Annotated in this window: 41 protein-coding genes and 1 pseudogene (2 of these 42 only partly in view); 25 read left to right on the top strand and 17 right to left on the bottom strand. The window is 60.1% G+C overall.

Annotated elements, in window-relative coordinates; genetic code table 11:
- Nucleotides 1–546: the 3' portion of a 2-keto-4-pentenoate hydratase gene (locus tag RQX22_RS16400; protein ID WP_315727806.1), read on the top strand. The gene continues 252 nt to the left of window position 1, outside the view; the window shows 546 of its 798 coding nt (coding positions 253–798); the start codon falls outside the window, past its left edge; its stop codon occupies nucleotides 544–546.
- Here the strand turns inward: RQX22_RS16400 and RQX22_RS16395 are convergent, their stop codons facing one another.
- From RQX22_RS16395 to RQX22_RS16370, 6 genes are all read right to left on the bottom strand, one after another.
- A complete protein-coding gene (locus RQX22_RS16395; protein WP_315727804.1) occupies nucleotides 547–1,221 on the bottom strand; it encodes a cysteine hydrolase family protein in 675 nt (224 codons plus the stop codon).
- 111 nt (nucleotides 1,222–1,332) lie between these two features.
- Nucleotides 1,333–2,559: an amidohydrolase family protein gene (locus RQX22_RS16390; RefSeq protein ID WP_315727802.1), complete on the bottom strand. Its 1,227-nt coding sequence runs from the start codon at nucleotides 2,557–2,559 to the stop codon at nucleotides 1,333–1,335.
- A 218-nt stretch (nucleotides 2,560–2,777) separates the two neighbouring features.
- Nucleotides 2,778–3,530, bottom strand: coding sequence for an SDR family NAD(P)-dependent oxidoreductase (locus tag RQX22_RS16385; protein WP_315727857.1), 753 nt, complete (start codon nucleotides 3,528–3,530; stop codon nucleotides 2,778–2,780).
- 147 nt (nucleotides 3,531–3,677) lie between these two features.
- Nucleotides 3,678–4,103, bottom strand: a complete 426-nt coding sequence (locus tag RQX22_RS16380; RefSeq protein ID WP_315727800.1) for a nuclear transport factor 2 family protein — start codon at nucleotides 4,101–4,103, stop codon at nucleotides 3,678–3,680.
- Nucleotides 4,104–4,163: 60 nt separating this feature from the next.
- Nucleotides 4,164–6,521, bottom strand: a complete 2,358-nt coding sequence (locus RQX22_RS16375; protein ID WP_315727798.1) for a TonB-dependent receptor — start codon at nucleotides 6,519–6,521, stop codon at nucleotides 4,164–4,166.
- Between the two features lie 103 nt (nucleotides 6,522–6,624).
- Nucleotides 6,625–7,710, bottom strand: a complete 1,086-nt coding sequence (locus RQX22_RS16370; protein ID WP_315727796.1) for an SDR family oxidoreductase — start codon at nucleotides 7,708–7,710, stop codon at nucleotides 6,625–6,627.
- Nucleotides 7,711–7,754: 44 nt separating this feature from the next.
- On the opposite strand from RQX22_RS16370, the gene RQX22_RS16365 reads away from it, so the two are divergent.
- Together RQX22_RS16365 and RQX22_RS16360 are read left to right on the top strand one after the other, a co-directional pair.
- On the top strand, nucleotides 7,755–8,450 hold the full coding sequence (locus tag RQX22_RS16365; RefSeq protein WP_315727794.1) for a nuclear transport factor 2 family protein: 696 nt from the start codon (nucleotides 7,755–7,757) through the stop codon (nucleotides 8,448–8,450).
- 116 nt (nucleotides 8,451–8,566) lie between these two features.
- Nucleotides 8,567–9,763 carry a cytochrome P450 gene (locus tag RQX22_RS16360; protein ID WP_315727792.1) on the top strand — a complete coding sequence of 399 codons (1,197 nt, stop codon included), beginning with the start codon at nucleotides 8,567–8,569 and terminating at the stop codon, nucleotides 9,761–9,763.
- A gap of 141 nt (nucleotides 9,764–9,904) precedes the next feature.
- On the opposite strand, the gene RQX22_RS16355 is transcribed toward RQX22_RS16360, so the two are convergent.
- The 3 genes from RQX22_RS16355 to RQX22_RS16345 all read right to left on the bottom strand — a co-directional run bounded on the left by RQX22_RS16355 (nucleotide 9,905) and on the right by RQX22_RS16345 (nucleotide 13,221).
- Nucleotides 9,905–10,639 (bottom strand): SDR family NAD(P)-dependent oxidoreductase, encoded by a 735-nt coding sequence (locus tag RQX22_RS16355; protein ID WP_315727790.1) that lies wholly within the window; start codon nucleotides 10,637–10,639, stop codon nucleotides 9,905–9,907.
- Nucleotides 10,640–10,786: 147 nt separating this feature from the next.
- Nucleotides 10,787–12,022 carry an alpha/beta hydrolase gene (locus RQX22_RS16350; protein WP_315727788.1) on the bottom strand — a complete coding sequence of 412 codons (1,236 nt, stop codon included), beginning with the start codon at nucleotides 12,020–12,022 and terminating at the stop codon, nucleotides 10,787–10,789.
- Entirely contained in the window at nucleotides 12,019–13,221 is a 1,203-nt protein-coding gene (locus tag RQX22_RS16345) for a cytochrome P450 (RefSeq protein WP_315727786.1), read from the bottom strand. Before RQX22_RS16345 ends, RQX22_RS16350 begins: the two co-directional genes overlap by 4 nt.
- Before the next feature lie 262 nt (nucleotides 13,222–13,483).
- Here RQX22_RS16345 and RQX22_RS16340 point away from each other — a divergent pair, with 262 nt between their 5' ends.
- Both RQX22_RS16340 and RQX22_RS16335 read left to right on the top strand, forming a co-directional pair.
- Nucleotides 13,484–14,239, top strand: a complete 756-nt coding sequence (locus RQX22_RS16340; RefSeq protein WP_315727783.1) for an SDR family NAD(P)-dependent oxidoreductase — start codon at nucleotides 13,484–13,486, stop codon at nucleotides 14,237–14,239.
- A gap of 138 nt (nucleotides 14,240–14,377) precedes the next feature.
- Nucleotides 14,378–14,695, top strand: coding sequence for a 2Fe-2S iron-sulfur cluster-binding protein (locus RQX22_RS16335; RefSeq protein ID WP_315727781.1), 318 nt, complete (start codon nucleotides 14,378–14,380; stop codon nucleotides 14,693–14,695).
- Between the two features lie 134 nt (nucleotides 14,696–14,829).
- Here the strand turns inward: RQX22_RS16335 and RQX22_RS16330 are convergent, their stop codons facing one another.
- Nucleotides 14,830–16,032 (bottom strand): cytochrome P450, encoded by a 1,203-nt coding sequence (locus tag RQX22_RS16330; protein WP_315727779.1) that lies wholly within the window; start codon nucleotides 16,030–16,032, stop codon nucleotides 14,830–14,832.
- 320 nt (nucleotides 16,033–16,352) lie between these two features.
- Here RQX22_RS16330 and RQX22_RS16325 point away from each other — a divergent pair, with 320 nt between their 5' ends.
- From RQX22_RS16325 to RQX22_RS16290, 8 genes and pseudogenes are all read left to right on the top strand, one after another.
- Nucleotides 16,353–17,048, top strand: a complete 696-nt coding sequence (locus RQX22_RS16325) for a GntR family transcriptional regulator (RefSeq protein WP_315727777.1) — start codon at nucleotides 16,353–16,355, stop codon at nucleotides 17,046–17,048.
- A gap of 183 nt (nucleotides 17,049–17,231) precedes the next feature.
- Entirely contained in the window at nucleotides 17,232–18,752 is a 1,521-nt protein-coding gene (leuC, locus tag RQX22_RS16320; RefSeq protein ID WP_315727775.1) for a 3-isopropylmalate dehydratase large subunit, read from the top strand.
- Nucleotides 18,753–18,757: 5 nt separating this feature from the next.
- Nucleotides 18,758–19,363, top strand: a complete 606-nt coding sequence (gene leuD / locus RQX22_RS16315) for a 3-isopropylmalate dehydratase small subunit (RefSeq protein WP_315727773.1) — start codon at nucleotides 18,758–18,760, stop codon at nucleotides 19,361–19,363.
- 214 nt (nucleotides 19,364–19,577) lie between these two features.
- Nucleotides 19,578–20,321, top strand: a pseudogene (locus RQX22_RS16310) (IS5 family transposase).
- 441 nt (nucleotides 20,322–20,762) lie between these two features.
- Entirely contained in the window at nucleotides 20,763–21,797 is a 1,035-nt protein-coding gene (locus tag RQX22_RS16305; RefSeq protein WP_315727771.1) for a S66 peptidase family protein, read from the top strand.
- Nucleotides 21,798–21,917: 120 nt separating this feature from the next.
- A complete protein-coding gene (locus RQX22_RS16300) occupies nucleotides 21,918–23,039 on the top strand; it encodes an NAD-dependent epimerase/dehydratase family protein (RefSeq protein ID WP_315727769.1) in 1,122 nt (373 codons plus the stop codon).
- A 208-nt stretch (nucleotides 23,040–23,247) separates the two neighbouring features.
- Nucleotides 23,248–25,119 carry a cation:proton antiporter gene (locus tag RQX22_RS16295; RefSeq protein WP_315727767.1) on the top strand — a complete coding sequence of 624 codons (1,872 nt, stop codon included), beginning with the start codon at nucleotides 23,248–23,250 and terminating at the stop codon, nucleotides 25,117–25,119.
- Nucleotides 25,116–25,802: an OmpA family protein gene (locus RQX22_RS16290; protein WP_315727765.1), complete on the top strand. Its 687-nt coding sequence runs from the start codon at nucleotides 25,116–25,118 to the stop codon at nucleotides 25,800–25,802. The genes RQX22_RS16295 and RQX22_RS16290 overlap by 4 nt, the downstream gene beginning before the upstream one ends.
- Here the strand turns inward: RQX22_RS16290 and RQX22_RS16285 are convergent.
- From RQX22_RS16285 to RQX22_RS16260, 6 genes are all read right to left on the bottom strand, one after another.
- Nucleotides 25,730–26,926: a serine hydrolase domain-containing protein gene (locus RQX22_RS16285; RefSeq protein WP_315727763.1), complete on the bottom strand. Its 1,197-nt coding sequence runs from the start codon at nucleotides 26,924–26,926 to the stop codon at nucleotides 25,730–25,732. The genes RQX22_RS16290 and RQX22_RS16285 overlap by 73 nt on opposite strands.
- Nucleotides 26,927–27,080: 154 nt before the next feature.
- Nucleotides 27,081–28,874 carry a serine hydrolase domain-containing protein gene (locus tag RQX22_RS16280; protein ID WP_315727761.1) on the bottom strand — a complete coding sequence of 598 codons (1,794 nt, stop codon included), beginning with the start codon at nucleotides 28,872–28,874 and terminating at the stop codon, nucleotides 27,081–27,083.
- A 42-nt stretch (nucleotides 28,875–28,916) separates the two neighbouring features.
- The gene (locus tag RQX22_RS16275; protein WP_315727759.1) at nucleotides 28,917–31,238 is read right to left on the bottom strand and encodes a S9 family peptidase; all 2,322 of its coding nucleotides are present in this window, start codon (nucleotides 31,236–31,238) and stop codon (nucleotides 28,917–28,919) included.
- A 24-nt stretch (nucleotides 31,239–31,262) separates the two neighbouring features.
- Nucleotides 31,263–32,411, bottom strand: coding sequence for an alpha/beta hydrolase (locus RQX22_RS16270; protein WP_315727757.1), 1,149 nt, complete (start codon nucleotides 32,409–32,411; stop codon nucleotides 31,263–31,265).
- 157 nt (nucleotides 32,412–32,568) lie between these two features.
- The gene (locus tag RQX22_RS16265; protein WP_315727754.1) at nucleotides 32,569–33,585 is read right to left on the bottom strand and encodes a dipeptidase; all 1,017 of its coding nucleotides are present in this window, start codon (nucleotides 33,583–33,585) and stop codon (nucleotides 32,569–32,571) included.
- 176 nt (nucleotides 33,586–33,761) lie between these two features.
- Entirely contained in the window at nucleotides 33,762–35,915 is a 2,154-nt protein-coding gene (locus RQX22_RS16260) for a TonB-dependent receptor (protein ID WP_315727752.1), read from the bottom strand.
- 816 nt (nucleotides 35,916–36,731) lie between these two features.
- Between RQX22_RS16260 and RQX22_RS16255 the strand changes: the two genes are divergently transcribed.
- The 5 genes from RQX22_RS16255 to RQX22_RS16235 all read left to right on the top strand — a co-directional run bounded on the left by RQX22_RS16255 (nucleotide 36,732) and on the right by RQX22_RS16235 (nucleotide 46,688).
- Complete coding sequence (locus tag RQX22_RS16255) at nucleotides 36,732–39,512, top strand: TonB-dependent receptor plug domain-containing protein (RefSeq protein ID WP_315727751.1); 2,781 nt, start codon at nucleotides 36,732–36,734, stop codon at nucleotides 39,510–39,512.
- A 107-nt stretch (nucleotides 39,513–39,619) separates the two neighbouring features.
- Complete coding sequence (locus RQX22_RS16250) at nucleotides 39,620–41,647, top strand: serine hydrolase domain-containing protein (RefSeq protein ID WP_315727749.1); 2,028 nt, start codon at nucleotides 39,620–39,622, stop codon at nucleotides 41,645–41,647.
- 31 nt (nucleotides 41,648–41,678) lie between these two features.
- Nucleotides 41,679–42,995 carry a hypothetical protein gene (locus tag RQX22_RS16245; RefSeq protein WP_315727747.1) on the top strand — a complete coding sequence of 439 codons (1,317 nt, stop codon included), beginning with the start codon at nucleotides 41,679–41,681 and terminating at the stop codon, nucleotides 42,993–42,995.
- A gap of 173 nt (nucleotides 42,996–43,168) precedes the next feature.
- Nucleotides 43,169–45,640, top strand: a complete 2,472-nt coding sequence (locus tag RQX22_RS16240; RefSeq protein WP_315727745.1) for a DUF305 domain-containing protein — start codon at nucleotides 43,169–43,171, stop codon at nucleotides 45,638–45,640.
- A 169-nt stretch (nucleotides 45,641–45,809) separates the two neighbouring features.
- On the top strand, nucleotides 45,810–46,688 hold the full coding sequence (locus RQX22_RS16235; protein ID WP_315727743.1) for a helix-turn-helix transcriptional regulator: 879 nt from the start codon (nucleotides 45,810–45,812) through the stop codon (nucleotides 46,686–46,688).
- Between the two features lie 9 nt (nucleotides 46,689–46,697).
- On the opposite strand, the gene RQX22_RS16230 is transcribed toward RQX22_RS16235, so the two are convergent.
- Nucleotides 46,698–47,318, bottom strand: coding sequence for a class I SAM-dependent methyltransferase (locus RQX22_RS16230; protein ID WP_315727741.1), 621 nt, complete (start codon nucleotides 47,316–47,318; stop codon nucleotides 46,698–46,700).
- A 185-nt stretch (nucleotides 47,319–47,503) separates the two neighbouring features.
- Between RQX22_RS16230 and RQX22_RS16225 the strand changes: the two genes are divergently transcribed.
- The 7 genes from RQX22_RS16225 to RQX22_RS16195 form a co-directional block, all read left to right on the top strand.
- A complete protein-coding gene (locus tag RQX22_RS16225; RefSeq protein ID WP_315727739.1) occupies nucleotides 47,504–48,181 on the top strand; it encodes a TonB-dependent receptor plug domain-containing protein in 678 nt (225 codons plus the stop codon).
- 217 nt (nucleotides 48,182–48,398) lie between these two features.
- A complete protein-coding gene (locus tag RQX22_RS16220) occupies nucleotides 48,399–50,213 on the top strand; it encodes a TonB-dependent receptor domain-containing protein (protein WP_315727855.1) in 1,815 nt (604 codons plus the stop codon).
- 75 nt (nucleotides 50,214–50,288) lie between these two features.
- Nucleotides 50,289–51,905: an N-acyl-D-amino-acid deacylase family protein gene (locus RQX22_RS16215; RefSeq protein WP_315727737.1), complete on the top strand. Its 1,617-nt coding sequence runs from the start codon at nucleotides 50,289–50,291 to the stop codon at nucleotides 51,903–51,905.
- Nucleotides 51,906–51,924: 19 nt separating this feature from the next.
- A complete protein-coding gene (locus RQX22_RS16210) occupies nucleotides 51,925–53,451 on the top strand; it encodes a serine hydrolase (RefSeq protein WP_315727735.1) in 1,527 nt (508 codons plus the stop codon).
- Nucleotides 53,452–53,591: 140 nt separating this feature from the next.
- Nucleotides 53,592–54,275, top strand: a complete 684-nt coding sequence (locus RQX22_RS16205; protein WP_315727733.1) for a Crp/Fnr family transcriptional regulator — start codon at nucleotides 53,592–53,594, stop codon at nucleotides 54,273–54,275.
- Nucleotides 54,276–54,645: 370 nt separating this feature from the next.
- On the top strand, nucleotides 54,646–56,058 hold the full coding sequence (locus RQX22_RS16200; protein ID WP_458309544.1) for an amidohydrolase family protein: 1,413 nt from the start codon (nucleotides 54,646–54,648) through the stop codon (nucleotides 56,056–56,058).
- Between the two features lie 316 nt (nucleotides 56,059–56,374).
- Nucleotides 56,375–57,671 carry the 5' portion of a serine hydrolase domain-containing protein gene (locus RQX22_RS16195; protein ID WP_315727730.1) on the top strand. 518 nt of this gene lie beyond the right edge of the window, so only the first 1,297 of its 1,815 coding nucleotides appear in the window; it begins with the start codon at nucleotides 56,375–56,377; its stop codon lies beyond the right edge, outside the window.

Here is a 57,671-nt window from a genome sequence, read left to right as displayed (position 1 = left end):
TCTCGAGTGCATTGTGGCCCTATCGAATTGCAGCTTGCGGATTTCGGTCGATTGGGATTGGAGGTAGAACTGGCTGTCCGCCTCGGGCGGCCCCTGCCATCGGATGCCGACCTGACGCGGCAAAGCGTCGAGGCCTCCCTGGACAGGATATGTGCCGCCTTTGAGATCGTCGATGACCGTGATGCCGACTATGCCACCCTCGATGCGTGTTCTATCATAGCGGATAATAGCTGGAACGCCGGCATTGTGCTTGGCGAGAGTCGACCGCTCGAGGGAATGCCCGATCTCCAGAATCTGGGCGCCAGCCTCAGCATGAACGGCGAAGCCGTCGGTCATGCGATAACCTCGGACGCGGGCGGGGATCCACTGGAAGTGGTTGTCTGGCTTGAAAGACTGTTGCGCAGTCGCGGGCGAAGATTGGAAGTCGGTGACTGGGTGATGACGGGCAGCATCATTGCCACGCAGTTCGCAAGGCGCGCGCAGGAATATTGTTTCACGATCGAAGAACTCGCACCTGTGGTCGTCAGGACCAGCGGGCAGAACTGATCATTTTTTTTGAGTTCGCAATTCTTCCAGCACGACTTCGGAGGTCGTGACGCGCGCATAATGGGGGAGCAAAGTCGTCAATGTCGCCTCGGTGTAGGTACCGAAGAGGCGGTCCGTGCAATCGGAGAGCACGCATGCACCATAGTCCTTCTCGCTGGCGGTGCGTGCTGTCATCTCGATCCCGAAATTGACGGCAAGCCCAACCAGGATGAGGATGTTACGGTCGAGATTGCGCAACAGTGGCTCGAATTCACTGCAGGTGAAAGGATCCACCTTGGCGTTCTCAATCGCGAATTCGTCGCGGTTCGGGTCGGGTTTCAGCCTATCGAGAACCTCGGCCCCCCACGTTCCTCGCACAGCAATATTGCCCTCGCGAGCGCCCAGGCTGCGTGCCGAACCCAGCGCATAACCGTTGCGGCGGATACGCACTTCGGGGTGGCCCGGGCGGAACGATTCATTGTGATAGATGATGGGAATGCCGCTTGCACGGCAGGTGTCGATAAGCGCCTCGATCCTGTCGATTACGTCCGGGGTCGGAAGCGTCTGCCGGGTAAGGTCATAATAAGCGCCGTCCGGATGCCAGAAATCATTTTGGAGATGGGTAAGCACCAGGACGCTGTCATCGATCGGAATTGGCGCGAACTTACTGTCTTTGGGATTGAATTCGTTTGTCACCTGCTGCTCCCTTGCGAAGATCCGTCTATGTCTGCGACCGAAAGGTGCGGACGGGCCACAATCACCGTCTCCATGCGAGACCATGAATGTTTCAGCCCCTATGATCTCGCCTTAGTGCGGCATGATCCATTCCGCATTGCCGACAAAATATTTGTACAGAGCCTCTTCGCCGAACTTTTCCAGCTTTGCACTCGTGACGTTGAATATGTCCTTACCACCTTCGATGTGCGGGTAGTCCGTGGCAAAGCACAATACATCGGCCAGATAGGGGTGACGCTCGAGATAAACGTCTATTTCTTCGAATGGGAAGCCCGAGATACGTACGTTGCTGCTAAGATAGGTCGAGGGTAGCTCCGGCAGCCTGTGAACATTCTTGTTAAACTGCCCCAGATTCTTGTGCCACAGGTCGAGCGTCTCAGCCATCGGTCCGACCCAATAGGCGCCGACCTCGATGACGCCGAAGCGCAGGCGGGGATGGCGGACAAACACGCCCCCGATAATCATCGTAGCGAGGAAGTTCTGGCAAGGCAGATGAACAGTGGAAAGCGACCAAGGATCGAATTTGAATTCCGACATGGCCAGATGGCCTTTGAACGGCGGCGCGTCTCCCCAAGCCGGGCTGGCGAACAAACGCTCTCCCTCGCTGCCGGCACTACCAAGATGCAGGGTGACGGTGCAGTCCGCTTCGGCCATCAATGCCCAGAAGGGATCGAGATCGGGGTGAGCGGGAGACTTGCCGCCAGGAGGGATGGGCGCCGCCAGCCAGATCGCTTTTATGCCTCTCTTGATTAAGGTCTGAGCGGCCGCGATCATCTCGTCGACGGTATCGCCGTATAAAGGCACCACCGGAAGCAGCCGATCGGTGGATCTACCGAGATCGATTGCCCAGTCATTATAAAGCTCGATGAACCTTTTTCCCACGGCAGCTCGGTCGCCAGTAATTGTCCGAAGGAAATCAACTTCGTCCTTGCTGACGATCAACTGCAAGCCATTCAATCCGGCATGGCCCGGAAACATGAGCTGCTTTGCTATGCCCATGCTGTCCATGACCTCGAGCCGGCGCGCCGAGTCGACCGCGCCGGGAGAGCGGCAACCCTTTACGTTGACGATGTTGGCGTCGATCGTCACCAGATCGCCCTCATAATCGGGAACATTGGGATGGTTGGCGTGGCTTTCTTCCCCCTCCCCTTTTCCCGTCCAAGCCTCTACCAAAGGCCGGATTTCCGGCCCGAACGCGTCGACCCAGCGTTGCGCCGGCATCATTTCATGGCTGTCAACATCAAGAATCCGGCCAGCATATTTTTGCAGATGTGGCGGCAAACCGAGAGCTGCGGTCATCACTATCTCCTATGTCTTGCAGCAGCTCTTCGTCTGCTTGAAATCTTGCATACAATGTATGCAGTGACGGAAGGAGTCAATCACGGAAGGTAGCCGAGCGGGGAATTAAAAGGCCTCACCTACTCCATATTATCGTTCGTATCGCCGCATGCGGAAACCAGCCGTCGCAACAACGGGCATTCGTTCCTTTTCCTACGACAAACAACTGAGACAGATGGCTATAAGGTTTGTCCGCCGTCTACGGGAATGACCGTCCCGGTGATGAACGAGGCTTGATCGCTCGCAAGAAACAGAACCGCATTGGCTATCTCCTGTGCGCTACCGAGCCGCTTGAGCGCCGTGCCGTCGATCATGAATTGACGATCGATTGCGCCTGTATCGAGATAGTGGAGAAGCTGCGGTGTTTCGATCGGGCCAGGGCAGATGGTGTTGATCCGGATATTGTGCGCACCGAGCTCTCTCGCGATCGTGGGAGTGAGCGCTGCCACGCCCCCTTTCGCCGCGCCATAAGCTGCCATGGTCGGCGCAGCGAACAGCGCTGCCGACGACGATGTGTTGATGATAGACCCGCCCTCTTTCAACATCAGAGGAACAGCGTATTTGATGCCGAACAGTACCGACTCGAGATTGATGGCAACCATGTCCCTGATATGTTCGTCGCTATTCTTGTGAAGGAAGAGCATGTCCTTGGAAGTGCCGCCATAGCCGGCATTATTGAATAGGATATCGAGCCGCCCGAAACGTTCATCCACGCGGGCGAAGATCTTCTGGATGCCTTCCAGAGAGGAAACGTCGGCATGGATCGCCTCAGCCTGGTCACCGTGACGCGCTGCCGCGGCTGCCTCCTTGCCGGAACGGTCAACTACGAAGACGAAAGCACCTTCAACAACGAACCGTTCCAACGTAGCCTCGCCCATTCCGGAAGCGCCGCCCGTAATGACGGCTATCTTTCCTTGAAGAGTTCCCGACATGTTTTCCTCCTTAGGTGTAGGATCGGCCAGACATCTCAATTGATTACATCAAGTGCGGCCGCCCAACTCTCCAACTCTTATTTTATGCGTGCAGAGGCGAACGCTCATGCAATCCACATTGAAACAGTGTGGACGGTTCGCTATCCGTCAGAAAGAGACCCTCATCCCGCGATAGGCGAACTTCCAACCGTCGCGCGTTCGGCGATACTCGTCCTCGAAATTGCCGATCAGGATGATCGACGCAGCTTCATTGCTCATCCCCAAAATAATTGCCGTCGAGACGCCCTCAGCACGATCACCTTCGCCAGTGACCACTGCGTTGGCCGCCACATATTGGTATCCGGTGGAGCCCTGCACCTCGAACATCTCAAGTGCAAAGGCGCGCCAGGCCTCCCTCCCTTCGATCTTGATGCGTTCAGTGTATTTCCCTTGCTGGGCGCCTTCCTTCCTCTCCCAAACGCCGTCCTCAGTAAACAAATTCGCTAGACCGTCTGCGTCTTGCCGGGACCCACACTGCGCATACATATTCAGCAGGCGGAGGATCGCCAGTTCGTCATCGCTTCCTAAAGGCACTCGAGTTTCCTCTCCACAAAGAACTGTCGACCATTGCTATTGTTGGCAGCAACAAACCGACTACCAATTGAAGCGAAAGTCTACTCCGAATTCGAGTGGCGGAGCGAAAGCAACCTGGGCATAAAGCCCCGGTTGGTCCTGAACAAAGGCCACATATCGCTTATCGAACAGATTATTCGCCCAAGCGCCGATCGACCAGCGAGCGCTCGCCGGAGTCCAATCGAGCCGGGCGTTTACCAAGTTCATCGGTTGGATCGATGAGCGAGGGCTATTAACCACGGAAAGCAAATATTTCTGTCCTACATAGTTATATTGTGCATGGGCAGACATAGTCCCGTTAGCCACAGCAAACTCGTAGGTTGCCCCGAGGGAAGCCGACCATTTCGGAGAATTCTGCAGCCGAAATCCAGATAAGTCCCGCTGGCCGAGAACGACATCTCCGAAAAGGAATTCATCATAGGTTGCATCTAAATAGGCAGCAGATCCGTTAATCGTCAGCCCTTCCACAGGAATGGCCACTACTTCCGCTTCAAATCCTTTAATAGTGGCGGAGGCCGCGTTCATGATCGTCGAACCCTGCACGATACCGTCCGGCGTCTGCAACAGATAGGGCTGAGCGACCTGCATATCCCTATACTTAGTATAAAAAGCAGAGAGATTCGTTCTTACGCGCCTGTTCAACCAATCGGCCTTGATACCTGCTTCGAACGTGTCGACAGTTTCGGGATCGTACGGACCGAGATCCTGAGGAATACCGATGCGGCCCATGAAACCGCCAGATTTAAAGCCGCGGGCATAATAACCGTAGAACAGAAGATCTCTATTGGCCTGATAGTCGATCCCAATTTTCCAGCCGAGATTATCCCAAGATTCCGAGCCATTGGCGCCGAAACCGCCAACGAAGATATCTCCGGCTGGACCGGGCCGATTAACCAGTAGAAATGCTGGTCCGGACGGGTTTAGGAAGTTGTCGACCTGAGCCACCATTTTGGTGCGCTCATGCGTATATCGTATGCCAGCTTGTAGCCGAAGACTATCGGTAATGTTCCAGTATCCTTGAGCGAAAGCTGAGATCGACCAGTTGTCCTGATCCTGGGTACCGAACTGTCGCAGGCCCGGTGCAGCGAAGTCTAGCGTAAGATTCATATAGTGGTCGTAGTGGGTCTTCATGTAAAACCCGCCTACTAGAAGGTTTAGCCGGTCACTTACACTAAAGGCAGTACGTAACTCCTGGCTAAGCTGCCAACCTTGCGTCTGGCGAAGCGTATTAATGAACGAGAGCGGAAGAGAGTCGTGGTCAGTATGCTCATATACTTTGAAGTCACGGTACCCGGTAACAGAGGCAATGTCGCCTACTGCCGTATTTCTGATATTCATTGTCAACGTAGCGCGGTAGTTATCCATATTACTCTTATCAGCAACGGTGCCTCCATAAAGATATTCTTCCGCTGCTTGGCAGCGTTCGTTGACCGAAGGGCACGCGCTGGGATACATAGGCAGAAGAACGCCTGGAAAGATGGTGCCCGTCGGCACGTAGCCAACTTCGCCCGGCACCGCGCCATTCACAACCACCGGAGTGCCGTTGCGCGAGCGAGCATATTCGCCGATCAACGTCGCATCGAAATCCGCTGAAGGCTCGAGTTTCAAATAGCCGCGGAGCGCAGTAACGTTTCTGCCTCCAACGCGCTCGCCATTTACGATACTCCGATAGAAGCCATCTCGACTTGTATGCAGTGCTGCCACCTTGCCGGCTAAAACATCGCTGACGGGGAAGTCAACTGCGGCCTTGAGGTCCAAACGGTTATAATTGCCATAAACAGCTTGGACCTTGCCGCCGAATTCTCCAGTGGGCTGCGCCGTTACGACGTTAATCACCCCACCGGTGCTATTAGCACCAAAAAGAGTGCCTTGCGGCCCACGCAAGACTTCGACACGATCTACGTCGAAAAGATCCAAAAGTGCACCATAGCTGAAATAACTGGGAACCCCGTCGACAACAACAGTGACGGTATTGCCGGCAAATGGATCCGCCTCAACGACACCGATACCTCGTATCGAGAAAACTGCGGTTTGTGAGGTGTTTGCATTACTATTTATTTGAGTGTTGGGAATACTTCCCTGTAGTGCCTGCAAGCTTGTTGCCTGGATATTTTCTAGGGATTCACCAGTTAAGGCGGTTATCGATATGGGAACGTTCTGCAGATTTTCCGAGCGCTTCTGCGCGGTGACGACGATTTCCTCCAGGCCGGTATCATCTGCTTGTGCAGTGCCGCTCACCTCTGAAGGAGCATCGGTCGTGGACGCCGTACCCCCTCTGGGCGCGCTCTGCGCCAGTGCCGGACTGCCAAAGCCTACAACTAAAATTGCCGAGATTCCACCCAGCAGATTACGCCTGAGCTGCGAGCGCGCGTTCACCATTCCCCATCTCCTATTGATTTTTTATTTGCGCCCAATGTGCATACAATCTAGTGGGTGTCAATAGACCGGGTCTGGATTGGGCATCCTCCCGCCATGTTCGAACTCAGGCCGGCAAATGCCGCAGGGCCTGCATTTCCTCGATATATTTAATAAACATATCTTCGCTGTCACGGCACTCGTGAAAGCCGGCCTGTCTGAGCTTGATCGTACTGACAATCGGCGGAGGTTCTTGATTTCCCATGCGAAACGCGAAGTCTATCGCCTGCCAGTTGCCCTTCACATCCTCGTAGCTGAGGGGTGCCAGATCATATTTTTTCACTATCTCATCCCAGACCGGGGCCTTGTCTTCCATCATGGCATGGAGGGATAATGATTGAGGTCGGTCCAACTTCATATTGAAGTGTTCAGCCAGTCTCTGGAAAAGATTGTTCCAGTCTACGACGTCTCCATTGGATACATTGAAGATTTCGTTTGCGGATTTACTTGGGTTGATCGCTCCCCATGCCATGGCTTGGGCAAGGAGACGCGCATCGACCAATTCTACAATCCCTGCATACAAATTTCCGGTGAAGCGCAGCGGCAAGCCGAGCTCCCTTGAAATCACGCAATAAACGCCGATCGAAGCGATCACGTTCATCGGCGCTCCGGGGCACAGGCCGCACACGATCTGAGGCCGGTATATGGTCCAGGACCAGGACCGGCCCTTCTGGCGCTCGAAGATGAAATCCTGTTGCGCATGATAGAAACTGGGCGGCAAGTGCATCGCATCCCGCTCGCGGGCGGGCACCTTGATCGGCCCCAAATGCACTCCATAGGCCTTGGTTCCTTGAAGAAAGGCGATATTCTGAAGGTCGGCGCCGGCAGCCTCGAGGGCGTCGATCGCGTTTGCCATCATGCTCAGATTGGTATCGACATGATCCTTCTCCACCCATGCCGCAGCCATGTCGGGCTTGTCGAGAAGGGCCGCATATATGACGTGCGTGACGTCCGCCAAAGGAGAATAAGCGGATTTCGTGGCTTCTGCATCCAGCAGGTCCACACAGATATAATCGGCCGTGGTGGCGGCAGTGGGCGCGCGCCTCGATGATCCGACCACATCCCAATCATCGAGAGCAGTGAAATGCTCCGTCAAGTTCCACCCGATCGCGCCCCGCGCGCCGACAATCAAAACCTTGTTACGTTTTGCCATTATCCGCTCCCTCTCCGGGGCGTCTTTTCCGCCTCCGGAGTATAATGCATACACGCTTACCGCTTGGGATCAAGCTGCGGTCTGAGAACGGAACGAGAATTGACACACTGGAAAGCGGCGGTGTATGCATTCGTGATAAGGGGCTTGAGGAGTGGATCGGAATGGCACATCCGCCAGAATTGCAGCATCTCATCGACTGGCATCAAATCTACGCAGTGCTTACAAAATATTCTCGGGGTCTTGACCGCCTTGACCTCGATTTGATGAAGGAAGTCTATTGGCCGGATGGCACAGACGACCACGGAGTGTTTAGGGGGAATGCACATGAATATTGCGCATTCATGATAGACTTCGCGCGTCAGAGTTGGGAAATTACCCAACATAACATAGGCAACGTATCCATAGATATTGATGACAATAATGCTTTCAGCGAATGTTATTTGACGGCTTACCACCGGATCACCGGAGATCCGGAAAAGATAAAGGACCTGTTTGGAAACGCACATTACGATCGATACAAGGATGCCGGCGCAGAGAAATTCGACTATATTCACGGCGGCCGTTACCTCGATACGCTCGAGAAACGGGATGGCGTGTGGCGAATCTTCAGCCGGGTTGTGACGATGGAATGGAATATCGTGCAGCCGACTTCCGATGTCTGGAAAGAGGGCGTCCTCTCCACGCTTGAAGCGATCGGCACGCGTGATCGCACCGACCTCGTGTACCGCAAGGGTCAATAGATCGGGAGGTCCGCGGTTATGGGGCCTGCATCGATGATGGGCAGGTCGGCTCGCTGGCTGACAGGAAGACGCCCCACTGGGGGATTCTAAACCACCAAACCGTCAGGAGACCCGCAATGCTGATTGACGTACTTGAGCTTCCCTATTTCGATCTTTCGGATCCGCAATTCTCGATGGATTCGGCCGAAGTGACGGCAGCGCGGGACAATGGCTGGTGCGCGCGGACGAACCTTGGCTTTGCCGTGCTGCGTTATGACGAAGTTAGAGCCCTCATTAAGGACCCTCGCCTTGAACAGGGCGGTGGCGCCTGGTTGCGCCAAAATGGGATTACGCAAGGACTGCTTGCCGACTGGTGGGCGGAAAATATGCTGTTTGTCGAAGGCGAGGACCATCGTCGCCTTCGCCGACTCGTCGGTCCGGCACTTTCGCCGCGTACGATCGAACCTCTCGCCCCTGGCTTCCGGGCGCTTGCCGAAGAACTCGTGGCATCGTTTGCCGGACAGGGTCAATGCGAATTTCTCACTGAATTCGCCGAACCCTTCTCGGCGCGCGCAATGACCCAGGTGCTGGGCATGCCTGACGGGAATTGGCACGATATCAGCCGATGGTCGACCGACCTGATGCTCGCCTTTGGCGTTACGGTCGCTCAAGACCTTGAGCGCATCGAGGCGGGACTTGCCGGGCTGTACACAGCCGTCAATGAACTGATCGAATCTCGCCGGCGGCAACCGGGCAAGGACGTGGTCTCCGAACTCTTAACGGCACATGAGGTGGACGAACGACTGAACGATGCCGAACTCAAGAACCTCGTTTCCAATTTGATCTTCGGTGGCACGGATACCACCAAGGACCAGCTCGGCCTGGCGATGCAATTGTTCGTCGAACATCCTGACCAATGGGCCCTGCTGGCTCAGCAGCCTGATCTGGCCGCCAATGCCGTCGAAGAGGTGCTACGCTTCAATCCCACCGTCACCTGGGTGCCCCGGGTGGTTGTGGAGGATTTCGAGTTCAAGGGCGTCCGCTTCACACCGGGGACGACCATTCACCTGCTCGATTATACCGCTAACACGGATCCGGAGGCATTTGAGGATGCCAAGTTCGACATCACGCGCAAGCGCCTGCCCCATTTCACCTTCGGCGGCGGCCCGCATCATTGCGTGGGACATTTCGTCGCACGGATCGAGTTGCGCGAGGCGCTTCCGGTCCTTGCCAGGCACATGCCGGATCTGCGCTTTGCGTCGGCCCCGCAGTTCCGCCCGAAAAGCGGGGTGACCGGCGCCGTGGACCTCTCGCTGTCCTTCAAGCCTGCCTGACTGGCGGCCCTTCGCTCCGCAGGCCGGCAAGGCAGCGAGCACGAAGCGTCCCATCCTGGAGCTCTCTCGAGGACCGGTCAATCCTTTCGACTTGGCAGACAGACATCCACGCAGACCCCCTTTGCCTGCGTGGTACGACCCTCATATCGCCGATAAACCGCCATCCACCGGCAGGAAAATACCCGTCACATAGCTTGCCTGGTCGCTTATCAGCCACGCCGCAGCATTGGCGATATCGGCAGGGAGACCATTTTTCCCCATCGGAATGCCGAACGGGTCGATCTCGTCGCCATAGTTTCGCTTCACCATCGGTGTGTCGATCAAGCCCGGGCAGATTGCGTTTACGCGGATACCTTCGGCGGCATTCTCGACTGCTGCTGTCTTCGTGAGCCCCAGCACCCCGAACTTTGAGGCCACATAAGGCGAAATCAAAGCCACCGCCTTAAGACCTGCCAATGAGCAGATATTGACGATGGCACCGGGCCGCTGTGCCTCTCTCATCGCCGCAATTGCCGCCCGCATCGCAAGAAAGGTTCCGCGAAGATTGACGCCAAGAACATCGTCATAATCTTTGGCCGGCGTTTCATCGAGACGGATATAGGGCCCGGAAATGCCTGCGCTGTTCACGAGGAAATCGATCTGGCCGAAATGAGAAACGCAGGTCTCCACCATCGTCGCCGCGCTGGCCTCCAGCGAGACATCCGCTTCGACCAGTGCCACGCGGTCGGTGCCATAGCGCTCACCCAGTCGGCGCAGCGCATCGCCATCGCGATCCACCGCGACGACATTGGCTCCGTCTGCAAGGAGGCGTTCCATGACACCCTCGCCAATGCCGCTCGCCGCTCCCGTGACAACTCCAGAACCTATGCCAGCCATTTTCCGTCTCCCTTTGGGTTGATCCAACATATTGCTCCTGCACGAGCGCCGCGCTTTGAGGCGCGCGGCACCTGTGCTCCACCCGATTCATCTGAAGGCATTGCGGGATCGGCATATCACCGCTCCGACACACGCGATCGCGATGCATTAGGCGGCAAGATCGTGCTCGTGAAGCCAGGCGATGATGATCCTCACTGCCTCGGCCAGCTCTCCGGGCTGCTTGTCATAATAATGGTTCGCGCCCTGGATCACTGCCAGGCTCTTGTTACGGCTCGCAACCGCGTCGTAGAACATCTTCGTATGGGGCTGCGGAACAGCGTCATCCGCGCTGTTCTCGATGGCCAGCATCGGAACACTGATCTGCTTCGCGTTGGTAAGCGCCTTCGCCTGGGTGTCGTCGATTGACCATTGCGAAAGCCACGACCGCAACGTTGAAAAACGGGCAATCCCTGCGGGACTACTGTTCGAAGCTTGTGGTTCGCCCAGAAAACACCATCCGATCTTGCGATCATTGGGATCAATGGCCGCATCGAGGAACCGTGGCTCGGCCAGGGTACGATGGGTGAGCAGCCCACGCTCCTTTTCGGACGTTCGGCCGGAGCGAAGCTCGTAAAGCATTTCCTTCACCAAGGCCGTTCGTCGGCGAATCCGCGCCAGCTGCATCGCGCGGAAATGGTCGAGATAGTCCTGTGAATAAGGTGGTTGGTTCGGATTTCGAGGATCGTAAAGATCAAGCTCAGGATCACGAAGAGCGGGATTGTTTTCGTCGAGGACCGACGGATCTATGAAATCGGCCAGAACCTCCGCGCGCGAGAGATGCCCGGCGTGGAAGATGAAACCGTCTCCAGGGATCAGGCCGGACAGATCGACCGAATCGCCAGCCGCAGTCTGGGTGACTGTCTGGCGTTCGGCCTGAGCCTGATAGAAAGCGGACAGCGACCCGCCGCCGGACCAGCCGGCGATGATGATTTTGCTGTAGCCCCAATGATCCTTCGCATGGCTGACATAGGCGCGATAGTCGCGCAGGACATTTTCAAGGATGAGAGGTGTATCGTTGCGGGCATAACGGCTGCTCGCGCACAGTACGTGCATGCCAGCGGCGGCCAAGGCGCGCGGAACAGGCAGAAGCTGAAGCGTCGAGGCGGGATGCATGTAGATGATCAGCGTATCGGATGGGCACTGTGCCGGGAGGAACCTTATTCCCTCCAAATTCACCCTGCCGTGCATGCCGGCAAAGCCATAAACGTCCCGCAATTCGGAGCGCTCACTATAGCTTATGTGAACCCACTCGGAGACGATGTCGAACAGCTCCCCGGCGCCGGAGCCGCGGTCATACAAATGCGATCCGGCTTGCCCCTCAGCATTGGATGAGGAAATCGTCATGCGGGCACGATAGCGAGCGGCAATGCTTCCAATGTCCGAAGCGTATTGAGCGGGCGGTGTGTGGGCTCGCCCGCCAGTTCGAGCCTCTCTACCTTGTCCAGCAAGGCGTTGAGCACGCTCTCCGCTTCCATGCGTGCGATCATCTGCCCGACACAAAGGTGGATGCCATGTCCAAAGGAAAGATGACCGGCCGGCGAGCGGCTGATGTCGAACTGGTCGGGGTTCGGCCATTTGCGCGGATCGCGGTTGGCAGCGCCTATGAACAATTGAAGTTTGGTGTCTGGCTCGAGCCGATGGCCGCCAAACTCCACCGGCTTCGTCGTGGTTCGAAAATAGGATTGGATGGGAGATTCCAGCCGGAGCGCCTCCTCGAAAACAAGTTTCAATCGGCCGCGATCGCTGCGCAGATGGGTCCACAAATCAGGATCTCGCGCAAGGAACATGAGCGAACTGCCAATACCGCTTATGGTGGTGTCCATGCCGCCGCGAAGGAACGTGCGAGCGAGGCCTCCGGCGACACCCGGTTTCAGCTCGCCGGCATCCTCGGCGTCAAACAACATCTCAGCAAAACTGCCTGGAATCACGCCTTCGCGTGTCTGCGATGCCGTGTACCAATCCGAAATCGCCTCGAGCTTCTCCTGGGATCGCAGGAACAGCTCGTTCTTGGGTCCGAGCGCGTTGAAATTATAATCGCCGATGGTGACCAGATTTTCGATATGAACATGAAGGCCGAGGGCCGGCGGAAAAACGTTCAACACAAAATGTTCCGCAATATCCTTGGCACCATCCACCGCGCGCGATTGGCATATGCGATCCACCAGTTGCGACGCAGCAGCCTCAAACGTGGACTTCCAGCCGCGGATGACGGCCGGTGAAATGATCTTGGTAACGACGCGCCGTACGTCTGTATGGTCCGGTGGATCCGCTTCGACGATGGGACCGGGCTCGCGCCAGGCGCCGGGCTTGCGGATGTTGCTTAATCCAGCGCCCGCAGCCGACGTAAAACTCTCCCAGTCGGTGAGCACCTTGCGGACGTCATCGTAGCGGCCGACCGCGTAGCTGCCATATTTCTCAACGAAGGAAATCGGCCCGATTTCCCGGACGGCCTCCTGGAATGCATAGGGCCGAAGGATCACATCGATCGCGAAAGGATCCTCATCGAGAACCGGCACGTCGCTTGCGATCACCGCAGCTTCCATCTTCAGACTCCTCATCGCGGCGCGTTGTCAATCAACAAAACGGACACATTGCGAGCGATGTCCTTGCCCTGTCCGTAACCGAAGGCCCTTGTGGACCTGTTATGCGCCGACCAGTGTTCGCTATCACACAGGCGCTCATGTGTGCAATCTAGTTATTTACGCCGATATGCCAATGGACAAAGTCCATCTTTCGGGCATAAACCGATTGGGATTTATGCTTGGCTGACGGCGATGCATACATTTGAGTGTGAGGAGTAAGCTAATGCAGCGAATAGCGCTGGTAATCGGGGGCGCCAGCGGAATCGGGGCGGCTTCAGCGATCGCACTGGCGCAGGTGGATATGTGCGTGGCTATCGCCGATATTGATTCCAGCGCAGCGGCAACAACCGTTGAGCGGATGCCGGGCGCTGGGCATCAGGCAATGTCCGTAGACGCATCGGATGAAACGCAGATGGTTTCGCTCTTCTCTCAGGTCGAAGCCGAGATGGGACAACCCTCGGTGCTCATATTCGCCGCGGGCACCGCCGGCTATGTGAACGGCATTCGCCCGAACCTTAGAACCACCTCTGTCAACAATTGGGATTCGGTTCTCGCGCTGAACCTTCGTGGTGCCTTCCTTGCTGTTCGTGAAATGCTTCGCCGGATCGCAGCTCGTCCCATCGAGCATGGCCGGATCGTGCTAATCGGCTCAATGGCGGCCCAGATGCTCGCCCGTAACAGTCCCCCGGCCTATATCGCTTCCAAGGGCGGCCTAATGGCGATGGCGAGAGTGGCTGCTAGCGAAGCGGCCGCATTGGGGGCGACGGTCAACCTCGTGTCGCCGGGCGCGATCGACACGCCCATGCTGCGTGCCGTAATGCAGAAGGAACAGGATGCGGATTATTTTGACGGCACGATCGCCGGCCGCGCTGGATCCCCTGATGAGGTCGCGGCCGCAATTGCGTTCCTCGCATCCATACCCGCTTCCTACATAAATGGCGCCTGTATCGATGTGAATGGCGGCATGCTGATGCGGTGATCCACCATGTACCGATACAGCCGATTCAAAATGCCCTTTCGTCTCCCAGCCACGGTGGGCTGTGGGCATTCTGTATCGTCAATAGAGCCCTAGGCCAAAGGAACACATGCTCATGTCTGAACAGAGGAACTCCAGGAGATGGTGAAGATTCATATCACGAGCCGAGATGGCACTGAGACGGAAGTCGAGGGGGTAGAAGGTCTCTCGCTGATGGAGGTGATCCGGGACAACGGATTGGAGGATCTCCTCGCGCTTTGCGGCGGCTGCTGCTCGTGCGCAACCTGTCACGTCTACATCACCGCGGGCACTGAGGACCTGCTTTCCCCGATGAGCGCCGAGGAAAATGATCTGCTGGACGGTTCAGACCACCGGCGCGCATATTCGCGCCTCTCGTGTCAGATACCAGTTTCAGATGATCTCGCCGGATTGCGTTTCCGAATTGCACCAGAGGATTAGGCTCGACCTGTTCGCCGAGCAGGTATGCCGAGATGGCTTTTACCCTCGACCAATTAATCTCATTCCAAAGCGGCACACGCTTGCCGTGCATCGCACCAGACGAGCAGCCAGCATCACCCCCCGTTCGGCAGTTATCAAGCAGGCGTGATGCGTAATGGCAAGGTCTCCAGCGTCCTCAGGCTATTGAGCAGCCTTTGCGTCGGGGTGCCCCGCTCCTCGAGGCATTCAACTCGATCCAGAAGCGCGTTTAGGATGCATTCTGCCTCCAGACGAGCGATCATTTGTCCGATGCAAACATGAATCCCCTGGCCAAAAGCCAGGTGACCGCCGGTCGCGCGATAGATGTCATAGCTATCGGGATCGGTCCACTTTCGAGGGTCGCGATTGGCAGCGCCAATGAACACGTGGATTTTCCGTCCGGCACGAAGCTGGAACCCACCCAGTTGGACGGGCTTCATGATCGTCCGATAGAATGATTGAGCTGGAGATTCTAGCCGGATGGCCTCTTCAAATGCCATTTTGAGCCGAGATCTGTCGGTGCGTAGCTGAAGCCATAATTGAGGATGCTGAGACAGGAACATCAACGTCGTGCCGATCCCGCTGATCGTCGTGTCCATTCCTCCGCGAAGAAAGGAGTGCACCAGCTTGGACGCAATTCCGCACTCCAGCTGACCCGCTTCCTCGGCAAGAAAGATCCTCTCGCCGAACCCGCCGGGGATCATGGCATCGCGCTGCTGGGCGGCCGTATACCAATCGGCAATCGCATCAATGGCGGCTTTGGACTTTTTGAACAGCTCGTTTTGCGGACCTATCGAGTTGAAATTGTGGTTGCCCACTGCAATGAGATTGTCTCGGTGGATCTCGATCCCCAGTGAATCCGGAAAAACTTTGAGAACATATGCCTCGGCGACATCCTTGGCGCCGTCAATGTCCCGCATGTCACAGAGCCGGTCGGCTAATGCCGCGGCTTCTGCTTCGAACATTTGCTTCCACCCCCGTATGACAGCAGGAGAGATGATCTTGTTTAAAACGGCACGAACTTGATCGTGGCTCGGCGGATCCGCCTCGACGATCGGACCAGCCTCACGCCAGGCGCCCGGTTCCCGGATATCCGCAAGTCCCACGCCGGCCCCGGAGCCGAACGACTGCCAATCCCTCAATACTGTTCTAACTTCCTCATAACGCCCCACCGCGTAGCAATTATATTTGCTGAGGAATGCAGCCGGTCCCGCATCGCGCAACATTTTCTGAAACTCGTGAGGGTCGCGCAGTACGTCGAGATCAAATGGGTCCAAATGCAATGACGGGACCTCGTCCGCGTGTTGATCAGGCATCATAGTCTCAATGCTCCTAGCTCTGGTGGCTCGCTCAAGGTCAGCGTGAAATTCTCCTCCGAGGCTTGGCCAGAAAGGTTGATGCTGTTATATCGATTGCAGTATGTATGCAATTAGCTACCACATGCTGCCGACAATAGTCAAAAGCAAGGGTGCACCGCTGAACCTCTGATGAGCATTGCCTCTACCCAGAGAAGAGATCGCGCAACCCGCCACCCCAGCGTCCGCCAGGGGCTGCTACATGAAAGTTGCTGAAGCGGAGATTATCAGCTTAGCATGGTGCCCGATCAGGGCCCCGACGCCAGAATGCGCAAAGGTGATGCATGTATACCCCCAGACAGCAGGCAGTTGTAGACAACCTGCGCCATATGATTCTCGGCGGCATTCTCTCCGGTGGCGAGCGATTACTGGAGATACCGTTGAGCGAAAGAATGGAGGTCTCGCGCACGCCCGTACGAGAGGCTTTGATTACGCTCGCTGAGGAAGGCCTGGTCGAATATCGGCCCAATCGCGGATATATAGTGCGCGCCTTCACCGGCAAGGAAATCGAGGACGCCTATACCGTGCGCGGTGCTCTCGAGAGCTTGGCATGCCGCCTGCTGGCCGAAAAAGGCATCGACGCCGAAACTCAAAAAGCCTTTGAAGCTTGCCTGGACGACGGTGACAGGTTGCTTTCAGTGGAGCGGTTGACGGAGTCAGCAAAGGAGCCCTGGCGGGAAATAAACGATAGGTTCCACAAACTGATTATAGGTAGCCTAGAAAATTCAGCGCTGAGCAGCGCGCTGGCAAGGGTAACCAACATTCCGTTCGCCTCCAGCCGCGTGGTTCATTGGTTTGACGAAGGGGATGTCCAAGGCCTCTTTCAACTGCGCCTGACACATTCTCAACACCACAGTGTATACGAAGCAATTAAGGCAGGTCAGGGCTATCGCGCAGAAGTCGCGATGGGCGGGCATATCGAATTCGCCGCGAGCCACATCAAATCGACCTATTTCGCAGCGGGCGAAGTCCCGGGATAAATCAAGGCACCGTTGGTGGGTTGCGATGACCTGCTGTCCAGTCCGATCACGAGAGCTGGAGTGATGCAGGGCGCTCGCCAGTTTAGGCGTGGGCGCCCCACAGCAATCGCAGCTTGCGGACGCAGGGCGATGTCTTATGTATGCATTCTTGGCAATTCCTACTGAATCGCCAGATGACGCAGAATGGGCCTTGTCAATGTCGTTGGAATCGCCTCGCAACACGATCCTCTCGAGACGCGGCTTGGTGACGCGATCCATTGGGATAGGTCCACACAGAGCGTGCGCGCGGTGAGAGGCAAAACCCTTTACGACAAAATTTGGGATGCGCATGTGGTTGCCAGCGAGGATGGTGGGCTATCGCTTCTCTATGTCGATTTCCACCTCATCCATGAAGTGACGACGCCCCAAGCCTTCGAAGGACTGCGCGTTTCCGGTCGTTCGGTGCGCAGACCCGATCGCACCTTGGCGGTCGCCGACCATAATGTCCCGACTATTGGTCAGACCAAGGGCGTCGAAGCCATCGCGAACCCCGAATCGCGCACGCAGCTGCAAACGCTGCAGTCCAATGTCGCGGCGGCCGGCATCGAATTTTTTGGCTTAAACGATCCTCGCAACGGCGTCGTCCACGTTGTCGGGCCAGAACAGGGCCGCACCCAACCGGCGATGGTGATCGTCTGCGGAGACAGCCACACCTCCACTCACGGCGCGTTCGGGGCGCTGGCATTTGGTGTCGGCACTTCCGAGGTAGAGCATGTGCTCGCAACCCAAACGACGTGGCAGGCAAAATCCCGCAATATGCGAATAGTGTTCGACGGGGCGCCTGGAGCATGGATCGAGGCCAAGGATCTAGCCCTAGCCATGATCGGACAGATCGGTACCGGCGGTGCAACCGGCTGCGTTATCGAATACGCCGGCTCAGCCATCCGTGCGCTGACGATGGAAGGCCGAATGACCTTATGCAATATGTCGATTGAGGCCGGCGCACGCGCCGGCATCGTCGCACCCGATGAAGTCACATTCTCCTACCTGCGCGGACGGCCGGGAGCGCCCGCTGATGCCTTGTGGGAGCAGGCAGAAGCGCATTGGCGACATTTTTTCACCGATGAAGACGCCATATTCGACGAGCAGATCATCGTCGATGTATCTGCCATCGCGCCGGTCGTCACTTGGGGAACCAGCCCGGAGGATGTCGCGCCTGTGGATGGAAATGTCCCCTTCCCCACCGAGTTTCTAGACCCGGTCAAAGCTGCTGCGGTACAGCGATCGCTGGACTATATGGGCCTCAAGCCCGGTATGCCGATGACCGACATCACAGTAGACCGCGTCTTCATTGGCTCGTGTACCAACGGCAGGATCGAGGATCTGCGCCAAGCCGCCGAGATAGCGCGAGGGCGGCGGGTCGCGCCTGGAGTACGGGCGATGGTGGTTCCCGGGTCGGGAGGTGTCAGATCCCAAGCGGAAGCCGAAGGACTGGACCGCATATTGATCGCTGCCGGCTTTGAATGGCGGGAGCCTGGCTGCTCGATGTGCCTGGCCATGAACGATGACCGGCTGGAGCCGTTAGAACGCTGTGCTTCGACTTCTAACCGCAATTTCGAGGGGCGACAGGGCCGGGATGGACGGACTCACCTCATGAATCCTGCCATGGCCGCCGCAGCCGCCGTTACTGGCCGCATTACCGATATTCGCGTGCTCGCTCGATGAGGCGTGTGGAAGTCATAACCGGCATTGCGGTTCCGCTTCTGCAGGCCAATGTGGATACCGACCAAATCCTTCCGAAGCAGTTTCTGCGCACGATTTCGCGCGAAGGATTGGGTGACGCCCTTTTCTTCGATTGGCGCTTCGACGAGGCCGGCGCGGAGTACCCCGATTTCATCCTGAACCAGTCTGCTTATCGTCGCTCATCCGTCCTCATCGCCGGTGAGAATTTCGCCTGCGGGTCGAGCCGCGAGCATGCGGTTTGGGCATTATTGGACTTTGGGTTTTCGTGTGTGATTGCGCCCTCCTTTGCAGAGATATTTGCCAGTAACGCGGTGAATAACGGCCTGCTTCTCATCACCCTCTCCCAAGCATCGGTCGAAGCCTTGGCGCAGGAGGCCATAGGAGAAGGCGCGAACTTTCGAATTGACCTGCCTCTGCAGAGGATAATCGCGCCGTCTGGTCGCGAGATCTTCTTCGATTTCGATCAAGGGGTGAAGCGCAAGCTGATCGCTGGTCTCGACGCGATTGGAGAAACGTTTCTCCATGAGCACGCGATAGCAGTCTTCGAAGCACGGCAAAGCAACGCGATGCCGTGGCTCTCGGGCCGCGCTTAACCAGCGATGCGTTGGAGCCTCCTGCCGTATCATGATCCCTGAAGAATCACTTTCCTTGGCCAGATCGGCCGCGCTTCCTGTTTAATGATGTGCTGCGTTGCGTTTCGGAATTGATGCCCGCTACCGGCGCTAACACTAGGCCGTATCGACATTCAGGATTCCCTTGGGAGCTGATGTCTGATTCATAGGTCTCCGTTTTTGGACGGAGGCAAGGATGGGGATCAAGCGTTACGAGGTGAGCCATGGGCAGTGGGAGCGGATCGCTCCGATGCTGCCTGGCAAGGCGACCGATCCTGGTCGGACGGCGGAGGACAACCGGCTCTTTGTCAACGCGGTGTTGTGGGTGCTGCGCTCCGGGGCTCGTTGGTCGGATCTTCCGGAGCGCTACGGCAAGTACAAGAGCATCCACAAGCGCTTCACCCGATGGGCGCGAGCCGGAGTGTGGGAGCGAGTGTTCGGTGCTCTGACCAAGGACCGTGACAACGAGTATCTGATGATCGACAGCGCCATCGTCCGCGCTCATGCCCAGGCCGCTACCGGCCAAAAAGGGGGGTCAAAGACCAGGCTTTGGGGCGTTCCCGAGGCAGACTGACCAGCAATCGACAGCTTCGGCCGACCCATTCGCTTCATCCTCACCGGCGGCCAAGCCAATGATTCCAATCATGCGCTGGCGTTGATCGCGGGTCTTACCGCTGCCCATGTCGTTGCCGACAAGGCTTATGACACCCATGCCATCCTCGACCATGTCGAGGCGATCGGCGCCTTACCAATCATCCCCAAGCGCGCCCGGATGAAACGGGTAAGAGCCTTCGATCCCGAAAAATACAAGCGGCGCAACTTGATCGAACGAAGCATCGGCAAGCTCAAGCAACTCCGGCGGATCGCTACCCGATACGATCGCCTACCACAAAACTACCTCGCCAGCCTGTATCTCGCATCAATCGCATTCTGGTGCTGAATGTCGATTCAGCCTAGCGCTGGCCCAGGCGTGCAATGGGCAGTGCTGCCAGGCGAGTGAAGACAATCATCTCCCTGGTGGCGAACTGCCTTCCCCTGTTCTTTGCTACAAAATTCCCTGTTTCATTGATAGGGAATTGAAACATCGTCCTGGCGGAAAACAGGGGATATGAAGCTAGGAACCGACTTCAAAAAGCGAAAAATTTAAAACATTCCCTGTAAATTTGGCATTATCAGGGATTTTCAGGAGAGACTCGTGATCTATCCACTGCCCCCACCTCCAGCCAGTTATCCTTCTATCTTAGATACTTGGATGGGTAAGGAATGGCGCAATTCGGCGCCATTTGCCATGACATAGCCAATCTCTCGCCAGCTGAGGCCGTTCCGCGATTTGAAAACCAAATCACTGGTCCCACGGCCCAAGGCTGCTAAGCGGTAGATTATGTTCAGCCGGCGTTCCGCTATCGCAGGCATCTGCACCCTCGCCGGCCTCGCCCTGCCCTCCGCCGTCGTGGCGAGGGCGGCACCCCCAAAGTCCTGGCGCCTTCGACCCGGCGATACCGTCGGATTGATCGCATCCGCCATGTTCAGTGACGATCTGTTCGAAGTGGAGCAGATAAAGAGCACCATTGCCGCCATGGGTCTCGTCCCGCGGGTCGGCCGCCATGTAACGGCACGCTACGGCTATCTCGCGGGCACCGATCGCCAGCGGGCGCAGGACGTAAACGACATGTATGCTGACAAGGATGTCCGTGCCGTCTTCGCCGTGCATGGTGGCTGGGGATCCGCCCGCCTTCTCCCGTTCCTCGACTGGAATATGATCCGCGCCAATCCCAAGCTGCTGATCGGGTTCAGCGATATTACAGCCCTCCACCTCGCCTTCGCCGCGCGGGCAGGGTTTCCGACCATCCACGGACCGAATGCGGCGAACCGCTGGGAAGAGGCCAGCTGGAACAGCTTCTGGAAACTCGCTTTCGCGGCGGAGACCCCCCTGTTCCGCAATCCGGAGACGCAAGGGCTGGATCCCCTGCTGCAAGAGCGTTGGCGCACGTCCACGATACGACCCGGCAAGGCAGTAGGCACGCTGATCGGCGGCAACCTCTCCGTCCTCGCTTCTCTCGTCGGCACGCCGTGGCTCCCCGACTTCGAAAAGAAGATCCTGTTTCTGGAAGACAGTGGTGAAGCGGAATACCGAATCGACCGGATGATGACGCAGCTCGGGCAAGCGGGCATCCTCGGCAAGGTCGCCGGGATAGTCTTCGGCCAATGCACACGCTGCGCGATAGGGATTCCGGACTATAGCGGGTTCACCGTTCCGCAGCTGCTCCATCAGCATCTGGCGCCGCTCGGCGTGCCCGTCTTTCATGGCGCCAATATCGGTCATGTGAGCAACCAACTGAGCTTGCCGGTTGGCGTTCGTGCGGAGATCGATGCCGAAGCCGGAACCATTCGGATCCTCGAACCGGCCGTAGCCTGATCCAGCATCCATGAAGGCCCGACGGGCCACCGAACCAACTCGGCAAGCAAACTTCGCGACACTTGCTTTGATGGAAGATCATATGCTCGATAGGCCAATCGATTTTGCAAGGGGCCGCACATGACGACGAGACGAGAGTTTGTGAAAATGTCGGGGGCTTTGGGCATAGGCTTGAATCTGCTCTCCAGCGCCGCGCGTGCCGCTCAGGTGCCGGTCGACAAAAGCCGCGCGCCGCTACGCATCCTCATCCTGGGCGGCACCGGCTTCATCGGACCCTATCAGGTACGCTACGCGGTCCAGCGGGGTCATGAGGTTACGGTGTTCAATCGCGGCAGGCGGCAGGCAGATTTGCCGGCGGGCGTGAAGCATTTGCAGGGCGACAGGAATGGGCAGCTCGACGCGCTGACAACCGGAACCTGGGATTGCGTGATCGACAATTCGGCAACGAACCCGGATTGGGTCCGCATGTCGGCGGGACTGCTGCGCGATCGCGCAAAGCTTTACCTCTACGTTTCGTCGGCGAGCGTCTACTATCCCTTCCGCACGACGGACATCGACGAATCCGTGGAGCCGAGCCTGGACAAGATCAAGGATGATCCGGCCAGCAGCTACGGCGTGGACAAAGCGCTTTCGGAGATCGAGGCCGAAAAGGCTTTCCCCGGAAGGGCGCTGATAGTGCGGCCTCACTATATCGTCGGACCAGGCGACACGACCGATCGCTTCCCCTATTGGCCCCAGCGCGTGGAGCGCGGCGGCGACGTGCTGGCACCAGGGCGGCCCACCGACCGCGTGGAGCTCGTCGATGTCCGTGACCTGACCGAGTGGATGGTGCGCATGTTAGAGGAACAAGCGACCGGGCGTTACAATGTGGCCGGCCCGCAATCCCCCCTTTCGATGGGCGAGTTCCTGGGTGGCGTTCGCGCAGCCGTCAGCGGATCGAATCCCGTGCGTTTCGTCTGGGTCGACGATTACGACTTCCTGGAGAAACACGGCGTCGGCGGTGTGACGCCCTGGGTGCTGCCAAAAGGTAACTTCTTCGGTTTCGCCACCGTCAATTTCGACAAGGCGCTGGCCCGCGGCCTCACCTTTCGGCCCCTCGCTGAAACGGTAGGCGATACGCTGGCCTGGTGGAATTCGGATGCTGTGGCTTCCGAAAGGCGGGCCAAAGCAAGTTTCCCCATGACACCCCAGAAGGAGGCAGAGGTGCTCATGGCATGGAATGCGCGGACCACGCGGCCATGACGGTCCGTCCCTCGATCGACACATCAAGATGACCGGGTTCGGTGAGGTTTTACGCCTCTGAACCAATCCTTGCGAGCGGCCGACACGGGCTCAATTCCAGGCAATGCCCTGCGGCCCGATGATCGAATGGATTGGAACTCATCGCGTCATCGCGGGTCTTGATCCCATGCCCCTTTGGGCGGCCGCCCCTCCCCGCTAGGACCCCCGGATGGATCATCTCGCCCTCGTCATGGCCGTCATCGGCCTCATCGGCATCGGCGCGCAATGGATCGCCTGGCGAACGGGCCTGCCCGCGATCGCGTTGATGCTGCTGGCCGGGATCGTCGCGGGCCCGGTCACCGGCTTCATCGATCCGGAACGCGACTTCGGGCACATGTTGGAGCCGGCCGTATCGATCGCGGTGGCCATCATCCTTTTCGAAGGTGGCCTGAGCCTCAATTTTCGCGAGCTTCGGCAATCCGAAGGTGCCGTTCATCGCCTCGTGTTGCTGGGCGTCCCGATCGGCTGGATCCTCGGCGCGATTGCCTGTTATTATGTGGCCGGGCTGGTGTGGCCGGTCGCGATCCTGTTCGCCGGCATTCTGGTGGTCACCGGGCCGACCGTCATCCTCCCGCTGCTGCGCCAGACCAGCATGGCCGCAAGACCCCGGGCGATCCTGAAATGGGAAGCGATCGTCAATGATCCGATCGGCGCCCTGTGCGCGGTCCTGACATATGAATATCTCCGCCAGACGCAGGCCGAGACATCGATGGTGCAGAGCATCGCCCTCGTGCTCGTCGCCGGCGTGATAGCCGGTCTGATCGGCTACAGCGTGGCGCGGGCGATCGCCTGGGCCTTGCCGCGCGGATACGTTCCCGAATTCCTCAAGGCGCCAGTGCTGCTGGTTGCCGTCATCGGCACGTTCGTGCTCTCGAATGCCATCCAGCAGGAAAGCGGACTGCTGGCGGTGACCGTGATGGGCATCGCGCTCGCCAACATGCAACTCGCCAGCGTCCGCGAACTGTTGTCGTTCAAGGAGAATATCACCGTCCTGCTCGTCTCGGGCGTGTTCGTCGTGCTTTCCGCCTCGCTCGACGTGACGGTGCTGCGCCAGTTCGAATGGAGATTCGGTCTTTTCCTGCTGGCGCTCCTGTTCGTGGTTCGTCCGTTGACCGTGCTGCTGAGCCTGGCGTTCAGCCGAATTCCCTGGCGGGAACGGCTCTTCGTGGCGTGGATCGCCCCGCGAGGCATCGTGGCCGTCGCCATTTCAGGCCTTTTCGCACTCCGCCTCGACGAGCTCGGTTATTCCGATGGCGGCATATTGGTGGCCTTGTCGTTCGCGGTGGTCGCCGCAACCATCGTCGCTCACGGGTTCACCATCGGCCCGGTCGCGCGGCTGCTCGGCCTCACATCCAACGAACCGCCCGGCATCCTGATCGTCGGGGCGACGCCCTGGAGCCTGTCATTGGCGGACCATGTCGGCCGCCTCGGCATACCGGTTTTGATCAGCGACAGAAGCTGGCAGCGTCTGGCCGACGCGCGTGGCCGCGGCGTTCCCACCTATCATGGCGAGATCCTGGCCGAGGCGACGGAGGAGGATCTCGATTTCCACAGATTTGGCGTGCTCGTCGCGGTCACGGACAACGAAGCCTATAACGCCCTGGTCTGCAGCGAATTCGCGCCAGAGCTCGGCCGCGATTCCGTCTATCAGCTCGGCGACGCGGCGGGGGACGATCCGCGCAGCCTGCCGGACGCGCTCCGGGGCCGCGCCCTCTTCACCTCCGGCTTCGGCGTGGAAGATATACGCGCCCGTTCCAGCTGGATCTTCGTCAGCGCCACCATTGGTGAAGGTCAGGATTTCGACGAATTGCGCGCGCGTCTTCCGGATGAGGCCGAACCGCTCCTTCTTCTCAAGCGCGGCGGCCACATCCGTTTTTTCACCCACGCTTCCCGCCCCGTTCCTGTCGCTGGCGACACCGTGATCGCTTATTCTCCGATCATCGATTTCCAGCAGGCGAGCGGCTGGACGACCGACCCCGCACCCGCCGGCAGGGTCGAGGCGATTGAACCCCGCAGTGAACTTATTAGAGTCGAGGCATGAAAGTCCCGCTGCCGCTTCTCCTGCTATCCTGCCTGCTGCCGATTTCCTGCGGACGCCCGAACGATGAAGCCTCCAAACCCGCGGACAGCGTCAAGGTGTCGCCTCCCCCCGCGCAACAGGAAAAGCCGAAGCCAACCTCGGTCATGCGGCCTGAGGTAGCCGAAAAGGTCGACCCGCCCGCCCCTCCTCCCCCAACCGAACCCTTGCGTCTGGTGGTCGGCTTCGTCGAGCCGGGCGCGCGCTTGGACGATAAGGCCACCGAGGCGATCGACAGGCTGCTGTTCGATCCTCGTTTCACCGATGACAAGCAGATCCGCCTGGCCGGTCATACGGATTCGATCGGGAGCGACAGCGACAATCTGAGAGTGTCCCGGCTGCGCGCCGAGGCGGTTCGGGACTATCTCGTCGCCAAGGGCATCGCGGCGGACCGAATATCGGTGATCGCCCTTGGCGAGCGCAGGCCGCTCGAACCCAATGCCCATGCGGACGGCAGCGACTTTCCGGAAGGCCGCCAACGAAACCGGCGCGTGGAGATCATGGTCTCCCCTCCCCAACCCGAAGCGCCCGAAGCCGAGCCGGGCGGCCAGGAAAGCCCTTCATCCCGAAGCGGTCACGGACTTTCGGCCGGCGGCGGGGCGGAGGCGCCCGAAAGCAGAATCTCGACCATGAGCGGCGCGAACTGATAGGTTGCGCTTTTGGTATTTCCCAGAATGACCAGGGTGAAATCGGGATCGGGATAGGTGAAGAGCGCGGCATTGAACCCGCTGATCGCTCCGCCATGGCCCACCATGGGCCTTTGCTTGCTGTCGGCGAGGCCCAAACCCAATCCGTAGGGTGCGCGCGGCAGCGGCTGATGCTTGGGCAGCCATTCCGCACCGGCGGATCGGCCGGAAGCCAGTTTGGCGGGAGACGTCATCAAAGCGACGGTCGCCGGCTTGAGCAGCTTGCCGCTCAACAAAGCGGCATTCCAGGCCACCATATCGCGAATCGTGGACCGCGCCGCTCCGGCAGCGCCCGCGACCGTCAAAGAGTCGTAGGGAGCATTGCGGAAGCCCGATGGCGCTTCCGGTGTGGAGACGTAGCCATGTGCCCTGTGCAGGACTATGTCGCCCGCGCTGTCGATTGCGGTGTTCTTCAGCCCCAGGGGCTCAAAGACATTGGCGCGCATGAACTCGGCAAAATCCTGACCGGATACTTTTTCGATGACGGCGCCGAGAAGAAAATATCCTGTATTCGTATAGCTGCGTGCGGTCCCCGGCGTGAATTCGAACTGCGGGGTTATACTTGCCAGGGCCTTGGTCATTTCCGACGTCGTGCCCTCGAGCTTTTTCGTGGATTCGAAGAATTCGAGCCCCGTATAGTTCGTCAATCCCGATGTGTGGGTCAGGATCTGATAGAGGCTCACCTTGTCGGCATTGGGGTAATCGGGCAAATATTTCGACAGCGGATCGTAGATTGAGAGTTTGCCCCGATCGGCAAGCAGCAGGATCCCGGCGGCGGTAAATTGCTTCGTGATCGAACCCACACGAAACACCGTGTCGGGCGTGACAGCGGCGCCATTTTCGATATCGGCCATGCCATAGGTCTTCAGAAACTCGATCCTGTCTCCCTTGGCGATGGCAACTGCGTAACCGGCGACTTTGTGCTTCGCCACCATGTCGGCAATGGCGGCGTCCATGGACTTTATGGCGGCCTGGGAGAGAGGCCTCGCCTCGACCGAGTCCGTCGAGATGGCCTGCGACGACACGGCCAGCAAAGCCGCCGCAAGTGCAAGGAAGGCAGGCCGCCGGTGGGGTGAACTTCGCATCTCCATCTCCATTCTGCTCAGGCCACAAGCCGACCACGAATTTGATATCGGGGATGAACAAAATTGACAATCAGAATTGTTATTTCGAATAGGATATACATATATCCTATAGGCAATTCATGGTCGCCCATCCCTCTTCGTTCCGGTCGTGCGCCTACAGAAGATTGAAGAAGGTGAAGGGGACGAGAAGTGCCAGCGCCGCCGCGCCGAGCAATGCGGAATGCCATTGCGCCATCCCGCGCCGATCGCCCCGCCAGGTCAGCCATCCGAGGCAGGCCGCCAATCCTATCAGGAGGACGATGTTCAGCTTGAGGGCGAGAAAGCGCGCATAGCGGCCGGCGATTATATCCTGCTCCAGACCGGGCGGGATCACGAACAGCAATAGCGGCACGCCGCCCGCCAGCACGCCGATCAGCAGGGCGAGCAGTTTTGCCCTCCCCCGCATCCACAAAGGGCCGAGCAAACCGGTAAGCAGCAAGCCCAGTGCCGCCGCCCCGAACATGAGCTGGTTGCGGGGATCGGACAGACCTGACACGCGACGGGCGGCGCCAGCCCTTTGGGAGAGGCTATTGGCGCCAAAGACATAGACCGGTCCAGGTTTTCCATCGCGGGCGATCGTATAGCTTCCCGGGGCGAAGGAATAATAAGGGCCATCGCCATTGATCGTCAGCCTGTTTGCAGACGCACGCGCGACCTCGACCACGGCATTGGCGGCGACGATCGCCTCGAAATTGGTTTGTGGCCTTCGCTCCTGCCAATATCGGCCGACATGATGCGTCGGATCCGGTTGAACGGCCAGCGGCGGGGGCGCCCGGTAAGGACCCAAAGCAAGGTTCAAGAAGGATGCCTGAAGCTTTCCCGGTTCGAGAGGCGAACCTGCCCCGGGTGCCGGCCCTCCCGCCCAGCTGTAGAAGATTCCGAAATCTTGCTCCGGCACGAAATAAAGGTCCGAACCGAAGCCGGAAAATGCGCCGGAATGACCGACGACTTTGTAGCCGTTCCAGCCCGAGAGGAAGAATGCCATTCCGATCGGATCCAGGGTCGGCGCATTGCGCGCAAGAGGCCGGTGCAGGCTTGCCACAGTGGCAGGTGACAAGACGTCCGGGAAATAGCCGAGCTGGGCGAGCAGGAAGCGTCCCATATCGTCCGCAGTCGTGTGGATCGATCCGGTGGGCGCATGAAAAGGCGTGTTGATGTCGAAAGCTCCCGCCCGCGGTCCGAAATGGGGCCGGACGAGGCGGGCCGATGCGGCGGCGTCATAAACCAGCTCGGTGTCCTTCATCCCGAGCGGGGTCAGGATCCGCCGGTGGATGAAGTCCCGCATGGTCAAGCCGGTGACGTCCTCGACGACCAGCCCCAGGATTGCGGGGTCGATATTGGCATAGACTATGCGGGAGCCAGGAGCCCGGACGATGGCCGGCAGATGGGCGCGAACATAATCGGCGGACACGGGCACGGTTCGATCGCTCCGATCGCCTATGGCGAAGCCGCGCTCTTCGAAACCGGCACTATGGGTGAGCAAGTGCCGCAAGGTGATCGCCTGGCCGAAAGCACCGGGCAGTTGCACGCGCTTCAAATAGACGTTCGCCCTATCGTCGAGCGACTTTATTCTGCCGTCCTGGACCAGCAGCGCTATTGCGGTCGCCGTAAAGGTCTTGGTCACGGATGCGATGATGAACCGTTCGCGCGGTGGCCCGACCGGCAATCCTGCCGAGGCGTCCGCATAGCCATAGGTGCGCTGCAAGACCGGACGTCCGCCCTGCACCACGACCATGGTCGCAGCGCTGACTCTGCCTTCGCGAACCGCCTCCCCCAGTTCGGCATCGGCCCAGGTCGAAAGCGACCTGGGATCGAGCCGAGCGGCGGCGGGAGACGTGGCAAGCAGCGCGGCCATGAGCAGGATCAGCAGCGCCGCGGGCGGCCTCATCGCGCGCACGGTCGATTTCATCCGAACACCCCCTCCATGATGATCGGCCGCCGAATGAATCGTCTAATCATTCTGCTCTCGATCCCCGATCAGCTTGCGATCGAGAAAGCGCTGGGCGATCGCATAGGCATAACGTTCATGATCCCATCCGCAGCAATTGATGCGATGGTTTATGTCCGGCATGGTGAACAGTTCGACGTCCCCGCCGACCCTTATCATTCCGTCCAGGAATTTCATCGCGGGGGAGAAGCCCGAATTCGCATCCAGCGGCTCGGGCATGAGCAGGATGGCCCCCCTGATCTCGTTCAACCTCGTCAGGTTGGACCCCGCCGCATATCCCGCCGGGTTGTTCGAGGGCAGCCCCATGAAGGGTTCTATATAGGTGGTGTGATCGACCAGGTCGGATGAGGGCGCCAACGCCACCGCCGCCCGATAGAGATCGGGCGCATCGATCAGCGCCCGCTGCGCCAGATAGCCGCCCCAGCTGCTGCCGAAAACGCCCACGCGGCCCAGGTCCATCCACGGCCGGGTTGCGGCCGCGTCGCGAATGAACTTGGCGTGCTCGGCTATCACGCCCTGCGGCCAGGTCCCATAGGTCGCATCTTGGAACGCCCGTCCCCGGCCAGGCGTGCCCGGCGCGCTCATGTAAAGGACGACATATCCCTGGTTGGCGAGAATGCGCGCGAAACGGCCATTATAGCCGTTCCGCCACCAGCCGGTGGCATAGGCATCGCGCGGCACGAAATCGACCTGCATCCCGCCATAGATGATCTCCACGACCGGATAGCGCCTGGCCGGATCGAAACCCGAGGGGCGTACGACAAGGCCGTGCATGTCGAACCTGCCGTCGCTGGAACGGCTGACGACGCGTTCGACGGTCGGCAGGCTCTTGTCGATCTTTGCCTCGGCCAAAACGGCCATCGACCGACCTGCGGCGCTGTGCAATTCCACGACGGGAGCCATGATCGGGCTCGATCGCACCGTCAGAACCGTGGCGCCGTCGGGAGAGAAGGCCACGTCCCGGACATTTCCTCCCTGCACCACCGGTTCCGGCTTGCCGCCGCCGCGCAATCGGACACGATAGAGTCCGGCCTGGTAGGGAGTTCCCAAAGCGGCCCGGAAATAGACCCAGCCATCGCTGACCCTGACGATGTTTTCGACGGCCCATCGGCCCCGGGTCAATCGCGCGAGCGGAGTTCCTCCGTCGGTGTAGCGATAAATGTGCCGCCAGCCATCACGCTCCGAAAGATAGAGAAATCCCCCTCCTATCGGAAAGAAAAGCTGCGGAGACAGCGTCATGGGGGTGTCGATATAGGTTTCGCTGGTCTCGCGAAGTATCTCCCGCGCCTCGCCCGAAGCGGCGTCGCCGCGAAATATCCGCAACGCCTTCTGCTCGCGATCCACCACCTGGTAGAAGATCGACTTTCCATCCTCGGACCAGCCGAGGAGATTGACATAATGATTGTCGGTCGTCCCCGTGCGGATCGGTACCCGCGCACCGGATCGAACATCGATCACCGCAAGGTGGAAACGGTGAATCGGATCGCCGGCGCGGGGATAGACCGCATGATCGATCCTCGGCGCCCGATCCAGCCAGCGCACGAGAGGCTCCCGCGCGACATGGCGGCTATCCAGCCGCACGGCGGCAAGTCTCGTGCCGTCGGGCGACCATGATGCGTTGAGCCCCTGCGCGGATTCCTCAGTGTCCAGCCACCCATGTTCCGCCACGCCGTCGTCCGTCAGGAAGCGGCGTTCGCCCGTTCGATTGCGAACATATATATTGTGGTCCTTGACGCCCGCGAACATGTCTCCGCGTGGCGAAGCCGCCTCCATTAACGGCCCAAAGGTGGTCGGGAACTGATCGGAAATCAGTTGAGCGCGGTCGCTCCCCAGCGCCAGCGACCGCGCGTCGTCCCTGCCTACGCCATGCGTTGCCAGATCGACCGCGAACACGTCCTGGCCGGCAGCCAGGAAGAGGTGCTTGCGATCGGCTGCCAATCCATGGAGCGTGAGGGCTCGATCCCCCAGGACGGCACGGTCCAGGGCAGGTCTCAGCCACGCGTCCCGGGTGAGGAAGCTGTCTGTCGGCCGCTCGCCGATCGTCACCAGGCGGATGTCCAACACCTTATGGTCGCTGCGGAACAGCAAGGTGCGCCCGTCTACCCACAGCCAGTCCGGGCGCCCATCCCGGACCAGCGATTCTTCCCGGGCGAAGATCGCGTCAATGGCCTCGAGCGACTCCCGCATGGGCTTCTCTGCCGCGGATGCGACCGGCGAAAGCAGGCACATGGCGGAGGCGGCCAGGATCGATAGTCTGCAGAGCCAGTTCAGTCGCAGCAGATCCTCCCTGCCAGCCGGCCTGACATTCGGCAAAGCCGGAGTCATGGTGCGAGGCACGGAATAGAAGGCCTAATCGTCCGTGGCATTTTCGGATGCCATCAGGGCCAGGAACGGGCCGACTTTCGCCAGGGTCTCTTCCGGATGGCTATAGGGAAATGAATGCCCTGCGCCGGCGGGAGCGAAGTCGAACGATCCTCGAGAGGTGTAGCCCACATAATCCTGCTGCCAGGCGCGACGCAGCCGCAGCCAGTTCGTGCGCTGGCGAGGATTGAGTCCTGCGGGAACTTCGCGGAACATCTCGGCATCGGATTTGACCGCCTGCGACATCATGAACACCGGAAGCTGGCCGAGCGCGCCAGGGGTGCGAACCAGATCGATCGGAGCGCGGCATGCCTCTCTCCCGGCGGACCACGCCGCCACCAGTGAACGCGGCCTCGCTTCCTGGTCGACGATCGTGGACCAATCCCGGCCGTACAGGGCAGCCGCGTCGTAATCGCGAACGCGGTACATCGGGTTCAGCCGGTCGATCAGACCCAGGCCAAACATGGTCAGGTAGACATTGGGCCAGGGCGGGGTCCTGGGTCCGCATCCGAAGGTCTGGCTTTGCTCGAGAAACCAGAGAGGCGGCGTGGGGTCGAGAAGCACGATCCCCTTCACGTCGCCGGGATATGCATCGGCGTAATTCGCCGCGTAGAGGCCGCCCATCGAATGGCCGATAAGGACCAGGGGCATCGTCTCGCCTGCGCCCCTGATCGCCATACGGATTTCGGCCAAGATGGTATCGACCGTGCGCGGCAGCGGGCCATCGTCGGCCCAGCCGGTGCCCGGCCTGTCGATGATGCAGGTTCGATAACGGGATTGAAGCCGCTCCTGAAGCGGCTTCATCCAGCTTCCCGTTGAATAGCCCCCTGAGAGCAAGACGAGCGTCAGCCCCCCGCTTTGCCCCTTGCACTGCACGAAGGCTCGATAGCCGCCGACGTCCACCAATTTCCCGTCGACCGGGCGCAACCGCTCGAGCGCGCGGTCCCTCACCGCCATGGCGGTGGCTCCAGACAGCATCGCCAGGCCGAGGATCGCAAGGAAGCTTCCACCGACCAAAGCCGTGATCTTGCGCAAGCCGGCCGATCGGCGCCCCAGGACAATCAAGCCACAAGCGAAAAGGAGCGTCAGCGCTGCGATCAGCCAGGGCGTGAATGCCGCTCTCAATATCTCGTTCATCGCGGCGATGATCCCTGAGCCGGATCGCGCGGCCATGCGGCCGTGGACCGGATTGTGTTTCCATTCGGGTGCAAGGCTTTCATTTTCGAAAAGCCCCTGTCAAGACGGCGATGCCGCGCCAGCCGGACGCGCAACGGCGGCACCGGCAATCGAGACCTCATTTCCACACCCGCTCGGCCACTCTCAGAAAGTTGCCGCCGAGGAACCCGCGAACGTCAGCATCGGACCAGCCGCGCATCAGAAGCTGGTCCACGATGTGCGGGAGATCGCCGGGAGCCAGATAGCGATTGCCCGGCTGATATCCGAAGCCTTCCGGCCAGGTGTCGCGGGCGGCGAGCAATTGGGCTTCCATGTCGTCCTGATCATAGACATAGTCCAATCCGATTCCGACATGCGCCGGCCCCACCCGGTCGGCGATATAGGCCACGTGATCGACGTATCGGCTGATCAGATCCTGCTTTTCGCCAAGGAAGACGCTGATGCCGTTGATGCCGATGACGCCGTCGACGGCAGCGACCGCATCGATCAAAGTGTCCGGTATGTTGCGCGGGTGATCGTCCAGCGCCTTCACGTTGGAATGCGAGAATATCATCGTGCGCTGGCGCTCGGCCTGATGGTCGATGGCCATGCGGGCCGTTCGATAGCCGGTATGGGAACAGCAGGTGACGATACCGTTCGCATCCAACGCGTCCAGCAGACGGGCCCCGAGGGGAGACAATCCCGGATCCGCGTCATCGTGTACGCCACCGCCCATCGCATTGCTGCGATTATAGGCGATCAGCAGCCACCGCACGCCAAGCAGCGCGTAGATGGGCACCAGATCTATCTGTCCGTCCATTGCCCAGGCACCTTCGACATCGAAGGCGATCGCCAATTTCCCCTCGGCCTTCGCACGGCGAATGTCCGCGACCGACAAGGCCAATGAGAAAGCATCCGGACGCGCGGCGATGCAGGCGCGAAAATGGGCCGCCATGCGGATCTGGGTTTCGAAAGGCACCTGCGCGTCCCCGAGGTTCAGGGAGATCATCGTGAATCCGGCGGATCGATGCGCCTCGAGCCGCTCGAACCAATCCGCTTCGGGCCGGTGCGGCAGGCAGACATGATTGTCCCACAGGATCGGTTCACGAATAAGATTGGCGGTCTGGGGGGAGAGAGACGATTTCGGAGTGAACATAGAGCGTTACCTGAGGCCTGTTGCGCCATCATTTCTTGAGGTTGCTGATCGGATGCGGGGTCCCTCCAGATCGCTTGATGGATCCAGGCCAGGATGTCGCGAGAGAGCTTCCCATTCCCGTCGAACGTTCCGAAGGCGGAAGCGGCGCACCGATGGGCACCGCTTCCGCAAGGGATTCAGAAACTGACGTCGAAGGCGAGACCGATCACACGGGGTTCGTTGACGGAGACGTTGACCCCGGCGCCATAAGCGATGAATTCATCCGTCAGGTTGCGGACGAAGAGATCGACGCTCCAATTGTCCCGCGCAATTCCAATGATCGCATTCACCAGCTTGTAAGAGCCCTCTTTCACGGGCGTCGTATAACTGAAGATCTTGTCGCCCTCGAAGGATATGTCGCCATGCGCCTTCAGGTAGAATCGGTTTCCGAGTGGGAAACGGGCATCGAAATAGGCGCTCCCTCTCCATTCGGGCTGCGCCGTAAGGGGTAGGCCGACAAAGGCTGTTTGCCCGGATTCGACGATCTCGGTATGCGTGTAGCTGATGTTGCCTCCGACAGTCACGTACCTGAACGCATATGATAACGACGCTTCGAAGCCGTATATTTCGGCACTGCCGATGTTGGACACATATTGCTCATTGAACGGTGCGCCAGGATTGACCACCTCCTGCCGGTCCTTCCAGTCGGTGTAGAAAGCCGCGGCCTCCATTGTCAGGGCATCGAAAAATCGCCCCTTCGCACCGAGTTCATAGCTCCAGATCTTCTCGGCGCCGTAAACGTTCTGGCGCACACCATTATCGTTGAAGTCGGTATTGCCTCCCGGACCACGAAATCCGTTGGTCGCCGAAACGTAGATCTGCGCCTGGTCGCTCGGCTTAAACTGGATCGCGAACTTCGGGGTCAGGATGTCGTAGCCAAGATCGACATCGAATATTCCGATCGCGGGCAGGAACCTGAATCCCGTGAGGGAGGTGAAGTCGTCCGACTGGTCGTAATTGATCTTCCTGTCTTCCTTCGTATAGCGAAGGCCGGTTATCAGGGTCACGCGGCTGGAAACATCATATTCCACCTGGCCGAAGGCGGCATATTGCTGATAATCTTCAACTCTCCTCAGGCGGAGAGGATTGAATGGGATTGATGGAATTTCCATGAAATCCACGCCGACATTATTTTTGGTATCGAAGTAATAGAGGCCCGCAACCCATCGGAATGCCGAATCTCCGGGGGAAATGAGCCGAATTTCCTGCACGAACGATTTATCGTCGATATCCAGTGTCTGATAGAAAGTGTCAAACACCGTGCCGGGCGGAAGCCCGCCTTCCGCATCGATCAGCCCGGGCAGGAATCCATTGAAGCTGAAGAGATCGAACAGCCGGGACGTAGTCCGTTTGAAATAGTTGGTAGAACTTACCAGCTCGGCAAAATCGAAATCATATTTTACCGTGAAATTGAACTGGTCGATATTGTCGCGCCGCGCTTCATCGACATTGATGGTCTGTTCATAATCGCGGTTGGCGAACTGGCGCCCGCCATATTCCGACCGCGTGAAGAATCCGGTCGCCGATATTTCCAGATCCGGCGTGGGCGTCCATAATGCGGTGACGCGGCCTGACCAGAAATCGAGATCATTGATGTTCTGTCCGCCAAAGGCGGGGGAGAGATTGTCGATCCATCCCCCCTCGTCGCGCCGGCTCAGGGTACCGCGGATGGCGAACTTGTCGTTCACGACCGGGATGTTCAACATGACGTCCGCGTTATAGCCCCCTTCGCCATGGGCGAAGTTGAGGTAGGAACCACGCACCCGGGCTTCGAACTTGTTGGGATCGGGCCTCTTGGAGATGATGCGGATCACGCCGCCGATCGCACTTTCGCCGAACAGCGTCCCCTGCGGTCCCCGAAGGATTTCCACACGTTCGATATCGAAAGTCTTGACGTCGGGGCTAGCCCCCGGATCCGATATGACCGGAACATCGTCGATATAGAAACTGATCGGCGCCTTGGCCCGCTGGCCTCCACCGCCCGACACGCCGCGGATCGAGATCTCGTTCAGGCCCGGAGACTGCTGCCGGAACGTGACGCCCGGAACCTGCCGAATATAGTCGGCCAGGTCGTCCTTGCCTTCGGCGACGAGCTTGTCGCCGCTCAGGGCCGTGATGCTGAGCGGCACATCCAGCACCGACTCTTCCCGGCGCGTGGCCGTGACGACGATCTCACCCTCCTCCGGCGCTTCGGCGCCCGATTGGGCGAGAGCCGCTCCGGGATGCATGATGCCGGCCAAGATTGCCGCCGCGACTGCCGCACTGCTCAATTGCTTGTATTTCACAGACATAAAGGCCCCCTCTCCTGATTCGACTTCCCCTGTACGATCGGAACTTTAGTGTCAGATCGGAAACATAGCTAGCCGTTTTTTTCATCACCCCCCACCTCCGCGATTTCCACTATGTTTCAGATGGTTATATTTGGCAGCTTTGCGGTCTGCCCTGCAGTTGGGGATCTCGAATGGACATGCTTGCGTCGAACCGGAAATTCCCGCACGCGACGGTCGCGACAGGAGCAGTCCGTGCTCGCAAGGGCTGCGTCTGATGCCGTGGCCGCGCTTAATTGAAGTCTGAAAGCGCGGGCCGGACATTCCGACTTCGTTGCTTCAGTCTTTGAGGCCGGTCCGGACCGATCGACTATATTCGCCACCGAACAGCATATGTGCGGGCGCTGTCGTGAGAGCCTGTACGCGAAAAACCGGTCAGGAAGAGGCGCCATGGCCATCCTCCGTGAATAGCCGGCCCCGCGCCCGGCCGATCCCGTTCACATGAGGATCAACGTCAGCGTCTCGGCAACCAGTGCGGGCCTATCACTGCCTTGAATGTCCATGACATTTTTGAATTTCACAAGCTTGCCGTCATGCGTCCACGATGGATTTCTCCGCCTGCCGCAGGCGAACGCGGGTGTCCGGGAGCCACGGGCGTGAGGAGGCGCAGTCTGCCGGAACCACAGTTGATGCGACGCCCGGTCGCGCTCCAACCAAAGGTTCGCGGCCGGCATTCGAGCCATTTTCTAATAGGAAACAGGATTGCCCTACTGGATGGATTCCTTGTTGGCGGAATGATAGGATGCGAAGAGAATAAATTATAAACTGAAGGGGAGTATCATGCGCAACGTTTCTGCACGAGCGAGCAAGTTCCTTCTCCGCGGCGTGAGCGGGATCGTCCTGGCCACGGCCATTGGCCAGGCCACGACCGCCCACGCCCAACCCGCCCAATCCGACGATCCTGCCGAAGCGGCAGGTGTCGGCGAAAGCGGCAATGAAAACGAGATTGTCGTCACCGGATCGCGCATCGAGCGCGCCGGTTTCGACCAGCCGACGCCGACCACCGTTATCGGCAACACCGAGCTCCGCCAAAGCGCTCCCTCCAATCTGGCGCAGGTCCTCAATGATCAGCCATCGGTACGGCCCAGCGTCGTTCCGGCAACGACCGTCGCCAATACCGGCGCGGGCACTGCTCCGGTGGATCTGCGCGGCCTTGGTGTCGACCGCACATTGACACTGATCAACGGCCGCCGTTTCGTTGGCCAGAACAATCTCAACTTCGTTCCCCTGAACATGGTCGAACGGCTCGAGGTCGTCACCGGCGGCGCCTCGGCGGCCTGGGGCTCCGGTGCGGTTGCGGGTGTCGTCAACATCATCCTGAACGACGATCTGGAGGGCCTGCAGCTTGGCGCGGAGGCCGGCATTTCCTCGCGCGGTGACGGCGAACGTTACCGGTTCGACGGCGCCTTCGGCACCCATTTCGCCGGCGGCCAGGGCCACTTCATGATCGGCGCCGAATATGTCGACGATCGCGGCATTCCGCCGCACGGCCGCCGCTCGCGTCCGCAACTCGGCGCCGGCCTCACCGTCGTCAATGGCCAGCTCGCCTTTGCGAACGACGTGAACATTCCGGGTCGCAGCTATAGCGGCTTGATCCTGGACGGCGTGCTGGCCGGACAGACCTTCAACGCCGACGGAACCCTGCGTCCCTATCGCGGCCCCGACGCATCCAGCACCGGCGGCGAGGATTCATCCCATCTCTGGGACGATTTCTATGCGGCATCACCGATCAAGCGGTTCAACGCCTATGCGCGTGTCAGTTACGACATCGGCAGCAACGCGACGATCTGGGCCGACCTCGCTTATGGCCGGACGGATACCAATTACGATTTCTTCACGGACTTTCTTGCACCGGGCGACATCGCCGCGGGCGGGCCGATCACCATTTTCGCGGACAATGCCTTCCTGTCGCCGGCGATCCGCGACCAATTGGCCGCGGCTGGCGAAACCAGTTTCTCTTTCTCCCGCGCCTATCGCGACATTCTTCAAGAGGTGTTCGATGCTGAGCGCGAGAATATCGAAGGGGCGATCGGCATCAATGGGACGTTCGGCAATGGCTGGAAATATCAGGCCCATTACAGCCACGGCCAGATCGAGGATGTGCAATTCCTTAGGGCTGGGGGGCTTCGCCAGAACGTCCTCAACGCGGCCGACGCCGTTTCGAGTGGTGGCCAGATCGTTTGCCGGGTCAACGCCGATGTCGATCCGACCAACGATGATGCCGCCTGTCGACCGATCAACATCTTCGGCGAGAATAACAGCTCCGCGGAGGCCATCGACTATATCAGCGCCGACCAGGGTCAGCGCAGCGTGCAGAAGCTCGATTCCCTGGGCGCCGAGATCCAAGGCGACCTGTTCTCACTCTGGGCCGGGCCGGTCACCGTCGCGGTGGGCGTCGAGGCGCGCTGGGAAGAAATCACCTCGACCCGTCCCCAGGAAACGATCGACCTCATCAACAGCGGCGCCTTGAATCTCCCCGGCTACACCGCCGATCTGAACGGCGGCTTCAACGTCAAGGAAGCCTTCGCCGAAATGGTGCTTCCGTTGCTGGACGCGGAAGGCGTCAAGCTCGATTTCAACGGCGCCGCCCGCTACTCGGATTACAGCAATAGCGGCGGCATCTGGTCGTGGAAGGTCGGCGGCACCGCCCGATTGTTCAATGACCTCCTGCTGCGCGCCACCCGCTCGCGCGATATCAGATCGCCGAATATCGCCGACCTTTTCTCGACCCAGAATACCGGCATCGGCGCGATCACCGATCTGGATCCGCCCGCAAACCCGCCTCCCGGCTATGATCCCAACCCGGATTTCGTGACCCTGATCTTCGGCGGCAATCCCGATCTGCAGCCGGAGATCAGCAGCACGCTCACGATCGGAGGCTCTTATTCGCCGTCCTTCCTGCGCGGGCTCAGCCTTTCGGTCGACTATTTCGACATCAAGATTGAAGGCGCCATCGTCACCTTGCTGGCGACCGACATCACCCGCCTCTGCGGGCAAGGCGTCCAAACCGCCTGCGACGCGATCATCCGCGACCCCGTGACCCAGACCGTCACCCGGGTCTTCTCCAATGCGCAGAACCTCGCCGAGTTCCAGACACGTGGCTGGGACATCGAAGCTGCCTATGTGCTGCCGATGTCGCAGATCGCCGGCGACAAGCCGGGCTCGCTTCGGTTCCGCGCGCTTGCGACTTACGTCGACAAGTATATTTTCAGCTCCGGCGGTGAGCGCGCGGGCGAAGTCGGCGACTTCGCGGTCGGAATTCCGAAATGGCGCGGCACCTTCAGCGCGACCTATCAGGACGACGTGATCGGCCTGGATACCCGTATCCGCTATGTCGGCGGCGGCGTCTACACGAGGGACGTGCCGGGCATCGTCAATAACAAGATCGATGCTCGCATCTATGTCGATATCGGCGCCCAGCTCAAAGTCATGGACAAGTTCACCTTCTTCGGAAACGTGTCCAATCTGTTCGACCGCAGCCCGCCCTTCATCCAACAGCAGAGCAACCATTACGACATCATGGGACGCTATTTCACCTTTGGAGCCCGGGTGAACTTCTGATCGCAAGACGTGCCGGGCACCTCCTTTTCGGGAGGTGCCCAGGCCTCAAGCGATCGGCAATTTCATGACAGGAATGCGGGTCCGGCGACGAGTATTTGAGAGGAAAGATGCGTCAGGACGGTCTCGCTTCACTATTTGTCGGCGCATTTTCGGCATTGCTGATCCTAAGTTCGAATGTCCACGCGGAAGCGGGGATAGCGAATGCGACAGTGGAAGCGACTTCGGCCGCACAGCCCGCGACGCCGCGGCTGAAAGCGTATAGGCCCGCAACAACGACCGCCGGCAATAATTTCATCGTTCCCGCCGGATGGTCACTCACCACGAATGGCGACCTTTCGGTCCTGGAGGCTCCCGAGGGCAATTCGTGGGTCGCGTTGGTCGACGTCAAGGCGAAGCGGCACGATGCCGCAATCACGGAGGCATGGGCGGCCTATCGTCCTTCGGCGAAACGGCCGCTACAGGATATTATATCCGGTCCGGACAAGGACGGATGGACAGATCAGCGCATCTATTCCTACCAGACCTCGCCGGGCGAGCATCGTACCGTCACAGCTGGCGCAATGCGTCACGGCGACCGCTGGATGGCCTGGATCCAGGACGTCGACAACGGTGTGCGGGAAAAGCGGAGCGCGGCGCTGACGCTCATCATGGAAGGACTGCTGCCCAAAGGCTATTCGCGAGAATCCTTTGCCGGCCGCACCGCGAATATCCTCGACCGAAAGCATATCGCGGAGCTGACCGCATTCATCAGGCGGGCGCAGCAGGAATTCGGTATTCCGGGTGTTTCGGTCGGCCTCGTCCAAGGCGGCAGGACGGTCTTTGCGGGTGGCTTCGGCGTCCGCGAACTGGGACGGCCCGAAGCCCCCGATGCCGAAACGCTCTACCTGATCGCTTCCGTCACCAAGCCGTTGACGACGCTGATGCTCGGCAAGCTGGTCGACGAGCAGCGCCTACGCTGGGACATGCCGGTGACGAGCGTATTTCCATCGTTCAGGCTCGGAAATGCCGACACGACCCGCTCGGTGCAGATCAGGCATCTTTTATGCGCATGCACAGGCCTGCCGCGTCAGGATCTGGACTGGCTTCTGGAATTCGAGCGGGCGACCCCGGCAACGACGCTCGCGGCGCTTGGCGCGGTTCAGCCGACCAGCCGGTTCGGCGAGATGTTCCAATATTCCAACCCGCTGGCGGCCGCGGCCGGCTTCGTCGGCGGCCATGCCTTGTTCCCCGATAAGGAGTTGGGACGGGCCTATGACGAAGCCATGCAATCGCGCGTCTTCGATCCGCTGGGCATGAAGTCGACAACGTTCGACTTCCGGCGGGCGCTGAGCCTCAACCATGGGACGGGGCATGCGCTCGATATGGACGGAAACCCCGCCTTCGCCGTCTTCGACATCAATTATGCCATCGTTCCGCTGCGCCCCGCCGGCGGCGCGTGGAGCAATGTGGACGACATGCTGAAATATGTCTCGATGGAGCTGGCAGGCGGCAAGCTTCCAAACGGAAGCCGCTATATTTCATCAGCGATATTGGCGGATCGGCAGGCGCCCAACGCCTTGATCGGCGACCAGTTCACCTATGGCATGGGCCTGATGGTCTCGAGCAAATACGGGGTGCGGGTGGTCAGTCACCCCGGCAGCATGTTCGGATATCGATCCATCATGTTGTGGCTGCCGGATCATGACGTAGGCGCGGTCATTCTGACGAATGCCGATCAGGGCGATATCTTCTGGACGGCATTTCCGCGCAAGTTCCTGGAGCTGCTGTTCGACGGCAAGGCCGAGGCCGACAATGAGGTCGAGGTGGCGGCAAAGACGATGCGTGAGCGGATGGCTGCCGAGCGCAAGTCCCTGAATATTGCGCCGGAAGCTGCCGCCGTCGCCAGGCTTGGCCGCCAATATGCCAATCCCGCTCTCGGCGACCTCGACGTCCGCAAGCAGGGAACCGGCCTCATCTTCGATTTCGGCGAGTGGGAATCGCCGGTCGCGTCGCGGGCTAATCCCGATGGCACGACGTCGTTCGTGACGATCGCGCCGAGTTTCATCGGGAAGGAATTCGTGATGGGCCAGCTGGACGGTAAGTCCATTCTGAGCCTGCGCGATGCCCAGCATGAGTATGTGTTCCGCGAAAAATGAACGCGGCTGCAAAGGCGAGAGGGTAATTGTCATGTCATATGCCGAAGGAAATGGCCTGGGCCGGCGGGAGCTCCTATGGCTGGCGAGCGCGTCGCCGCTACTCGCCTTCAGCGGCCTGCCTGCGCCGGCCACGGCGGCGGCCACGCGAGCCGTCCGGCCGGATGCGGCGTCAGCCAAGGCCACCGTTTATGGACGAATGCTGGGCCTGCCCCGGATCGTCAACGCCGCTGGCGCGGTAACGGCATTCGGCGGAACGACCCTGTCGAAGGAAGTGACCGACGCCATGGCGGAAGCCTCCCGCCATTATGTCGATCTCAACGCGCTATACGCAGCCGCAGGGTCGAAGCTGGCTGAAATCACCAAGGCGGAAGCTGCCATGGTGACCTCCGGCGCCTTCGCCGCCATGACCCTGGCGGCCGCAGCCTGCCTGGCCGGGACCGACAAGGACAAGATTGCGGCCCTGCCCCAGGCCAGCTGGCCGCGGCGGGAAACCGTGATCCAGCGTGCGCATTCCACGCCCTATGACCGCGCCTACCGCAATGCCGGGATGACCAACGTCTACGTGGATACCGAGGAAGAGATGCTTGCTGCCATTGGCGAGCGCACGGCGATGATCGGCGGCCTCACCATGGTCGAAAAGTCGAACCAGCCCGGAATCATTTCTCTCGAGCGGTTGATCGCCATCGGCAAGCGCGCCAATGTTCCAGTCTATCTGGACGCATCTTTCGCCCTCACCCATCTTTCCGACATGTCCAGCCTGTCGCGCTATACGGGAATGGGCGCCGACCTGGTCGGCATCAGCGGAGGGAAGGGCGTACACGGCCCGCAATCCACCGGTATATTGGCAGGCCGCGCCGACCTTGTCGCCGCGGCCAGGCTGCACGCGTCGCCGAACCCGGCCGGCCTCGGCCGCGGGCTGAAGGTCGACAAAGAGGAGGTGATCGGTCTCTTGACGGCCGTCGAGCAGCTCCGCGGCCGCGACAGCCAGGCGCTCTACCGCCGCGACCGCCGGCGGGTCGAAGCCATGCGCGCGCATCTCGCCGACGTGCCAGGGCTGCGGCTTGGATATGAGGAAGCATTTTTCGGACCGGGTCTGGTTCTGATGTGGGACCAAGCGGAAATTCCCCTGACTCACGATCAGTTCCTCGAACAGATGCGCCAGGGCGAACAACCGATCGCGGTGCACGTCGTCGTTGGCCGGACCGTTTACTTCGTCGGCGAGTATACCGGTCCCGGTCTTTTCGCGGGCTATCTCAATGACGGCGAGGAAGAACTGGTCGCCAAACGCGCACGCGAAATCCTGCTTGCCGCGCGCGAACGGAAAGCCGGTGCAACCAGTCAGGCATGATCGGACGGAGCCGCATGATCGGGGAAGCCGGAAGCAGGCCCTGCCCCTCTGCGTTAGAAAGTCTGATCCTGGCACGCCGGATAAGTCATTTGCGCACGCGGCCGCTTTCGCACATGTTCGCCTTTAGGGGGGCGGCAGCGGTCGCCGTCTGCGAGCATGAACGGGAGCAAGGAATGTCACGGTCATCCGAACGCGTCGAGCGCCTTTGCCGGCGGGGCCTCATCATTTTCGGCCTGGCCGCGACGGCCGGCGCGGGATCGGCGCAAGAAGCCCCGATCGTTCAGCCCGGCGCGCCTGGCCAGGCCACCAGGTCACTGAGCGCAGCCGAGGCGGTTCGCATCGCGGACACGCGTTTCTCCCCGGACGACGTGCGGTTCATGCAGGATATGATCCGGCACCATTACCAGGCCGTGCAGATGGTGGCGTTGGTGAAGGACCGGACCAATCGCAAGCCGCTGGTCGACATGGCGGGCCGGATCGATGCCTCACAGGCGGACGAAATCGCGTTGATGCAGAAGTGGCTCAAGGAGCGCGGCCAGACCGCGCCCGACCCCGGTGCAGCGCATGCGATGGGGGCGACCCATGGGGTGCACGAACATGGCACCATGGTGGGAATGGCCACTCCGGAGCAGATGGCAGCCCTGGCCGCTGCCAAGGGCAACGCCTTCGACCGCCTGTTCCTCGAGCGGATGATCGCCCATCACGAAGGCGCCGTGAAGATGGTCGACAATCTGCTGAAGCAGCCGGGATCGGCTTATGATCCGGTCCTGTTCGAATTCACGAGCGACGTGAAGAATGAACAAGGCGCCGAGATCAAGCGGATGAGCGCGCTGCTCGCCCAGCTTTCGGACGATCCGCGATCGACGCTCGCGCCAGGTTTTCGCAACGCCGGACAGGCCATCAGCAATCTTACCCTTGTCGCCAGCCTGCCCAAGCCGGCAGGATTTTTCGATCGCGACAACCCGGCGGGCTTGCCACCGCCGAAGCCGGCCGATCCCGCCAAAGACAAGAAGGACGGAAAGGCGGCGGCCAAGGAGCGCGACGAAACCGATGCCGAATTGAGCGAGAGGTCGCCGCTCCTCAACTTCGCCAACACGGACATGGCCTTTGCGGGCGATCTGCTGGCGGTCGGCAATTATCACGGCTTCAACCTCTATCGCCTGGGCGCCGGGGGCGTACCGCGTCTCATCAGCTCGGTCGTTTGCCCGGGTGGCCAGGGCGATGTCTCGATCGCCGGCAATATCCTGATCATGTCCGTGGAGCAGACCCGCGCGCGTACCGATTGCGGTTTGCAAGGGATAAGCGAAGAGGTGAGCCCCGAACGGTTCCGGGGATTGCGTATCTTCGATATCAGCAATCCTTCGCGGCCCGTGCAGGTCGGCCAGGTGCAGACCTGCCGGGGGTCTCATACCCACTCGATCGTCTCGAGCCCCGACGCGAAGGACGCGATCATCGTCTATAATTCGGGCATTTCATCCGTTCGCGACGATAAGGAACTCAAGGGCTGCGTCGGCGACGTTCCGGGAGATGATCGGACGGCCCTGTTCCGCATCGACGTGATCGAAATCCCCCTTTCCGATCCGTCCCGGTCGCGCATCATCGACAGTCCCGCGGTTTTCGCAGACCGCGAAACCGGGCGGCTCGCCGGTCTCTGGGAAGGTGGCGATCACGGCAAGGATACGCAGGAGACAAGCCGCACCGATCAATGTCACGACATAACGGCCTTTCCGACGCGCAAGCTCGCCGCCGGCGCCTGTTCCGGCAATGGCATCATCTTCGACATCTCGGATCCCCGCAAGCCGCAGCGGATCGACGCGGTCGTCGACAAGGGCTTCGCTTATTGGCATTCGGCGACATTCAACAATGATGGAACGAAAGTCCTGTTCACCGACGAATGGGGCGGCGGCTCGCGGCCGCGCTGCCGCGCTCAGGACCCACGCAACTGGGGCGCCAACGCGATCTACGACATCGTCGACCGGAAGCTGGAATATCGCAGCCACTACAAGCTGACGGCCGCGCAGGGGGACCAGGAGAATTGCGTCGCGCATAACGGCTCGATCATTCCCGTCCCCGGACGCGACATCTTCGTCCAGGCCTGGTACCAAGGCGGCATTTCCGTGATCGATTTCACGGATTCCGCCAATCTCACCGAAATCGCCTATTTCGACCGGGGGCCGGTCGACGAAAAGCATCTGGTGCTCGGCGGATTTTGGTCGGTCTATTGGTATGATGGCCGCATCTACGGGACCGAGATCACGCGCGGGCTGGACGTGCTGACGTTGAAGCCAAGTGCATATCTGACGGAGAATGAAATTGGGGCGGCGAAGCTGGCCGATCAAGGCAGGCTGTTCAATCCGCAGCAGCAATTTCCCGTGACATGGCCGGATCACCCTGTGGTGGCGCTGGCTTATGTCGACCAGCTGAAACGCGGACAGACGCTTCCGCCCTCTTCGCTAGCCGAGCTCGAAGCCATTCTGGCGCAGGCGAAATCGTCCTTCGCCTCTGGGCGGAAAGATCCGGCGCTGGCGAGAAGTATCGAGACCCTGGCGGCAGGATTGCAATCGCGTGGAGCCGACGCGGCAACGGCTCGTCGGATCGCGGCCCTCGAGAAGAACCTGGAAGGAATTGCCGCAAAGCTTCGCTAGGCATTTGAATAGAGCCTCGACGGACGACGTGCGGCCGGAACTGCTCGATCCTGGAGATTGATGCCCGTCTGGAGAAGCCGGAACATTTGCCCTAGAAAGTCGGGTAAGCGGACGGGATCCGGTATCTATGGTTGAAGGCGGCTATCTGACACGGACAGGCTATGAGCCTGTGATTGAAAGCGGAATCGAGATCCTCTCATTCGGCCAGAGCATCTGTGTCGGCATGTCGCGTTACCACCCCACGGAGGAATGCGTCGCGCAGGAAGTCGGCGACGACTGGCTGAAATTTCATTTCCAGCTGCGGGGCGCGGCCCGCTATTCGGTCCCGGGCGAACGCCCGCTCATGATCGACGACCTGACATTCGCGCTCGCGCTTCATGGACAAGGGATCGTCAAATCCGGCTGCATCGCACCGGGACCCGCTTTCGCCGTCACGATCCTGTGCAAGCCGGACATATTGACCGATCGCTTCGGGATGAAGCCCGGCGATATGCCCGGACCGGTTTCCCGTTTTCTCGAGCAAGGCGAGGCCGCCTGGTTCTCCGAGGTCGGCAGGATGACCCCATCCATGGCCATGAGCGTGCGCGCACTGGAAGCCATGGCTTTCGAAGGACCGATGCGAAGGGCCTATGTGGAAGCCCGCGGTGCCGAGCTGATCTGCGAACTCTGGACGGAAATCGCAGGTTCCGCGGCACGGGCGGTGCCGAGGCCGGACGAACGGACCCTGACCAAGGTGGAGCGCACCCGCGACTATATCGATACCCATTTCTCGGAGCCGCTGGCGGTGCAAAGCCTGGCACGAAATGTCGGGGCCAGCGTAACCAGGCTTTCGGAAGCATTCCGGACCGTCTTCGGTATCACGATCTTCGAATATGTCCGGAGCCGCCGGATGGAGGAGGCCCGCCGATTGCTACGGGCGGGACGCCTCTCCGTGACCGAGATCGCGTTCGACGTCGGCTATGAGCATTCGTGCAATTTCAGTGTGGCCTATAAACGGCATTTCGGGATCACCCCGCGGGAGGAGCGGACTCCAGCCGTCCCGCATTGAAGCCGGCGATCATGGCCGGGCGGTCGCTTGGCCTAGCGTCAGATAGGCACCTATCTTGGGCAGCTTCGGCAGAAAGAAGGATCGGCTCCGGCGGGCCGCAAAAGGCGCGCCTTGAATCAATGCCTCCATGTCGCGAGTCAGATGGCAGCCGCCGCCAAGGCATTTCTGCAGAGGATTGAGCCTGCGCTGCCAACGGGCAATACCCGGCTCCGGGCACAGCCCATGTTCCAGGAACAGGAACCGGCCGCCGGGCCGAAGGACACGTGCGACTTCACGCAGGGCCTGCTCCGGATCGGACACGCTGCACAAGGTGAAGCTGCTTACGATCGTGTCGAAGCTCGCATCGGCGAACGGAAGATCCTCCGCCTTCCCCGGATGCGCATGCACCTGCCGGCCCGACGCCAGAATCCGCGGTAGCGCGCGCTTCGCCAATTGCCCGTCCGGCTCGATCACGTGAAGCGAAACGACGCCGTCGGGATAATGGGGCAGATTGGCGCCCGAACCGAAGCCGATTTCGAGTATCTTGCCGGCCGCAGTGGCCAGCGCCTGGCGGCGGGGCCCGAACAGCGCCTCCTGTCCCATGGATCGGTCAAGCAGCGCCGGCAGAATGAAGCTTTTGTACAGGTTCATTATCCTCGCCCTGCTTCCTTTCCGTTACGCCCCTTGCCGAAACGCCCCAACAGCTTCCGAAAATCATAGTGCGCGTAAGAACGGTACATTGTCACCTATTTGACAGAGGCCCGGCAGAACTTGCGTCAACTCTCTCCCGCCAAGCGGAGATTCATCCCGCATCACAATAATTGGGAGGGGGAAACATGATGAGGAAGAGTCGCGAATCGCATAAGAGGAATTTCTTCGCCGGATCGGCACTTTTCACCATCGCCGTCGCATTCGCAGCGCCGTCGTTCGCGCAGGCAAACGATCCACCACCTGCAGCATCGGACGCCGCCCCGGACGAGGGATCGCATGAGATCGTCGTGACCGGGTCGCGCATCGACCGCGCCGGATTCGAAGCCCCGACGCCGACGACGGTGGTCGGCGAGGCCGATCTGCGGCAGGGCGGGCGGACCAACGTCGCCGCGGTCCTCGGGGATCTTCCGCAATTTCGCTATTCCTCCAACCCCGCCATCAATACCGGCAATATCAACACCGGATCGGAAGGATCGGATTTAAGGGGCCTGGGATCCGCGCGCACCCTGCTGCTCCTGAACAATCACCGTTTCGTGGGCGGAGGCGATCTCAACTCCATCCCCTTCTCCGTCGTCGAGCGGGTCGAAGTGGTGACGGGAGGTGCCTCTGCGGCCTGGGGATCCGGCGCCGTCGCCGGCGTCGTCAATCTGATCCTCGACGATGATTATAATGGTTTTCGAGCTGTCGGCGCAGACCGGGCTCTCCACCCACGACGACGGCGCCCAATATACGCTCGGGGTCAAAGGCGGCACCGATTTCGCCGGCGGGCGCGGCAATATCCTCCTCGCCGGGGAATATTATGAATCGAAGGGCATCATTCCACGAACGGCGCGGGACAATGTGGGCCGCTGGGGATTGCTGGCCATCGCCGGCGGTCAGCGGGTGATCGCCCCCGACGTCGGATTCTCCGTGGTGACCCGTGGCGGACTGATACTGTCCGGGCCACTGGCCGGGCAGCAGTTCAATCCCGACGGCACGCTCAGTCCGTTCGCGCCCGGATCGATCGTGTCGGGGCAGCAAATGTCCGGTGGCGACGGCCCTTCTTATGACGACAGCCTTCCTCTCACCTCCCCCGTCAAGCGGGTGAATGTCTTCGGACGCATTTCGTACGACCTGACGGACTCGATCGAGATTTCGGGCGACATGCGCTATTCCAACGTGACGACGCATCATGGCTTCGTGCCGGATCTCGCCTTGCAAGTGATTTCGCCAGACAATGCCTTCCTTCCGGCTGCCGTGCGGAACCAGTTGACGGGGCCGTTCACCCTGGGTCGGTTCAACGACGATTTCGGGCTCATCGAACTGGACGTCAAACGCGAGAACATCCAGGGCACCGTGGCGATCGAAGGCGGGCTTGGAAATGGATGGCGCTGGGACGCTTATTATAGCCACGGCGAGCAGCGTAACATTTCCGGTTTCGAGAATCTGCGGATCGCGTCCAATTATGCGGAAGCGGTCGATTCCGTGATCAACCCGTTGACGGGGCAGCCCATCTGCCGATCGGCGCTCACCGTCCCCACCACCGCCTGCATTCCCATCAATCTCTTCGGCGAAGGCGCACCTTCCGATGCGGCGCTCCGCTACGTGCTGGGCGATGCGCTGACCTCGACCACGGCCAAGCTCGACGTGGGTGCGGTGTCGCTTCGGGGCGAACCCTTCTCGATCTGGGCGGGACCGGTTTCCGTCGCGATCGGCGTGGAAGCGCGAAGGGAGGCATCGGACACGCTGATCGACGATCTGTCCAAATCAAAGCGCTGGGCCAGTCTGATCCTGGCGGAAGAAGGCGGTGCCTTCTCGGTCAAGGAAGCATTCGGCGAAGTCGTCATTCCTTTGCTGCGCGACGTTCCCGGCTTCCAGCTGCTCGAATTCAACGGCGCCGCCCGCATCAGCGACTACAGCACCAGCGGCTCCATCTGGTCCTGGAAGCTGGGCATCAGCAACCAGGTCTTCGACGGTCTCCGCCTCCGGGCGGTCCGTTCGCGAGACATAAGATCGCCCAATATAGCAGAGCTTTTCACCGCCGCCGCGCTCGGGGTCGGCAATGTCTTCGATCCGTTCACCAACCAGACCGTCCAGGTCCAGAGGATCACAGGCGGCAACGCCAACCTAGAACCGGAGCGGGCCGACACCTATACGATCGGCATGGTCTTCGAGCCGAGCTTCGTTCCGGGGCTGAGCCTTTCCGCGGATTATTACAATATCGACGTCGCCGGCGCGATCACCACTCTCAGCACACAGGACATCGTCACGCGCTGCTTCGAGGGCAATGATGCTCTTTGTTCGCAGATCGTGCGGAACGGCCAAGGGCAGATCACGCAGATCTTTGCCACATACATCAACCTGACGACGTTCAAGACCAGCGGGGTCGATCTGGAACTCGCCTATAGAATGCCTATGGAGAAGATCGCCTCCTCTCTGCCGGGCCGGCTGAATTTCCGGGTCCTCGCCAGCTATGTCGACAAATTGGTGAATGACGACGGCGTCACCCGCGTCGACACGATCGGCAATGTCGGCAGCAACGGCGTTCCAAAATGGCGGGGCTTTGCGCGGATGTCCTACGAAAATGAGGATCTCACCCTGGACCTTCGCACCCGTTATGTCGGCGGCGGTAAGTATAATGCCCAGCAGAATATCGTGAACAATGACATATCCAGCCGCCTCTACGTGGATCTGGGCATCCAGTACCGCCTGCCCCTCGACGGCAGCGGCTCCCGCTTCACCCTGTTCGGGAACATATCGAATCTCTTCGACAGGGATCCGCCGATCCTCCCTAACGCTGCATTTTACGATGTGGTCGGGCGCTATTTCACGATAGGCGGACGCGTGAACTTCTGATGTCGGTGGGCCGGCCGGTCGCATCGCGCGCCCATGCCGGCTCACATTTCACCCCCTGCTGCAAAGGCCGGTTCTATGAAGCGATTCTTTCTTTTGGCCGCGGCGGTCATGCTGATCGGCGCCGCACCCGCTTCTCATGATTACGACATCGTCATCCGGAACGGACGCGTGCTCGACGGTGCGGGCAATCCGTGGATCGATGCCGATGTAGCAGTCAGGGACGGCCGCATCGTCCGCATCGGCGCGATCGACGGTCGCGGCGCCAGGGAGATCGATGCATCGGGCCGCTATGTCTCCCCCGGTTTCATCGACATGATGGATCAATCGGGCCGCATCCTCCTCGAAAACGGAGCCGCCGAAAACAAGCTTCGCATGGGCGTCACGACGGTCATTGCGGGCGAAGGCGGAACGCCCGTCGATGCGGCCGAGATACCGGCTTATTTCGATCGGCTGGAAAAGCGGGGAATCGCCGTCAATTTCGCCACCTATTATTCCGCGACCCAGGCGCGCGTGAAGGTGATGGGCAATGAAGAGGGGCATCCGACGGCGGCCCAGATGGCGGAGATGGAAGGCGAAGTGGCGACGGCGATGCGGAACGGCGCCTTCGGCATCTCGACCGCCTTGCTCTACGCGACGAGCAATTTCCAGACTACTGCCGACCTCATCACGCTCGCCAGAATCGCCGCCCGCTGCGACGGCTTCTACGCATCGCATATTCGCGACGAAAGCGAGAAGCTGGTCGAAGCGGTGAACGAAGCCATCGAAATCGGCGAGAAAGGCGGCGTGAAGGTGGAGATATTCCACCTGAAGGGCGCGCATGCGGGTGGCTGGGGGAAACTCATCCCGGCGGCAGTCGCCTCCATCGAGGCGGCGCGCGGACGCGGCGTCGATGTTGCCGCCGACCTTTATCCCTATGCCGCAGCGGGCACGGGCCTGGAGATCACGGTTCCGACCTGGGTCTGGGCGGATGGAAAGGAAAAAGGAATAGAGCGGCTCCGCGACCCCAAGGTGCGCGCGCGCCTCAAGAAGGAGCTGGTCACGGGCTCGCCCGGCTGGTCCAACGTCGTCGCGGCGTCAGGCGGCTGGCAAAATGTCGTCCTCGCCAATGCCCAGGGATCCCGATATTCCCGCTTCGAGGGGCGCAATCTCGCCGAGATCGGCAAGGAATTAGGTCGGGATCCGGTGGATCTTGCGTGGGACATCGTCATCGAGGCCCAGCCCAAGCGCGCCATGGCGCTCTATTTCGTGATGAGCGAGGACGATATCGTCCATGCCATTCGTCAGCCCTGGGTTAGCATCGGCAGCGACGCGAGTTCGGTGATGAAATTGGGTGAAGTGGATGCTCTCGGGCTTGCCCATCCTCGTGCCTACGGGACATTTCCCCGCGTCATCGCCGAATATGTGAAGCGGCGTCAGGTGCTTGGCTTGCCCGACGCGGTCCGCAAGATGAGCGGCTGGCCGGCCCAGCGCATGGGTCTTTCCGACCGAGGCCTCCTCCGCGAGGGGATGCGGGCCGACATCATAATATTCGATCTGGAAGAATTGGACGACGTCGCGGACTGGCAAAACCCTACGGGCGTGCCCACGGGAATCGAAACGGTGATCGTCAACGGACAGGTTACGCTGGACGCGCACGGCCACACCGGCGCCCGCGCCGGCCGCGTATTGCGGCACCCCTGCCCCGGCTCCTGATGCTTGAAGGAATTGCGAGATGAATTTCAAATATTCGAAACTGTCCTTCGTCATCCTGATCCTGTGGTCGGGGCTGACGGCCGCCACCGTCCAGGCAAAGCCGCTCGACGATTTCGGCGCCTATGTCGAAAAGGCACGCAAGGAGTGGCGTATCCCGGGCGTCGCAGTCGCCGTCGTAAAGGACGACAAGATCATCTACGCACGGGGTTTCGGCACGCGAACGGTCGATCGGAAAGAACCTGTCGACGAAAATACGGTCTTCGCGATCGGATCTTCGGGCAAGGCCTTCACGGCCGCTTCGCTGGCCTTGCTGGTCGATGACGGCGAGCTCGAGTGGGACGGGCCCGTCCGATCCTATATGAAATCGTTCGAACTCCACGATCCCTATGTCAGCCGCAACGTGACCGTGCGCGATCTTCTCACCCATCGCACCGGGGTCGGTGGGGCCGGTTTGCTTTGGTCGGGCTCGGGCTTCGACCGCAACGAGCTGATCTATCGTCTTCGCTTCCAGGACCAGTCGATCGGGTTCAGGAACCGGTTCCAGTACAATAATGAGATGTTCATCACAGCCGGTGAGATCGTCCCTGCCGTAACGAACATCAGCTGGGACGATTTCCTGAAACAGCGCATCTTCGGTCCCTTGGGGATGACCCGTACCAATACGAGCGTCCACGACTTTGCCGGCATGGCCAATGTCTCGACCCCGCACATCCTGGTCGACGGAAAACTCGTTCCGATCGAATATCGGGACGGCGACAATGGCGGCGGCGCGGGCAATATAAACTCCAGCGCGCACGACGTCGCTCAATGGCTGCGACTCCAGCTCGGCAAGGGCCTCTATGACGGCAAACGGATCCTTTCCGAAGCCGTGATCGAAGACATGCGCACACCCCAAATCGCGCTTCCCAAAGGCGGCTATAAGGACATGATGCCGACCGCCCATGTCACCGCTTATGGAATGGGCTGGTTCCTCAGCGAATATCGTGGCCGCAAGCTCGTCCAGCATGGCGGCGCGATCGACGGCAATATGGCCAATGTGGCGATGATCCCCGAGGAAAATATCGGAATTGTCGTGCTGACCAACCGTTATCCACACGCCATGGTCTATGCGCTGACCCTTCGGATATTCGACGAATTGCTCGGCGGCGAGAAAACCGACTGGAGCACCATCCTGCTGGACGACTGGAGGAAACAGGGCAAATCGCTGGAAGGTCCTGACCTGGCGCGCGTGACCAGGCCGGACGCGACGCCGCCCAGCCTGCCGATCGCCAGCTATGCCGGCGAATATTCGAGCAAACTCTATGGCGATGTCAGGGTCACGGTAGAAGGCGGCCGGCTTGTCCTCGTCCGCGGCGCGGTAAGCGGCGACCTGGAGCATGACAGCGGCAATCTGTTCAAGTCCCGCTGGCGCAATCCAGGCTTCCTCAGCGTCATGGGTCTCACGCCCGTGGGCTTCTCCATCGGCCCCGCGGCTGTCGTATCGAGCCTGGAATTCGGGGGCGGAACCTATGTTCGAAAGGCCGGGACGGCCAGCGGTGGACGATGAAGGACAATAGCGCCTGTCGCCACTCAGGCACGGCAGGCGGCGCGCGACAGATCCCCGGCGGGTAACCCTTCATGGTCCGGACAAATCTGCTATCCCGACTCGAAACGCAGGATTTCGCTCTACGAAAAAATGGCTCCCCGATGACCTATTCGACGTTCGACATGTTTCAATGGATGGATGCCGAGGCCGCTTCAGCTTTTCAGGAGGCGGCATTCCGCCGCGATTATGCGGCGGGCCAGGTCATTTACCTCCAGGGCGATCATGGCCAAGAGATGTTCAGGCTCGTTTCCGGATCGGTGCGGATGTCGGTCAGCCGCAGCGACGGCCGTGAGATCGTCCATGCCTTTTTCGAACCCGGCGATTGCTTCGGTGACAGTTCGATGGTGGACTTCGGCCCAAGACCGCAGACGGCCGAGGCGCATACGGATATCGTCGTGGACGTCATCGACATGTCGAATTTTGTGCGCCTGCGCGACGCCCATCGAACCTTTGGGGACGCGATGCTCAAGCTTCTGGCCCGCCAGATGCGGGCCGCCTGCATGTATTTCGAAGAAGCGAGCCTCGACGACATGTCGGCACGGGTCGCGCGCCGGATCCTGGACGCGACACGCTCCTTCGGCACCGATGCCGACGGAGGAAAGAGACTGTCGCTTCGGCTGCCGCAGGCGGATATCGCCCATATGGTCGGCGCCTCGCGGCAATCGGTCAACAAAGTCCTGCAGCGTTTCCAATGCGAGGGGCTTATCACGATCGAATATGGCAATATCCTGGTTCACGACCTGGAAGGGATAAGACGCGCCGTCGGATGTGAATTGCCGTCTTGAAGCTGTCGCCAATTTTCGTTTCAGGCATGCCGCATGCTTGAGGAAGCAAAATTTTCCGGGCAAGCATGTGGCAGCAATTGGAATCCCCTCGATGCGAACGGCGCAAGCTGCGTCGTCGCGGCGGGTTCCCATGAAAATGGAGAAGGATGAATGACGAAGCCTCTGCGCAATCTGCTCCTGGGAGTCTGCCTGCTACCCTTGCTCGGCACTGCCCCGGTCGCGGCACAGAATGCCAGCTATGACCTCGTCATCAAGGGCGGACGCGTCATCGATCCGGCGAGCGGGCGCGACGAGGTGGCCGATGTCGGCATCAATGGTGGCACCATCGCTGCGGTCTCGGCCACGCCGCTCGATGGCAAGAGAATTCTAGATGCCAAGGGACAGGTCGTCGCTCCGGGTTTCATCGACTATCATGCCCATGGCCAGGATCCCAGGAGCCAGAGCTTCCAGCTCCTCGACGGCGTCACGACTGCCATGGAAATGGAAATTGGGGTCATGCNTTCTAGATGCCAAGGGACAGGTCGTCGCTCCGGGTTTCATCGACTATCATGCCCATGGCCAGGATCCCAGGAGCCAGAGCTTCCAGCTCCTCGACGGCGTCACGACTGCCATGGAAATGGAAATTGGGGTCATGCCGGTCGCTCAATTCTATGCCGGCAAGCAGGGCAAGGCGCTGATCAATTACGGCGCCACCGCCAGCTTTCTCTGCGCGCGGATCGAGGTGCTGACGGACAAACGCTGCGGCGAGCCCGGCGCGCCTCTCACCGCCCAGTTGGTGATCGCGCCAGCGGCGCTCACCACCTCTGCCAATGAGGAGCAGGAAAGCCGTATCATGGCCGTAATGGACCGCGAACTGGATGCCGGGGCGCTCGGCATCGGCATCGGTCTCGAATATGCACCCGGCATCGGCCGCCGGGAAATCTACAAGTCGTTCAAGACAGCGAAAAAGCACAATGTCCCCGTCTTCGTTCATTCCCGCATGCGCGAGGCAAGCCGCGCCACCGGCATGCCCATTGCGGTGGTGAACGAGTTGATCGCCGATGCCGCCGCCACCGGCGCGGCCCTGCAAGTCGTCCATGTGACTTCGACTGCGCTCGGCGATACGCCGACGGTGGTCGAGATATTGAAGGGCGCTGCCGCCCACGGCGTCGACGTTTCCACCGAAGCTTATCCCTATGAGGCGGGATCGACCGCGCTCGGTTCGGAATTCTTCTCGGAAGGCTGGCAACAGCGTGGCGGCATCACTTACAAGGACATCGTCTGGACGGCGACCGGTGAGCGGCTCACCGAGGAGACGTTCAACAAATATCGCAAGGAAGACCCTTCCGGCACCGTCGTTATCTTCATGATTCCGCAATCCGCGATCGATACCGCCATGGCAGATCCATTCGTCTCCATCGCTTCGGACGGCATGGTGATGAGCGATCCGAAGGTCCATCCGCGCGGCGCCGGAACGTTCAGCCGTGTGCTCGGCCATTATGTGCGAGAGAAAAAGGTCGTGGACCTCAAGACCGCTCTTGCGAAGATGACGATCATTCCGGCGCGCCGCATGGAGCAGATGGCGCCGGCCATGGCGCGCAAGGGACGCATCCAGGTCGGTGCCGATGCCGACATCACCGTCTTCGACCCCGCCACCGTCAAGGACAATGCCACTTATGAAAACCCGCTCCAGGCCTCCAGCGGCTACCGCTACGTCCTGGTCGGCGGCAACGTGATGGTCCAAAACGGCAAGATCACGCCGAACCTCTTCCCCGGCGTCGGCATCAGGCGCGGAGCCAAATAAGCGAGGAAGAGCGGGGCGCGCCTCCCCATATTATCATTCCTCGCCAGACGATCGAAGATTGTCGCCTAACCGACAGTGTTCCGCCTCGGATTATGAAATCCTGTCCCAGGGCAGATGCGTCGACAGACGCCGCACGAGGGGAGAGATGATGCGCTCGATCAGATTTTTGTTGGCTGGCCTGGTCGCGTTGGCTGGCCTCACCGCCGCCGCGGAAAAGACGTTGCCGGCTGCCCCTCCCCCTGCGGCCAAGGAAATCGCGTCGCCATCCTCGGCCCCGCCAACGACCGTACCTTCGCATCCGCCGGCAGGCGTCCCCTTGACGGCCGAGGACCTCAATGCGTGGCTGGACGGCTTCGTGCCGCTGGGCCTCGACAAGGGAGACATTGCCGGCGCCGTGATCGTGGTGGTCAAGGACGGACGGATCCTCACCAAACGTGGCTTCGGCTATGCCGATGTCGCGGCACGAAGGCCCGTCGACCCCGACCGCACGCTTTTCCGTCCTGCCTCGACATCCAAATTGTTCACCTGGACCGCGGTCATGCAACTCGTCGAGCAAGGCAAGATCCACCTTGATGCCGACGTGAACCAATATCTCGATTTCAGGATCCCGCCCCGCGACGGCAAGCCGATCACGATGCGCAACATCATGACGCACACCGCCGGCTTCGAAGAACAGGTGAAATGGATACTCGCGCATGACCGGCCGCCGCCGCATTATTCCGATATCCTCAAGTCCTGGATTCCGGAACGCGTGTTCGCGCCCGGCACGACCCCGGCTTACTCCAATTATGCCACCAGCCTGGCCGGATACATCGTCGAACGTGTCTCCGGCGAACCTTATGTCGACTATGTCGAACGCCACATCTTCCGACCGCTGGGCATGTCCGACAGCACGGGAAGGCAGCCCCTTCCCCCGCGCCTGGCTGCGATGATGTCCAAAGGCTATATGACCGCATCCGAAGAGCCGAAGCCATTCGAGATGGGTGGACCCGTACCGGCGGGAGCCTTCACGACCAGTGGCGCGGACATGGCCAATTTCATGATAGCCCACCTCCAGGACGGCACGCTTGGCTCGGCACGCATATTGAGGCCGGAGACAGCGCGGATGATGCACGATACGGCCCACACAATGGTGCCTGGAGCCCCGCGCATGCTGCTCGGCTTTTACGAGCAGGATCTGAATGGACACCGCATCATCGCCCATGGCGGCGACAGCCTGCAATTCCACACCATGCTCAGTCTCTTTCCGGACGACAATGTCGGCCTGTTCTTCTCCATGAACAGCGCCGGACGGGGCGCCGGAAGTTTGCGTGACGCATTGGTGGAAGGCTTTGCCGACCGCTATTTTCTGGGCCGGCCGGACACTCGCAGGGTCGATCCCGAAACCGCTGCCAAACACGCCCGAATGATGACCGGGCTTTGGGCGAATTCGCGTGCTTCCGCTTCCAACTTCTTCAGCATCACCCAATTGCTCGGGCAGCAGGAGATCAGTGTCGACGGCAAGGGCAAACTTGTGATCGGCAGCGGAGGCGGCGCTGCGCCGAGACCCGAATGGGTGGAGGTGACGCCCTTCGTCTGGAAGGATATGAGAGGCCACGGCACGCTCGCGGCCC

Source organism: Sphingosinicella rhizophila (assembly GCF_032378825.1).
Classification (GTDB): Bacteria; Pseudomonadota; Alphaproteobacteria; order Sphingomonadales; family Sphingomonadaceae; genus Allosphingosinicella; species Allosphingosinicella rhizophila.
The sequence above is the reverse complement of the archived record's forward strand: the minus strand, read 5'-3'. Positions and strand labels throughout refer to the sequence as shown.

Excerpts from the sequence above, each read along its gene's own strand:
- RQX22_RS16390 (WP_315727802.1), bottom strand. The coding sequence starts at position 2,559 with ATGACCGCAGCTCTCGGTTTGCCGCCACATCTGCAAAAATATGCTGGC.
- RQX22_RS16385 (WP_315727857.1), bottom strand. The coding sequence starts at position 3,530 with ATGTCGGGAACTCTTCAAGGAAAGATAGCCGTCATTACGGGCGGCGCT.
- RQX22_RS16375 (WP_315727798.1), bottom strand. The coding sequence starts at position 6,521 with ATGGTGAACGCGCGCTCGCAGCTCAGGCGTAATCTGCTGGGTGGAATC.
- RQX22_RS16370 (WP_315727796.1), bottom strand. The coding sequence starts at position 7,710 with ATGGCAAAACGTAACAAGGTTTTGATTGTCGGCGCGCGGGGCGCGATC.
- RQX22_RS16365 (WP_315727794.1), top strand. The coding sequence starts at position 7,755 with ATGCATACACGCTTACCGCTTGGGATCAAGCTGCGGTCTGAGAACGGA.
- RQX22_RS16360 (WP_315727792.1), top strand. The coding sequence starts at position 8,567 with ATGCTGATTGACGTACTTGAGCTTCCCTATTTCGATCTTTCGGATCCG.
- RQX22_RS16355 (WP_315727790.1), bottom strand. The coding sequence starts at position 10,639 with ATGGCTGGCATAGGTTCTGGAGTTGTCACGGGAGCGGCGAGCGGCATT.
- RQX22_RS16350 (WP_315727788.1), bottom strand. The coding sequence starts at position 12,022 with ATGACGATTTCCTCATCCAATGCTGAGGGGCAAGCCGGATCGCATTTG.
- RQX22_RS16345 (WP_315727786.1), bottom strand. The coding sequence starts at position 13,221 with ATGGAAGCTGCGGTGATCGCAAGCGACGTGCCGGTTCTCGATGAGGAT.
- RQX22_RS16340 (WP_315727783.1), top strand. The coding sequence starts at position 13,484 with ATGCAGCGAATAGCGCTGGTAATCGGGGGCGCCAGCGGAATCGGGGCG.
- RQX22_RS16335 (WP_315727781.1), top strand. The coding sequence starts at position 14,378 with ATGGTGAAGATTCATATCACGAGCCGAGATGGCACTGAGACGGAAGTC.
- RQX22_RS16330 (WP_315727779.1), bottom strand. The coding sequence starts at position 16,032 with ATGATGCCTGATCAACACGCGGACGAGGTCCCGTCATTGCATTTGGAC.
- RQX22_RS16325 (WP_315727777.1), top strand. The coding sequence starts at position 16,353 with ATGTATACCCCCAGACAGCAGGCAGTTGTAGACAACCTGCGCCATATG.
- leuC (WP_315727775.1), top strand. The coding sequence starts at position 17,232 with ATGGGCCTTGTCAATGTCGTTGGAATCGCCTCGCAACACGATCCTCTC.
- RQX22_RS16305 (WP_315727771.1), top strand. The coding sequence starts at position 20,763 with ATGTTCAGCCGGCGTTCCGCTATCGCAGGCATCTGCACCCTCGCCGGC.
- RQX22_RS16300 (WP_315727769.1), top strand. The coding sequence starts at position 21,918 with ATGACGACGAGACGAGAGTTTGTGAAAATGTCGGGGGCTTTGGGCATA.
- RQX22_RS16295 (WP_315727767.1), top strand. The coding sequence starts at position 23,248 with ATGGATCATCTCGCCCTCGTCATGGCCGTCATCGGCCTCATCGGCATC.
- RQX22_RS16290 (WP_315727765.1), top strand. The coding sequence starts at position 25,116 with ATGAAAGTCCCGCTGCCGCTTCTCCTGCTATCCTGCCTGCTGCCGATT.
- RQX22_RS16285 (WP_315727763.1), bottom strand. The coding sequence starts at position 26,926 with ATGCGAAGTTCACCCCACCGGCGGCCTGCCTTCCTTGCACTTGCGGCG.
- RQX22_RS16280 (WP_315727761.1), bottom strand. The coding sequence starts at position 28,874 with ATGAAATCGACCGTGCGCGCGATGAGGCCGCCCGCGGCGCTGCTGATC.
- RQX22_RS16275 (WP_315727759.1), bottom strand. The coding sequence starts at position 31,238 with ATGACTCCGGCTTTGCCGAATGTCAGGCCGGCTGGCAGGGAGGATCTG.
- RQX22_RS16270 (WP_315727757.1), bottom strand. The coding sequence starts at position 32,411 with ATGAACGAGATATTGAGAGCGGCATTCACGCCCTGGCTGATCGCAGCG.
- RQX22_RS16265 (WP_315727754.1), bottom strand. The coding sequence starts at position 33,585 with ATGTTCACTCCGAAATCGTCTCTCTCCCCCCAGACCGCCAATCTTATT.
- RQX22_RS16260 (WP_315727752.1), bottom strand. The coding sequence starts at position 35,915 with ATGTCTGTGAAATACAAGCAATTGAGCAGTGCGGCAGTCGCGGCGGCA.
- RQX22_RS16255 (WP_315727751.1), top strand. The coding sequence starts at position 36,732 with ATGCGCAACGTTTCTGCACGAGCGAGCAAGTTCCTTCTCCGCGGCGTG.
- RQX22_RS16250 (WP_315727749.1), top strand. The coding sequence starts at position 39,620 with ATGCGTCAGGACGGTCTCGCTTCACTATTTGTCGGCGCATTTTCGGCA.
- RQX22_RS16245 (WP_315727747.1), top strand. The coding sequence starts at position 41,679 with ATGTCATATGCCGAAGGAAATGGCCTGGGCCGGCGGGAGCTCCTATGG.
- RQX22_RS16240 (WP_315727745.1), top strand. The coding sequence starts at position 43,169 with ATGTCACGGTCATCCGAACGCGTCGAGCGCCTTTGCCGGCGGGGCCTC.
- RQX22_RS16230 (WP_315727741.1), bottom strand. The coding sequence starts at position 47,318 with ATGAACCTGTACAAAAGCTTCATTCTGCCGGCGCTGCTTGACCGATCC.
- RQX22_RS16225 (WP_315727739.1), top strand. The coding sequence starts at position 47,504 with ATGATGAGGAAGAGTCGCGAATCGCATAAGAGGAATTTCTTCGCCGGA.
- RQX22_RS16220 (WP_315727855.1), top strand. The coding sequence starts at position 48,399 with ATGTCCGGTGGCGACGGCCCTTCTTATGACGACAGCCTTCCTCTCACC.
- RQX22_RS16215 (WP_315727737.1), top strand. The coding sequence starts at position 50,289 with ATGAAGCGATTCTTTCTTTTGGCCGCGGCGGTCATGCTGATCGGCGCC.
- RQX22_RS16210 (WP_315727735.1), top strand. The coding sequence starts at position 51,925 with ATGAATTTCAAATATTCGAAACTGTCCTTCGTCATCCTGATCCTGTGG.
- RQX22_RS16205 (WP_315727733.1), top strand. The coding sequence starts at position 53,592 with ATGACCTATTCGACGTTCGACATGTTTCAATGGATGGATGCCGAGGCC.